This window comes from Micromonospora sp. ANENR4 (assembly GCF_015354395.1).
Lineage (GTDB): Bacteria > Actinomycetota > Actinomycetes > Mycobacteriales > Micromonosporaceae > Micromonospora > Micromonospora aurantiaca.
In genome coordinates this window covers 168,269-223,081 of the sequence record NZ_JADKYQ010000009.1, presented here as the reverse complement: position 1 = coordinate 223,081, position 54,813 = coordinate 168,269, and the positions used below count along the sequence as shown (strand labels likewise).

At 70.5% G+C, this 54,813-nt stretch carries 64 protein-coding genes and 4 tRNA genes (2 of these 68 only partly in view); 59 read left to right on the top strand and 9 right to left on the bottom strand.

The window, feature by feature from the left end; translation table 11 throughout:
• A protein-coding gene (locus IRY44_RS17910; protein ID WP_194801448.1) for a glutathione S-transferase family protein crosses the window boundary here: on the bottom strand, window positions 1-407 show its 5' portion. 637 nt of this gene lie to the left of the window's left edge; only the first 407 of its 1,044 coding nucleotides appear in the window; its start codon is at window positions 405-407; its stop codon lies off the left edge, out of view.
• 95 nt (window positions 408-502) lie between these two features.
• Between IRY44_RS17910 and IRY44_RS17905 the strand changes: the two genes are divergently transcribed.
• The 8 genes from IRY44_RS17905 (at window position 503) to htpX (ending at window position 8,405) form a co-directional block, all read left to right on the top strand.
• Window positions 503-925, top strand: a complete 423-nt coding sequence (locus IRY44_RS17905; protein WP_013288670.1) for an ester cyclase — start codon at window positions 503-505, stop codon at window positions 923-925.
• A gap of 73 nt (window positions 926-998) precedes the next feature.
• The gene (locus IRY44_RS17900) at window positions 999-1,589 is read left to right on the top strand and encodes an NADH-quinone oxidoreductase subunit I (RefSeq protein ID WP_120573060.1); all 591 of its coding nucleotides are present in this window, start codon (window positions 999-1,001) and stop codon (window positions 1,587-1,589) included.
• Complete coding sequence (locus IRY44_RS17895; RefSeq protein WP_194801447.1) at window positions 1,586-2,128, top strand: NADH-quinone oxidoreductase subunit J; 543 nt, start codon at window positions 1,586-1,588, stop codon at window positions 2,126-2,128. The genes IRY44_RS17900 and IRY44_RS17895 overlap by 4 nt, the downstream gene beginning before the upstream one ends.
• Window positions 2,125-2,490, top strand: coding sequence for an NADH-quinone oxidoreductase subunit NuoK (nuoK, locus tag IRY44_RS17890; RefSeq protein WP_194801446.1), 366 nt, complete (start codon window positions 2,125-2,127; stop codon window positions 2,488-2,490). Before IRY44_RS17895 ends, nuoK begins: the two co-directional genes overlap by 4 nt.
• Entirely contained in the window at window positions 2,487-4,412 is a 1,926-nt protein-coding gene (locus tag IRY44_RS17885) for an NADH-quinone oxidoreductase subunit L (protein WP_194801445.1), read from the top strand. The genes nuoK and IRY44_RS17885 overlap by 4 nt, the downstream gene beginning before the upstream one ends.
• A complete protein-coding gene (locus IRY44_RS17880; RefSeq protein ID WP_194801444.1) occupies window positions 4,409-5,914 on the top strand; it encodes a NuoM family protein in 1,506 nt (501 codons plus the stop codon). The genes IRY44_RS17885 and IRY44_RS17880 overlap by 4 nt, the downstream gene beginning before the upstream one ends.
• Window positions 5,911-7,377: an NADH-quinone oxidoreductase subunit N gene (locus IRY44_RS17875; protein WP_194801443.1), complete on the top strand. Its 1,467-nt coding sequence runs from the start codon at window positions 5,911-5,913 to the stop codon at window positions 7,375-7,377. The genes IRY44_RS17880 and IRY44_RS17875 overlap by 4 nt, the downstream gene beginning before the upstream one ends.
• Before the next feature lie 149 nt (window positions 7,378-7,526).
• Complete coding sequence (gene htpX / locus IRY44_RS17870; protein ID WP_194801442.1) at window positions 7,527-8,405, top strand: zinc metalloprotease HtpX; 879 nt, start codon at window positions 7,527-7,529, stop codon at window positions 8,403-8,405.
• A gap of 100 nt (window positions 8,406-8,505) precedes the next feature.
• On the opposite strand, the gene IRY44_RS17865 is transcribed toward htpX, so the two are convergent.
• Entirely contained in the window at window positions 8,506-9,696 is a 1,191-nt protein-coding gene (locus tag IRY44_RS17865; RefSeq protein WP_194801441.1) for a hypothetical protein, read from the bottom strand.
• Window positions 9,693-9,857 carry a hypothetical protein gene (locus tag IRY44_RS17860; RefSeq protein WP_162959299.1) on the bottom strand — a complete coding sequence of 55 codons (165 nt, stop codon included), beginning with the start codon at window positions 9,855-9,857 and terminating at the stop codon, window positions 9,693-9,695. The genes IRY44_RS17865 and IRY44_RS17860 overlap by 4 nt, the downstream gene beginning before the upstream one ends.
• A 193-nt stretch (window positions 9,858-10,050) precedes the next feature.
• Here IRY44_RS17860 and IRY44_RS17855 point away from each other — a divergent pair, with 193 nt between their 5' ends.
• The gene (locus IRY44_RS17855; RefSeq protein WP_194801440.1) at window positions 10,051-11,310 is read left to right on the top strand and encodes an MFS transporter; all 1,260 of its coding nucleotides are present in this window, start codon (window positions 10,051-10,053) and stop codon (window positions 11,308-11,310) included.
• A gap of 4 nt (window positions 11,311-11,314) precedes the next feature.
• Here IRY44_RS17855 and IRY44_RS17850 read toward each other — a convergent pair whose 3' ends face one another.
• The 5 genes from IRY44_RS17850 to IRY44_RS17830 form a co-directional block, all read right to left on the bottom strand.
• A complete protein-coding gene (locus tag IRY44_RS17850; protein WP_194801439.1) occupies window positions 11,315-11,830 on the bottom strand; it encodes a hypothetical protein in 516 nt (171 codons plus the stop codon).
• Complete coding sequence (locus tag IRY44_RS17845) at window positions 11,811-12,317, bottom strand: SigE family RNA polymerase sigma factor (protein WP_194801438.1); 507 nt, start codon at window positions 12,315-12,317, stop codon at window positions 11,811-11,813. The genes IRY44_RS17850 and IRY44_RS17845 overlap by 20 nt, the downstream gene beginning before the upstream one ends.
• Before the next feature lie 65 nt (window positions 12,318-12,382).
• Window positions 12,383-13,732 carry an MFS transporter gene (locus IRY44_RS17840; protein WP_194801437.1) on the bottom strand — a complete coding sequence of 450 codons (1,350 nt, stop codon included), beginning with the start codon at window positions 13,730-13,732 and terminating at the stop codon, window positions 12,383-12,385.
• A gap of 119 nt (window positions 13,733-13,851) precedes the next feature.
• Window positions 13,852-14,295 (bottom strand): hypothetical protein, encoded by a 444-nt coding sequence (locus tag IRY44_RS17835; RefSeq protein WP_194801436.1) that lies wholly within the window; start codon window positions 14,293-14,295, stop codon window positions 13,852-13,854.
• Window positions 14,296-14,528: 233 nt separating this feature from the next.
• Window positions 14,529-15,023, bottom strand: a complete 495-nt coding sequence (locus IRY44_RS17830) for a YajQ family cyclic di-GMP-binding protein (RefSeq protein WP_194801435.1) — start codon at window positions 15,021-15,023, stop codon at window positions 14,529-14,531.
• Window positions 15,024-15,170: 147 nt separating this feature from the next.
• On the opposite strand from IRY44_RS17830, the gene IRY44_RS17825 reads away from it, so the two are divergent.
• Together IRY44_RS17825 and IRY44_RS17820 are read left to right on the top strand one after the other, a co-directional pair.
• Window positions 15,171-15,254: transfer RNA gene (locus IRY44_RS17825), tRNA-Tyr, on the top strand.
• A 367-nt stretch (window positions 15,255-15,621) separates the two neighbouring features.
• Window positions 15,622-16,971, top strand: coding sequence for a pentapeptide repeat-containing protein (locus IRY44_RS17820; protein WP_194801434.1), 1,350 nt, complete (start codon window positions 15,622-15,624; stop codon window positions 16,969-16,971).
• A 19-nt stretch (window positions 16,972-16,990) separates the two neighbouring features.
• Here IRY44_RS17820 and IRY44_RS17815 read toward each other — a convergent pair whose 3' ends face one another.
• Window positions 16,991-17,470 carry a hypothetical protein gene (locus tag IRY44_RS17815; protein WP_228532305.1) on the bottom strand — a complete coding sequence of 160 codons (480 nt, stop codon included), beginning with the start codon at window positions 17,468-17,470 and terminating at the stop codon, window positions 16,991-16,993.
• Window positions 17,471-17,962: 492 nt separating this feature from the next.
• Here IRY44_RS17815 and IRY44_RS17810 point away from each other — a divergent pair, with 492 nt between their 5' ends.
• From IRY44_RS17810 to map, 48 genes are all read left to right on the top strand, one after another.
• Complete coding sequence (locus IRY44_RS17810) at window positions 17,963-18,100, top strand: hypothetical protein (RefSeq protein WP_162959301.1); 138 nt, start codon at window positions 17,963-17,965, stop codon at window positions 18,098-18,100.
• A 50-nt stretch (window positions 18,101-18,150) separates the two neighbouring features.
• Window positions 18,151-20,673, top strand: coding sequence for a bifunctional diguanylate cyclase/phosphodiesterase (locus IRY44_RS17805; protein WP_194801433.1), 2,523 nt, complete (start codon window positions 18,151-18,153; stop codon window positions 20,671-20,673).
• A gap of 96 nt (window positions 20,674-20,769) precedes the next feature.
• Window positions 20,770-20,842: transfer RNA gene (locus IRY44_RS17800), tRNA-Thr, on the top strand.
• 25 nt (window positions 20,843-20,867) lie between these two features.
• A tRNA-Met gene (locus IRY44_RS17795) sits at window positions 20,868-20,940 on the top strand.
• A gap of 130 nt (window positions 20,941-21,070) precedes the next feature.
• Window positions 21,071-21,238 (top strand): 50S ribosomal protein L33, encoded by a 168-nt coding sequence (rpmG, locus tag IRY44_RS17790; protein ID WP_013288652.1) that lies wholly within the window; start codon window positions 21,071-21,073, stop codon window positions 21,236-21,238.
• A 119-nt stretch (window positions 21,239-21,357) separates the two neighbouring features.
• A complete protein-coding gene (locus IRY44_RS17785; RefSeq protein ID WP_194801432.1) occupies window positions 21,358-21,804 on the top strand; it encodes a MaoC family dehydratase N-terminal domain-containing protein in 447 nt (148 codons plus the stop codon).
• A gap of 4 nt (window positions 21,805-21,808) precedes the next feature.
• Entirely contained in the window at window positions 21,809-22,201 is a 393-nt protein-coding gene (locus tag IRY44_RS17780; RefSeq protein ID WP_194801431.1) for a MaoC family dehydratase, read from the top strand.
• A gap of 127 nt (window positions 22,202-22,328) precedes the next feature.
• Window positions 22,329-22,401 (top strand) — tRNA-Trp (locus tag IRY44_RS17775).
• Between the two features lie 213 nt (window positions 22,402-22,614).
• On the top strand, window positions 22,615-23,007 hold the full coding sequence (secE, locus tag IRY44_RS17770) for a preprotein translocase subunit SecE (RefSeq protein WP_013288649.1): 393 nt from the start codon (window positions 22,615-22,617) through the stop codon (window positions 23,005-23,007).
• A gap of 35 nt (window positions 23,008-23,042) precedes the next feature.
• Window positions 23,043-23,765 (top strand): transcription termination/antitermination protein NusG, encoded by a 723-nt coding sequence (gene nusG / locus IRY44_RS17765; RefSeq protein ID WP_194801430.1) that lies wholly within the window; start codon window positions 23,043-23,045, stop codon window positions 23,763-23,765.
• Between the two features lie 187 nt (window positions 23,766-23,952).
• Window positions 23,953-24,384: a 50S ribosomal protein L11 gene (gene rplK / locus IRY44_RS17760; protein ID WP_013288647.1), complete on the top strand. Its 432-nt coding sequence runs from the start codon at window positions 23,953-23,955 to the stop codon at window positions 24,382-24,384.
• 88 nt (window positions 24,385-24,472) lie between these two features.
• Window positions 24,473-25,189 carry a 50S ribosomal protein L1 gene (gene rplA / locus IRY44_RS17755; protein WP_135242081.1) on the top strand — a complete coding sequence of 239 codons (717 nt, stop codon included), beginning with the start codon at window positions 24,473-24,475 and terminating at the stop codon, window positions 25,187-25,189.
• Window positions 25,190-25,271: 82 nt separating this feature from the next.
• Entirely contained in the window at window positions 25,272-26,156 is an 885-nt protein-coding gene (locus IRY44_RS17750) for an ATP-binding cassette domain-containing protein (protein ID WP_194801429.1), read from the top strand.
• Complete coding sequence (locus IRY44_RS17745) at window positions 26,153-26,842, top strand: hypothetical protein (protein WP_194801428.1); 690 nt, start codon at window positions 26,153-26,155, stop codon at window positions 26,840-26,842. The genes IRY44_RS17750 and IRY44_RS17745 overlap by 4 nt, the downstream gene beginning before the upstream one ends.
• Before the next feature lie 317 nt (window positions 26,843-27,159).
• Window positions 27,160-27,708: a 50S ribosomal protein L10 gene (gene rplJ, locus IRY44_RS17740; protein WP_120573081.1), complete on the top strand. Its 549-nt coding sequence runs from the start codon at window positions 27,160-27,162 to the stop codon at window positions 27,706-27,708.
• Between the two features lie 54 nt (window positions 27,709-27,762).
• The gene (rplL, locus tag IRY44_RS17735) at window positions 27,763-28,149 is read left to right on the top strand and encodes a 50S ribosomal protein L7/L12 (RefSeq protein WP_120573082.1); all 387 of its coding nucleotides are present in this window, start codon (window positions 27,763-27,765) and stop codon (window positions 28,147-28,149) included.
• Window positions 28,150-28,724: 575 nt separating this feature from the next.
• Window positions 28,725-32,156, top strand: coding sequence for a DNA-directed RNA polymerase subunit beta (locus IRY44_RS17730; protein WP_013288641.1), 3,432 nt, complete (start codon window positions 28,725-28,727; stop codon window positions 32,154-32,156).
• Window positions 32,157-32,236: 80 nt separating this feature from the next.
• Window positions 32,237-36,124: a DNA-directed RNA polymerase subunit beta' gene (locus tag IRY44_RS17725; RefSeq protein ID WP_194801427.1), complete on the top strand. Its 3,888-nt coding sequence runs from the start codon at window positions 32,237-32,239 to the stop codon at window positions 36,122-36,124.
• A gap of 96 nt (window positions 36,125-36,220) precedes the next feature.
• On the top strand, window positions 36,221-36,589 hold the full coding sequence (locus tag IRY44_RS17720) for a hypothetical protein (RefSeq protein ID WP_194801426.1): 369 nt from the start codon (window positions 36,221-36,223) through the stop codon (window positions 36,587-36,589).
• A 375-nt stretch (window positions 36,590-36,964) separates the two neighbouring features.
• Entirely contained in the window at window positions 36,965-37,336 is a 372-nt protein-coding gene (locus tag IRY44_RS17715; RefSeq protein WP_194801541.1) for a hypothetical protein, read from the top strand.
• Between the two features lie 500 nt (window positions 37,337-37,836).
• Entirely contained in the window at window positions 37,837-38,211 is a 375-nt protein-coding gene (rpsL, locus tag IRY44_RS17710) for a 30S ribosomal protein S12 (protein WP_007465318.1), read from the top strand.
• Window position 38,212: 1 nt separating this feature from the next.
• Window positions 38,213-38,683, top strand: coding sequence for a 30S ribosomal protein S7 (rpsG, locus tag IRY44_RS17705; RefSeq protein WP_013288637.1), 471 nt, complete (start codon window positions 38,213-38,215; stop codon window positions 38,681-38,683).
• Between the two features lie 75 nt (window positions 38,684-38,758).
• Window positions 38,759-40,855 (top strand): elongation factor G, encoded by a 2,097-nt coding sequence (gene fusA, locus IRY44_RS17700; protein WP_194801425.1) that lies wholly within the window; start codon window positions 38,759-38,761, stop codon window positions 40,853-40,855.
• A 223-nt stretch (window positions 40,856-41,078) separates the two neighbouring features.
• Entirely contained in the window at window positions 41,079-42,272 is a 1,194-nt protein-coding gene (tuf, locus tag IRY44_RS17695; RefSeq protein ID WP_013288635.1) for an elongation factor Tu, read from the top strand.
• 355 nt (window positions 42,273-42,627) lie between these two features.
• Window positions 42,628-42,936, top strand: a complete 309-nt coding sequence (rpsJ, locus tag IRY44_RS17690) for a 30S ribosomal protein S10 (RefSeq protein WP_007073037.1) — start codon at window positions 42,628-42,630, stop codon at window positions 42,934-42,936.
• 11 nt (window positions 42,937-42,947) lie between these two features.
• Window positions 42,948-43,613, top strand: a complete 666-nt coding sequence (rplC, locus tag IRY44_RS17685) for a 50S ribosomal protein L3 (protein WP_120573086.1) — start codon at window positions 42,948-42,950, stop codon at window positions 43,611-43,613.
• The gene (rplD, locus tag IRY44_RS17680; RefSeq protein WP_135242074.1) at window positions 43,610-44,275 is read left to right on the top strand and encodes a 50S ribosomal protein L4; all 666 of its coding nucleotides are present in this window, start codon (window positions 43,610-43,612) and stop codon (window positions 44,273-44,275) included. The genes rplC and rplD overlap by 4 nt, the downstream gene beginning before the upstream one ends.
• The gene (gene rplW, locus IRY44_RS17675) at window positions 44,272-44,574 is read left to right on the top strand and encodes a 50S ribosomal protein L23 (RefSeq protein ID WP_013288632.1); all 303 of its coding nucleotides are present in this window, start codon (window positions 44,272-44,274) and stop codon (window positions 44,572-44,574) included. The genes rplD and rplW overlap by 4 nt, the downstream gene beginning before the upstream one ends.
• 12 nt (window positions 44,575-44,586) lie before the next feature.
• The gene (rplB, locus tag IRY44_RS17670; protein WP_013288631.1) at window positions 44,587-45,426 is read left to right on the top strand and encodes a 50S ribosomal protein L2; all 840 of its coding nucleotides are present in this window, start codon (window positions 44,587-44,589) and stop codon (window positions 45,424-45,426) included.
• 12 nt (window positions 45,427-45,438) lie between these two features.
• The gene (rpsS, locus tag IRY44_RS17665) at window positions 45,439-45,720 is read left to right on the top strand and encodes a 30S ribosomal protein S19 (protein WP_007073032.1); all 282 of its coding nucleotides are present in this window, start codon (window positions 45,439-45,441) and stop codon (window positions 45,718-45,720) included.
• Between the two features lie 40 nt (window positions 45,721-45,760).
• A complete protein-coding gene (rplV, locus tag IRY44_RS17660; RefSeq protein ID WP_013288630.1) occupies window positions 45,761-46,210 on the top strand; it encodes a 50S ribosomal protein L22 in 450 nt (149 codons plus the stop codon).
• Entirely contained in the window at window positions 46,210-47,082 is an 873-nt protein-coding gene (gene rpsC, locus IRY44_RS17655) for a 30S ribosomal protein S3 (protein ID WP_194801424.1), read from the top strand. The genes rplV and rpsC overlap by 1 nt, the downstream gene beginning before the upstream one ends.
• Window positions 47,083-47,085: 3 nt before the next feature.
• The gene (rplP, locus tag IRY44_RS17650; protein ID WP_007465292.1) at window positions 47,086-47,511 is read left to right on the top strand and encodes a 50S ribosomal protein L16; all 426 of its coding nucleotides are present in this window, start codon (window positions 47,086-47,088) and stop codon (window positions 47,509-47,511) included.
• Window positions 47,511-47,747 (top strand): 50S ribosomal protein L29, encoded by a 237-nt coding sequence (gene rpmC / locus IRY44_RS17645; RefSeq protein ID WP_013288628.1) that lies wholly within the window; start codon window positions 47,511-47,513, stop codon window positions 47,745-47,747. The genes rplP and rpmC overlap by 1 nt, the downstream gene beginning before the upstream one ends.
• Window positions 47,744-48,019, top strand: a complete 276-nt coding sequence (gene rpsQ, locus IRY44_RS17640) for a 30S ribosomal protein S17 (RefSeq protein WP_013288627.1) — start codon at window positions 47,744-47,746, stop codon at window positions 48,017-48,019. Before rpmC ends, rpsQ begins: the two co-directional genes overlap by 4 nt.
• A gap of 98 nt (window positions 48,020-48,117) precedes the next feature.
• Entirely contained in the window at window positions 48,118-48,486 is a 369-nt protein-coding gene (gene rplN / locus IRY44_RS17635; protein WP_007073026.1) for a 50S ribosomal protein L14, read from the top strand.
• Entirely contained in the window at window positions 48,483-48,803 is a 321-nt protein-coding gene (gene rplX / locus IRY44_RS17630) for a 50S ribosomal protein L24 (protein ID WP_013288626.1), read from the top strand. The genes rplN and rplX overlap by 4 nt, the downstream gene beginning before the upstream one ends.
• Window positions 48,803-49,372 carry a 50S ribosomal protein L5 gene (gene rplE / locus IRY44_RS17625; RefSeq protein WP_013288625.1) on the top strand — a complete coding sequence of 190 codons (570 nt, stop codon included), beginning with the start codon at window positions 48,803-48,805 and terminating at the stop codon, window positions 49,370-49,372. The genes rplX and rplE overlap by 1 nt, the downstream gene beginning before the upstream one ends.
• 1 nt (window position 49,373) lies before the next feature.
• Entirely contained in the window at window positions 49,374-49,559 is a 186-nt protein-coding gene (locus IRY44_RS17620; protein WP_007073023.1) for a type Z 30S ribosomal protein S14, read from the top strand.
• A gap of 98 nt (window positions 49,560-49,657) precedes the next feature.
• Window positions 49,658-50,065: a 30S ribosomal protein S8 gene (gene rpsH / locus IRY44_RS17615; protein ID WP_013288624.1), complete on the top strand. Its 408-nt coding sequence runs from the start codon at window positions 49,658-49,660 to the stop codon at window positions 50,063-50,065.
• Between the two features lie 16 nt (window positions 50,066-50,081).
• Window positions 50,082-50,624 (top strand): 50S ribosomal protein L6, encoded by a 543-nt coding sequence (rplF, locus tag IRY44_RS17610; RefSeq protein WP_013288623.1) that lies wholly within the window; start codon window positions 50,082-50,084, stop codon window positions 50,622-50,624.
• Complete coding sequence (gene rplR, locus IRY44_RS17605; RefSeq protein ID WP_030501605.1) at window positions 50,621-51,010, top strand: 50S ribosomal protein L18; 390 nt, start codon at window positions 50,621-50,623, stop codon at window positions 51,008-51,010. Before rplF ends, rplR begins: the two co-directional genes overlap by 4 nt.
• 33 nt (window positions 51,011-51,043) lie before the next feature.
• Window positions 51,044-51,658: a 30S ribosomal protein S5 gene (rpsE, locus tag IRY44_RS17600; RefSeq protein ID WP_013288621.1), complete on the top strand. Its 615-nt coding sequence runs from the start codon at window positions 51,044-51,046 to the stop codon at window positions 51,656-51,658.
• A complete protein-coding gene (gene rpmD, locus IRY44_RS17595) occupies window positions 51,658-51,840 on the top strand; it encodes a 50S ribosomal protein L30 (RefSeq protein WP_013473693.1) in 183 nt (60 codons plus the stop codon). The genes rpsE and rpmD overlap by 1 nt, the downstream gene beginning before the upstream one ends.
• Complete coding sequence (gene rplO, locus IRY44_RS17590; RefSeq protein WP_018784561.1) at window positions 51,840-52,283, top strand: 50S ribosomal protein L15; 444 nt, start codon at window positions 51,840-51,842, stop codon at window positions 52,281-52,283. The genes rpmD and rplO overlap by 1 nt, the downstream gene beginning before the upstream one ends.
• 239 nt (window positions 52,284-52,522) lie before the next feature.
• A complete protein-coding gene (secY, locus tag IRY44_RS17585) occupies window positions 52,523-53,851 on the top strand; it encodes a preprotein translocase subunit SecY (protein ID WP_194801423.1) in 1,329 nt (442 codons plus the stop codon).
• Window positions 53,852-54,505, top strand: a complete 654-nt coding sequence (locus IRY44_RS17580) for an adenylate kinase (protein ID WP_013288618.1) — start codon at window positions 53,852-53,854, stop codon at window positions 54,503-54,505.
• A 97-nt stretch (window positions 54,506-54,602) separates the two neighbouring features.
• Window positions 54,603-54,813, top strand: partial view of a type I methionyl aminopeptidase gene (map, locus tag IRY44_RS17575; RefSeq protein ID WP_194801422.1) — the start only. 644 nt of this gene lie beyond the right edge of the window; the window shows 211 of its 855 coding nt (coding positions 1-211); it begins with the start codon at window positions 54,603-54,605; its stop codon lies off the right edge, out of view.

The window sequence follows — 54,813 nt, the reverse complement described above, 5'->3', positions numbered from 1 at the left end:
ACCACCTGCCCGGTGGGCACGTCGACGAGCGCCGGCACGGTGATGCCGCGCTCGTAGCCGGGGAAGCGGGCGAAGTAGGCGTCGGCCAGCCGCTCGATGCCGAGTACCGGGTCCTTGCCGTCCGGGTCGAGGTCGAACGTCCAGCTCCGCTTGTCGTGGGTGGGCCCGGCCACGGCCATCGAGATGGCGTCCTCCAGCCCCAGCAGGCGTCTGATGATGATCAGCCGGTTGGCCCAGGGGCAGGCCCGGCTGACCGCCAGCCGGTAGCGCCCCGGTTCCACCGGCCAGCCGTCCCGCTCGTCCGCGGTGATCCGGGTGGCGATGTAGCGCTGATCCCGGGTGAACTCGCCACCCGGCTCCACGTATTTGCCGCCGGTCCGGTCCAGGACCTCGTCGTCGCTGCCCACACCCACCTCCGAGTTCGCTTCTCGTTCCCCATCATTGTCGCTCCGGCCGCTCCCGGCAGGGCGAGTGCGTCACCGAGGGGCATAGGCTGCCCGCCGTGACCGATGTGGAGGCGGCAGCCCGGCGTTTCGTCGCCGACGTGTGGAACGCGGGGCGCGAGGAGAGCGCGTACGAGCTGGTGGCGGCGGACTGCCCGGGCCTGGGCGGCACCGGCCCGGCGGCGATGCTGGCGTGGCACCGGGACCGGCGGGCGTCGTTCCCCGACCTGCGCTACAAGATCGTCGACGTGGTCGCGACCGGTACGCGGGTGGCGGTGCGGTGGCGGGCCGCCGGCACCCAGGCGGGCCAGTTCGGTCCGGTGCCGCCGACCGGCCGCGTGGTCAGCTACTCCGGTGCCACGTTCCTGCGCTTCGACGACGACGGGCGGATCGTGGACGTGTGGAGCGTCAACGAGCTGTTCCAGGTGCTCCAGCAGCTCGGCGTGGAGATGCTTCCCCCGCTCACACCCGGCGAGGCGTGATCCGGCCGCACGCGCGGGACAAAGCGACGGGTGGTGGTCGCGCGCGCCCGGGCCACAGGGCAGGATGGGCGGCATGAGCGAGCACGGTGGAGTGCCCGGCGGGGGCCTGGTGAAGGGCCTGGCGGTCACGTTGAAGACGATGACCCGCCGCTCGACCACCCAGCAGTACCCGGACGTCGAGCCGGAGCTGCCGCCCCGCTCCCGTGGCGTGATCGCGCTGCTGGAGGAGAACTGCACGGTCTGCATGCTCTGCGCGCGCGAGTGCCCGGACTGGTGCATCTACATCGACTCGCACAAGGAGGAGGTGGCGGTGCCCGGCGCCGCCCGCCCCCGCCAGCGCAACGTGCTCGACAAGTTCGACATCGACTTCTCGCTCTGCATGTACTGCGGCATCTGCGTCGAGGTCTGCCCGTTCGACGCGCTCTACTGGTCGCCCGAGTTCGAGTACGCCGAGTACGACATCAAGAACCTGCTGCACGACAAGGACCACCTGGGCGAGTGGATGGCCACCGTGCCGCCGCCGCCGGCCCACGACCCGCTCGGCGACCCCTCCAAGGAGGAGACCACCGCCGCCCGGAAGGCGGCGGGTCCGTCGGCCCGTCCGGCTCCTTCCCGGGTACGCCCCGACGCCGCCACCGATCCGGGCGGAGGCGCTGCCTCATGACCGGTGCGGACGTCCTGCTGCTGGCGCTGGGCGCGGTGGCGGTGGGCGCGGGTGCGCTGGTGGTCGCCACCCGCCACCTGGTCCGGGCCGGGCTGTGGCTGGTGGTGTGCCTGGGCGCGCTGGCCGGTGACTACCTGGTGCTGACCGCTGAGCTGGTGGCCTGGGTGCAGGTGCTCATCTACGTCGGCGCGGTGGTGGTGCTGCTGCTGTTCGCGGTGATGCTGACCCGCGCGCCGATCGGCCCGTCGGACGACCTGGACCGGCCGGGCTGGGCCGCAGCGCTCGTCGGCGCGGGCAGCGGCCTGGGCCTGGCCGTGCTGCTGATCGACGCGTTCCGCTGGTCCCGGGTGGACCTGCCGGCCGCCGGCACCGCCGAGCGCATCGGCGAGCAGGTGTTCCGTTCCTGGGTGCTGCCGTTCGAGGTGCTGTCGGTGCTGCTGCTGGCCGCGCTCGTCGGCGCGATCGTGCTCTCCCGCCCCGACATCGGCCGCCGGCCCGTCGACGCCGCGCAACCCGCCGACGAGGGTGGGCGCCGGTGAGGCCGGTCATCCCGTACGTCACCGCCGCGCTGCTGTTCGGCCTCGGCGTGTACGGCGTGCTGCGCCGCCGCAACGCCGTCCTGGTGCTGATGGCGGTGGAGTTGATGCTCAACGCGGTGAACCTGGTGCTCGTCACCGCCGACACCACAGTCAGGGCCGTGCTGCCGCACTCCGGGCAGGTGTTCGCGCTGTTCGTGATCGTGCTCGCCGCCGCCGAGATCGGTGTCGGGCTCGCCATCGTGCTCCAGCTCTACCGGCTGCGCGCCAGCGTCACAGTCGACGACGTACCGCTCGACGAACCGGCGCCGGCGGTCGCGGTGGCCCCGGCCGAGCAGCCGAACGCGCAGGGAGCGGTCCGGTGAGCACGCCGACGCTGTGGCTTGCCGCAATCCTGCCCGCCGCGCCGCTGGTCGCCGGGCTGCTCGGCCTGCTGCTGCCGCCCGCCCCGCGCCAGGACCGGGCGACCGCCCGGCGGACGGCGATCGCGCTGGGCGTGGCCGGGGCGGCCGTGTCGCTGCTGGCCGCGCTGGCGCTGCTGGTCCGCGTGGACGCGCCGGTCGAGGCGTCCACCACCTGGATCGACCTGGGCGGGCTGCGGGTCACGCTCGGCCTGCGCCTGGACGGCGTGGCGGTGCTCGTCGCCACCGCCGTCGCGGCGGTCGCGCTCGCCGTGCAGGTCTACTCGATCGGCTACCTGCGCCGGGGCCCGCACGACGACGTGGACGTCGACCACCGCTACCCGCCGTACGCGGCCCAGCTCAGCCTCTTCACCGCCGCCATGCTCACGGTGGTGGTGTCCGGCGACCTGATCATGCTGCTGGTCGGCTGGGAGGTGATGGGCGTCTGCTCGTACCTGCTCATCGCCCACGACCGGCGGCTGCCCGAGGCTCCCAGCGCGGCGGTCAAGGCGTTCCTGGTCACCCGCGTGGGTGACGTCGGCTTCCTGCTCGGCATCGCGCTGCTCGGCGTGGGCGCGGGCAGTTTCCGGATCGCCGACGTGCTGGCCCACGACTACGGCACCGGCACGCTCACCGCCGCCTGCCTGCTGCTGCTCGCCGGGGTGGCGGGCAAGAGCGCCCAGTTCCCGCTGCACACCTGGCTGCCCGACGCGATGGCCGGTCCCACGCCGGTGTCCGCGCTGATCCACGCCGCCACGATGGTCGCCGCCGGGGTGTACGCGGTGGCCCGCCTGTTCCCGCTGTTCGAGCGCGCACCGGCCGCGCTCGCCGTGCTGGGCGTGATGGCCGCGATCACCATGCTGCTCGGCGCGTTCGCCGCCACCGCGCAGGACGACATCAAGCGGGTGCTCGCCTGGTCCACGGTTTCGCAGATCGGCTACATGACCGGGGCGCTGGCGGTCGGCGCACCGGCTGCCGCGCTTTTCCACCTGCTCAGCCACGCCGCGTTCAAGGCGCTGCTGTTCCTCGCCGCCGGTGCGGTGATCCACGCCGTCGGCACCACGCTGATGTCCCGGATGGGCGGCCTGCGTACCGCCATGCCGGTGACGTTCTGGTGCATGGTGGTCGGCCTCGGCGCGCTCGCCGGCGTACCCCCGCTCTCGGGTTTCTGGAGCAAGGACGGCGTGCTCGCGGCTGCCGAGGCGGCCGCGCTCGACGGCGCCGGGCCGACCGCCGCCTGGGTGGGCTGGCTGGTCTGGCTGGCCGGGCTGGTCGGCGTGGCGGTGACCGCCTGGTACGCGACCCGCCTGCTGCTGCGCACCTTCCTCGGCGCCACGCGCACGCCGCTGCTGCGCCCGCACGACCCGCCCGCGCTGCTGCGCTGGCCGGTGCTGCTGCTCACGGTCCCGGCTGCGCTGCTCGGCCTGGCCGCGTTCGCGCAGTGGTTCGCCGACCGGCTGCGCGTGCCGGGCGACGACACCGGCGAGGCGGTCGAGCTGGTCCACCTGGCGCCGAACCTGGTCCTGCCGTTCCTGCTGCTGCTCGTCGGCGCGGGCGTCGCCTGGGCCGGCTGGCGCCGCGACCCGGCCGCCGACCCGGCCCGCTTCCTGGGTCCGCTGCGGCCGGTCTTCGCCCGGGCGTTCCGGCTCGACGACGTCCAGCACACAGTCGTCGTACGCCCGGCGGGCGCGCTGGCGCGGGTCGTGCGTACCGGTGACGAACTGGGCGTGGACGGCCTGGTCGAGGGCACCGGCCGGGCGGCGGTCGAGGTGGGCGGAGGCCTGGCCGCGCTGCACCGGGCGGCGCTGCCGCGCGCGGCGGCCGGGGTGCTCGCCGGCGCGCTGCTGATCGGCCTCGCGGTCGCGCTGATCGGAGTGACCTCATGACGTTCGGGCAGGTGCTGCTGGTCGCCGTGGTGGCGGTCCCGGCGCTCGGCGCGCTGGCCGCTGCCGTCGTGCCCGGCGACCGGGCCGGCCGGGTGGCAGGCACCGCTGCCGCCGCGCTGACGCTGCTGGCGACGCTGCCGCTGGTCGGCGGCGACCACGGCTGGTTCGGGTACGGGCCACGCCCGGCGGTGCAGCCGTGGCACCAGCTCGACGTGCCGTGGGTGCCCGGGCTCGACCTGCGCTTCCACCTGGGCGTGGACGGCATCTCCTGGCCGCTCGTGGTGCTGACCGCGCTGCTCACGCTGCTGTGCTGCGCGTACACGCTGTGGCGGGTGCCGCCCGGCGGCGGCAGCGGGCGGGCGCTGGTGGCGCTGCTGCTGGTGGTCGAGGTCGGCATCCTCGGCACGTTCCTCGCGCTCGACCTGGTGTTGTTCTTCCTGTTCTTCGAGGTCGTCCTGCTGCCGATGTACGCGGTGATCGCCGGCTGGGGCGGCGCGGACCGTCGCCGGGCGGCCCGCAAGTTCGCGCTCTACACACTGTTCGGCTCGGTGCTGCTGCTGGTCGGCGTCTACGTGGTGGTGGCCGCCGCGGGCACCGCCGACCTGGTCGCGCTCACCGGCGGCGCCGGGCTGTCCCGGGGCACCCAGCTCGCCGCGTTCACGCTGCTGGCGCTCGCGTTCGCGGTGAAGAGCCCGCTCTGGCCGCTGCACTCGTGGCTGCCCGACGCGCACACCCAGGCGCCCACAGTCGGCAGCGTGATCCTCGCCGGGGTGCTGCTCAAGATGGGCACGTACGGGCTGATCCGGGTCGCCGTGGGCGTCGCCCCGGAGGGCGCCCGCTGGGCCGCGCCCGTGCTCGGTGTGCTCGCCGTCGCCGCGATCCTGATCGGTGGCCTGGTCTGCCTGGCGCAGGACGACCTGAAGCGGCTGATCGCGTACTCCAGCGTCGGGCACATGGGCTTCGTGCTGCTCGGGGTCGCCACGCTCACCGCCACCGGGATCCAGGCCGCGCTGATCGGCAACATCGCCCACGGCGTCATCACCGGCCTGCTGTTCTTCCTGGCCGGGGCGGTAAAGGGCCGCGCGCACACCGGCTCGCTGGCCGAGTTGTCCGGGCTGCGGGAGACCGCGCCCCGGCTGGCCGGGCTGCTCGGCTTCGCGGCCGTCGCCTCGCTGGGGCTGCCCGGCCTGGCCGGGTTCTGGGGTGAGGCGTTCGCCGTGGTCGCCGCCGTGCAGCGGGGCGGCCCGCTCTGGCTGACGCTTGCAGTGCTGGCCGCGCTGGGCGGGGCGCTCACCGCCGCGTACTTCCTGCGGCTGCTGCGCCGGGTCACCCACGGGCGGCCCAGCCCGGCGGTGGCGGGGCTCGCACCCGGGCTGGCCGGGGCGGAACTGACCGCCTGGGCGCCGCTGGTGCTGCTCGCGCTCGCGGTCGGCCTGGCCCCGGCGCTCGTGCTGTCGTACGCCTCCGGTCCGGTTGAGGCGCTGCTGGGGGTCGTCCCATGAGCCTGGTGCAGCCTGTCGACAACCTGGCGATGCTGCCTGCGTACCTGGCCGCCGGCACCGCCGTCCTGGTGCTGCTGGTGGATCTGCTGGTGGCCCGGCCCGCCGTCACGGTGGCGGTGGCGGCGCTCGGCGCGGCCGGTACCGCAGCCGGCGCGGCACTGGTCGGGGCGGCCGGTGAGCGGCGCACGTTCTGCGTGGGCGCGGACTGCTCCTGGGTGTGGGGTGGCCGGGCCGCTCTGGTCGGGGCGGTGATCGCGCTGCTCACGCTCGGCGTGCTGGCGCTGTCCGGCCCGCTGCTGCGGGCCGGGCGTACCCCGGTCGGTGAGTACTGCTTCCTCCTCGCCTGCGCGATGACAGGCGGCGTGGTGCTCGGTGCCGCGGGCGACCTGATCACGCTGATCGTGGCGCTGGAGACGCTGACGCTGCCGCTGTACGTGCTGGTCGGCCTGCGCCGGGGCAGCCTCGCCGGTGCCGAGGCGGCGGTGACGTTCTTCGTGGTCAGCGTGGTCGCCACCACTGTGACGCTGCTCGGCGCGGCGCTGCTCTACGCGGTCACCGGCACCCTGCACCTGGACCGGCTCGGCACCACCCTGGCCGCCCGCGACGACCTGACCGACCTGCCGCTGACCACGGTCGCGGTGGCGCTGGTGGTGGCCGGGCTGGCGTTCAAGGTCGCCGCCGTGCCGTTCCACGCCTGGGCCCCTGCCACGTACGACGGCGCGCCGCTGCCGGTGGCCGCGTACCTGTCGACCGCCTCGAAGCTCGGTGGTGTGGTGGCGCTGCTGGCTGTGGTGCAGCGTGCGCTGCCGGGTGACCTGACCGGCCCGGTGCTGGCGGCGCTGGCGGTGCTGACCATGACCGTCGGCAACCTGGTGGCGCTGCGCCAGCGGCGTACCGTGCGGTTGCTCGCCTGGTCGTCGGTGGCCCAGGCGGGGTACATCCTCGCTCCGCTGGGCGCGCTGGCGCTGGCCGCGGGCCGCACCGGCGACGCGCGGGCGGCCGCGTACGCCGCAGCCGTCGCGTACGCGATCTTCTTCGTGCTGCTGGAGCTGGCCGCGTTCGCCGCGGTGGTGGCGTTGCGCCCGGCGGACGGCGACGGCGGCACGCTGGCCGACCTGCGCGGCGCGGCGCGGCGGCACCCGTGGGTGGGCGGCGCGTTCGCGCTGGCGCTGATCGGGCTGGCCGGGCTGCCGCCGGGCCTGGCCGGGCTGTTCGCCAAGGTGACGGTGGTACGCGCGCTGCTGGCCGGGCACGCGGGCTGGCTGGCGCTCGTGGTGGCGTTGAACGCGGTGATCGGCCTGGCGTACTACCTGCGGGTCACCGCATCGCTCTACGCGACGCCGACCGGCGTGGCGACGGTCCGGCCCGCCCGGACCGTGGTGCTGGCGCTCGGCGTGGCCACGGTCGCCGCGGTGGTGATCGGTTTCGCACCGCAGCTCGTGCTGGACGTGGCGTCGCGCTGACCGGTTCCTGCCCGGATGGGCGACCGCTTCAGCCTGCGCACAGCAACATCCAGCCAACTTTCAGCCATGAGCCGGATGGTTGACGGGTACCGGTGTGTTGAACCGGTCAGCGGGCCTCCCGCAAGGGCCCGTGCACCGAAGGAGAAATCGTGCATCACAACCGTCTCAAGACCGCAGCGCTGCTCGGCCTGTTGACCTCGCTGATCCTCGCGATCGGCTACTGGTTCGGCGGTAGCGGCGGTCTCGTCATCGCCGTCGTCGTGTCGTTGCTGATGAACGGCGTCACCTATTTCTACTCCGACAAGCTCGCACTGCGCTCGATGAAGGCGCAACCGGTCAGCGAGGCACAGTTCCCCGAGCTGTACCAGATGGTGCGGGAGCTCTCCACGCAGGCCGGCAAGCCGATGCCCCGGCTCTACGTGAGCCCGACCGCGCAGCCCAACGCGTTCGCCACCGGCCGTAACCCGGAGAACGCGGCGGTCTGCGTCACCCAGGGCATCGTGGAGATCCTCGACTACCGGGAGCTGCGTGGCGTGATCGGCCACGAGCTGTCGCACGTCTACAACCGGGACATCCTGATCTCCAGCGTGGCGGCCGGCCTGGCCGGCATCATCACCATGCTGGCGAACCTCGCCTGGTTCATCCCGCTGGGTTCCTCGGACGACGAGGACGGCCCGAACCCGGCCGTGCTGCTGCTCACGCTGATCCTCGGCCCGATCGCCGCCACGGTGATCCAGCTCGCGATCAGCCGGAGCCGGGAGTTCCAGGCCGACCAGTCCGGCGCCGAGCTGAGCCGCGACCCGCTGGCCCTGGCCAGTGCCCTCCGCAAGATCCACATGGGTACGCAGGCGCGTCCGCTGGCGCCGCAGGGCCAGCTCGCCAGCACCGCGCACCTGATGATCGACAACCCGTTCAAGCGGGGCGGCGGCATCGCCGCGATGTTCGCCACCCACCCGCCGATGGAGCAGCGGGTGGCCCGCCTGGAACAGATGGCCCGCAACTCCGGGCCGGTGCAGTTCCAGCGCTGACCCGCGTGACACGAACGCCGCCCGCGTCCACCCGGACGCGGGCGGCGCTGTGTCTGGGCCCTGCCGTCAGATCCGGCCGGGCAGCCGGTCCGGCCGGGCGTCAGGACGCGGCCGGCTCGGGGAGCCGGTCCGGCCGGGCGGCCAGCACCACGGCGAGCAGCACCACCCCCGCCGCCAGGTAGGCCACGGCCGGGCCGAGCAGCACGGCCACGCCGCCGAGCAGGAAGATCCCGACCCCGGAGAGGACGATGTTGCCGGCCACGATCGTCACCTCCACCTGCCCCATCCGCTCCCGTGGCGCCAGCCGCGCGAACGTGGCCTGGGCCCCGATCAGCCACCCGCCGCCCGCTCCGACGAGCGCGTTCGCCACGGCGAGCGCCCACGCCGGAGCGTCGAGGGCCACCAGCAGACCGGCCAGCAGCAGCGCGGCGCCCAGCGCGCTCGCCGCCACCACCTGACCGGTCACCCGGGCCAGCCAGCCGCGCCGCCCCACGACGAGCACGAACACCGCGCCGCCGAACGACGACGCCGCCAGCACGACCGGCCGCCATCCGCCGGCAGCCAGATCCGGGGCGAGCGTCTCCGGCAGCCCGCCGGACAGGACTGTGGCCAGGGTCAGCAGCGCCACACCCCGCAGCACCGGATGGGCGGCGATGATCCGGATACCGGCGGTGGCGGGCGGCCGTGGACCCCGGTGCTCCTGCCGGCGTACCGGAAGGCCGGCGAGGACCGCCGCCGCGAGCAGGAACGAGACCAGGTCGATCACGAGCGCCACCCGGGGACCGAGCGCCACCGTCACACCGGCCCCGGCGAGCAGGCCGACGACCTGGCCGCTCTGGTTGGCGAACGCGGAGAGCCCGAACAGCGGCAGCCGCAGCGGCGGCTCCACCGCCTCGGCCGTGATCGCCACGTGCACGCTCGCGTACGCGGCCCGGACCGCTCCGAGCAGCCCGGCCGCCACGATCGCGGGCACCGGCTCGGGCACCGCAGCCGGTACGGCGATGAGCACCGCGCCGGCCAGCGAGAGCCAGACCAGCATGGTGCGCCGGGCCGGCACGTCCAGCCAGCCGCTGAACACCGTCGCGACGAGCAGGGCGGGCACCGTGCGGGCGGCGTACACGGCGGCCGGGCCGAGGACCGAGTCGGTCTGGTCGTACGCGAGCAGCAGCAGGGCCGCCAGCCCGACGAAGTCGCCCAGCTCGGAGACACTCCGGGCGACGAGTAACCGGGCGGCGACCGGATGCCGGAACAGGGCCCGGTAACCGGGCGCGGGCGTCGCGGTGCCGGTCATCGATCCGACGGGTCCGTTTCCTCGACGCCGACCGGCTCGTAGTCGGCCCGCTCACGCAGGCGGCGGACCCGGAGGGTGGCGGACGCGGGCTCGGCGGGCCGGGCGTCGCCGTACAGGGAGTAGATCTCGACCCGTAGCGGCGCGACGGCCATGCCGCTCATCCGACCTCCGATCACGGCGGCGGCCGACCCGCCGTAGGCATGGACTCCGTTCGATCACCGAACCTACTCGTTAACGGCGGGTAAGGCAGCCCCGCGCCGGCAGCCCGATGTGACCGACTCGACCACCGCCCCGCCCAGCAGGAGCGTTAGGGTCGAAGGCTGACTCACTCGTTACTTCCCGGAGGTGCACACAGTGGCCGCACTGCGCCAGTACCAGGGCGTCTGGCGGATCCCCGGCGCGCCGATGCTGCTGGTTCTCGGCATCATCGGCCGGCTCGGGATCGGCATGACCCCGCTGGCGCTGCTGCTCGTCGTCGAGCAGGTCACCGGCCGGTACTCCCTCGCCGCCGTCGCCGGCGGCATCTACGCGCTCTCCGGCGCCGCGCTCAGCCCGGTCGCCGGGCGGATCGCCGACCGGGTCGGGCCCACCCCCGTCCTGCTGCTCACCGCGGTCACCCACCCGCTCGCCCTGATCGGGCTGCTCCTCGCCACCCGCTCCGACAGCGGCAACCTCGGGCTGATCTACCTGGCCTCGGGCGTCGCCGGAGCCACGTACCCGCCGCTCACCGCCGCGATCCGGGGCGCCTGGAACGACCTCACCGCCCCCGCCACCGGCCGGGGGCACCTGCGCAACACCGCGCTCGCGGCCGAGACCACCCTCTTCGAGGTCGTGTTCGTGATCGGCCCGCTGCTGGTGGCCGGCTTCGTGCTGTTCGCCGACGCCTCCGCCGCGCTCGTCGGCGCCGCGGTGGTCACCCTGGTCGGCACCGCCACCGTCGCGCTCGGCCGGGTCATGCGCGGCTGGCGCCCGCACCCGCGCGAGCATCACGCCCGGGGCCTCGGCCCGCTGCGGCTCGGCGGCTTCCCCGCGCTGCTGCTCTGCGTGGCGAGCCTCGGCATCGCGTTCGGCGCCTCCGGCGTCATCGTCCCGGCCTTCGCCGGGAACTCCGGCGCCGACGACCCGGAGAGCCTGGCCGGCGTGCTGCTCGCCGTCTGGGGCATCGGCAGCGCCATCGGCGGCTTCTGGTTCGGCGTACGCAAGCCCGCCGCCAACATGACCCGCCAGTTCGCCTGGCTGCTCGGCACCGTCGCGGCCAGCTTCGCCGTCTTCGCGGTGATGCCCGGCCCGGCCGCGCTCGGCGTCGCGCTGGTGCTCGGCGGCGCGGCCATCGCCCCCGCGCTCACCCTGGAGAACACGCTCGTCGGGCGGATCACCCCGGCCGGCATGCTGAACGAGGCGTACACCTGGGTGGTGACCATGTCGGTCGCGGCGAGCGCCGCCGGCGGCTCGATCGCCGGCCTGATCATCGACCACGCCGGCGGCGTCTCCTGGGCGTTCGTCTTCGCCGGGGTGGCGGTCGCCGTCGGGGCCGCGGTCGCCGCGCTACCAGGCGGCCCGATCGCCCGGGCCGAGGCCACAGCGGTACGCGCCGAGCAGACGCTCGCCGCCTGACCGCTCACCCGCCGGCGGTCACCACCCGCTCCACCCCGGGCAGCTTCTCCACGGCGGCCCGGATCGGCGCCGGGTCCTCACCCTGCGCCAGCAGCACCGACAGGACGACCCGTCCGTCGGCGTCCGGCCGGGCCGCGGCAGTGGTGCCACCGCAGCGCAGCCCGGTGTCCCCGCGCGCCTGCCCGATCCGGTAGTCGACCTCGCCGATCTGCGGCGCGCCGGCACCGGGCCGGAAGACGACGTCCAGCCGTACCGGAGGGTCGGCCTGACACGCGGCCGACGCCGTGGCGGACGGGGTGGCCGCGCCGCCGGCGGCCGGCATCGGCGTCGCCGGTCCGGACAGCGCCGCCATGCTCGCGGCGCCGCCGGTGACGGTCACCGCGGCCACCCCCGCCAGAACCGCGGCCCGGCGCCGGCTCCTGGCGCGCCCCCGTGCGCGCACCTCGGCCGCCGGGCTGAGCCGCAGCCCGGTCATGTCCTGCTCCAACTCCCGCAGAGCCTCACCAATGCGTGCCGACATCGACTTCCTCCTTGTCGTCGGTCAGTAGAACGGCGAGCGCGGCACGGCCCCGGGACAGGTAGGACTTGACAGTCCCCTCCGGCATACCTGTGCTCCGGGCGATCTCCGCCACCGGCAGGTCGTGGAGGTGGTACAGGACGACGACCAGCCGCTGCGCGTCGGGCAGTCGCCGTAACGCCGCCAGCAACGCCACCCGGTCAGGGTTTGGCCCGGGTGCCGGAGTCTCCCGGCCCAGCCGGGCCCGCGCGGCGAACCAGCGCCGCAGGCCGCGCCACCGGTTGGCCGTCAGGCGCCAGGCCACCGTCCGCACCCAGCCCTCCGGATCCTCGTACGCCCCGACTGCCGACCAGCGCTGCCAGGCCCGCGCGTACGCCTCCTGCGTCACGTCCTGGGCCTCGGCCAGGTCGCCGCAGAGGGCGTAGACGTGGTGCACGACCCGCCGCGCGGTCGCCGTGTAGAAGGCGTCGAAGTCCTCGGGGCCGTCCATGCCCACCTCCCGTGTCCGCTCTCACCACTCGACACCCCGATGCGGCTCCGGCGGTTGCACCCGGATCAGGTCGCTCCGGGTCGTACCCGGTCTGGCGCGTCCACCCGTGCGGACGGGGCGTGCGGTCCGGGCTGGTCGTGCGGGCCCGCCGGCCCGGTCCGCTCCGTGTTCTGTGCTCCGGGGCGGCCGGGGCGTGCGGCGGTCGTCGCGGCGGCCAGACCCAGGGCGAGGATCGTCACCGCGCACGCCAGGAGCGTGGGGCGTGCCCCGAAGGCGGCGGTCGCCGGACCGCCGAGCATCGTGCCCAGCGGTACCGCCAGCACGGTGACGGCGCCGTTCGCAGCCAGCACGCGGGGAAGGTCCACGGCGCCGGCGCGGCGCTGGAACAACGCCGTCGCGGTCGGCTGGTAGGGCGCCCAGACCAGGCCGGCGAGCGCGAACGCGGGCAGCGACAGGACGACCGGCGCGCCCAGGCCGAGCGGGAGCAGCGCGGCGCCGAACAGCGCGACGATGCCGGCGAGCGTGGTCCGCGGCGGCCATCCGCGCAGGTGACCGGTGAGCAGCCCGCCGAGCAGCGAGCCGACGCCGAACGCGGTGTAGTAGGCCGCGAGCGTACCGGCGGAGGCGTGCAGATCGTCGGTGACGTGCACCGGCATGGCGACGTAGAACGGTCCGAAGAGGAAGAAGAACGCGAAGGACAGCGACAGCAGGCCGAGCAGTGACCGGTCCCGCCCGATGATCCGGAATCCCGACGTACGCGACGGCCCCGCCCCGGCCGGGGCTGCTCGGTCACGGACAGCGGCGGCTTCTCGGTTGCGGACGACCAGGCGGTAGCTGGCGGCCAGCACGGCGAAGCTGACCGCGTCGACGGCGATCACCCACACCGCGCCGGCCCAGGCGATGAGAAGGCCGGCCAGCGGCGGGCCGACGATCGTCGCCGCCTGGCCGAACACGCCGAGCAGCGCGTTCGCGGCCAGGTGGTGCCGCTGCGGCAGCAACTCCGCCACGAGCGTGAAGCGACCGGCCGACCCCCACGGGCGCAGCAGCGAGGACACCGCGAGCAGGACGACGTAGAGACGGACGTCCAGCACCCCGGCGAGGTGGGCGGCGGGGATCGCCCCCAACGCGGCGGCGCGCACCGTCGCGTCCCAGCCGGCGAGCTGCGCCCCGCTCCGTCCACCCAGCCACCGCCCGAGCAGCACCGTGCCGGCCGCGCCCGGCAGCGTGTACGCCGCCACCGCGAACGCGGTCCAGGTGCCGCGCTGCCCGGCCGGGGCGAGTTGCAGAGCCAGCCACGTCACCGCGACAAGGGCGAGCCCGTCACCGAGAGCGGATGTCGCGAGCCCGGGGAGCAGCCGGCGCAGGACCGGTTGACCGAGCACCGGGCGATAGGGGAGGAGCATCGCGGGGGTCATGGCTCCCACCCGACCTCATACCCGGCCCGTACCCCAAGGAAGTCGCCTGACGGCAGAAGAGGCCGTGGCGGTCCGGCCCGCCGGTCGTGGCCGGACCGCGGTCTGTCGCGACGTCGCCGTCACGGTTGAGCAGGTCGCGTTGATTCGCCGCCGTAGAGGGCTGCGAAGACGCGGTGCCGCAGGATCTCGTACTGCCGGCGGCATCGCCCAGGTGGGCCCGGCGGGCGTTGCTGGACCTGACCGCCGACGACGACTTCCGGCGGCTGGAACTGGTCAGCTGTCAGGTCGACCTCGCGGCCGTCGGCCAGTCGATTCCAGTAGTGGTAGCCGATCTTGGCGTCCCCGGCGAGGACCTCGCCCAGGATCAGTTCTCCGCCGAGCAGGTCCTGAATGATCAAGGCGGTCACTCCGCATTGACCACGGGCCGGGTTGCCGGCGTGCCAATCCCGCACATCGTGTGGGTCGCAGGTATCCGCTCCCCAGCCGCTGCGCAGCACCGGCCGCAGCATCTCCAGGTCGATCGCGAGCGGGACTGATGGTTGGGCGCGCTCTTCGGACGTCATCCAGGAAGGGTCGGCCCTCGACCGGGTCGAGAGTCAAGAACATCCCCGCCAGCGGGCGCTCATCAAGAGGTGCCCGGTGCCGGCTTTATTCATGGTTGCCTGAGCGGGTGGGTGCGGGGTCGCCGCCCGGCCGTCGGTCGCCACGCAGTAGTGACGAACGACGACCAGTGGCGACGAGGCCCGCGAGGCCAGACGGCGTGACCTATGCCCTGACCTGCCAGGGTGGTCGAGCCTTACCTGTAGTTGGTGAACTGGAGCGCCAGCCCGAAGTCCTCGCCCTTGAGCAGGGCGATGACGGCCTGGAGGTCGTCCTTCTTCTTACCGGTGACGCGGAGCTGGTCGCCCTGGATCTGCGCCTGCACGCCCTTCGGGCCTTCGTCGCGGATCTTCTTGCTGATCGCCTTGGCCTTGTCCGAGTCGATGCCCTGCACCACCTTGGCGTCGATCTTGAAGATCTTGCCCGACTGCCTGGGCTCGCCGGCGTCGAGCGACTTCAGCGAGATGTTCCGCTTGACCAGCTTTTCCTTGAAGACGTCCAGCGCGGCCCGGACCCGCTCCTCGGTCTCCGCCTGGAGGCTGATCGCCTCCTCTCCCGACCAGGTGATCTCGGCACCGGTGCCGCGGAAGTCGAACCGCGTCGAGAGCTCCTTCTCCGACTGGCGGAGGGCGTTGTCGACCTCCTGCCGGTCGACCTTGCTCACGATGTCGAACGACGGGTTCGCTGCCATGCTCATGCTCCTGCTGTCCGGCGGTATGTCCTGGTCCGTCCCGCGCTGACCAGCGTGGGACCTCCTGACGGTACCCGGTTGCGGCAGTGCCGGGGGCAACCGCTATCCTTGCTTCCGCCGCCGCGTTGCGACGCGGTGGGGTGCCCTGGCGGGTTGCCCGAGCGGCCAATGGGAGCGGACTGTAAATCCGTCGCGAAAGCTACAGAGGTTCGAATCCTCTACCCGCCACCAGGTGCAGATGCGGCCCCTGACCAGCAGGAATGCTGATCGGGGGCCGTTGTCGTCCGTCTGGTCCTGGCCTCGCGGAGTCGTGTGTGCAGGGATCGACTGAGAGCTACCGGCGTCGCCGGCCGGATCAGGACTCGGGTGGCGATCCGGCGCCCAGTCGGCGCCGGCGGCGTCAGGCCTGGGACCGAGGACGGTACGTCAGGACTACTCCACCAAGCATGCCGGCGACCGGCTACTGGCCGCAGGCGAGGTGCTGAGCGTTGACATTGACGGCGTGCGCTAGAAGGAGAGGGTGGAGTCGCCCGAATCGCCGCGCGTGGCCCGGCCCGAGCCCCATGTCACGGTTGGTTCCGTCCCCGCCGGTAGTCCGGTGCCGGAGCTGCGGCTCTGGGGCATCCGCCGGTCGATCGCCCTGGCGGTCGTGGCGGCCTTGCTGCTCGTCGGAGGGCTGGTCGTTGCGGCGTTCTGGTACGCCGCCTGGCCTGGTTTCGAGCGCGACGAAACCGTCACTGTGGCCACGCTGTTCGATCTCTTGAAACTTGTCTTCGCAGTCGTGGCGGGGATCGGCGGTGTCGCCGCCTTGGTGGTCGCCTACCGGCGGCAGCGGGTGGCGGAGCACACGAACGCGCTGGCCGAGTTCGCTCACCAGCTGGCGCACGCTGCTGATCTGCGCGCCGAGGTCAGCAAGGCTCTCGCCGAAGCGGCCGACGAGCGGGCAAAGGTCGAGAGCGACCGCAATGGGGTCCGGCTCTTCAACGAACGCTTCGCCAAGGCATCTGAGCAGCTCGGTTCGGAGAAGGGAGCCGTACGCCTGGCAGGTGTCTACGCCCTGGCAGGCCTTGCTGACGACTGGCGGGAAGGGCGGCAGACGTGCATTGATGTCCTCTGCGCCTATATCCGCATGCCCTACACCCCGCCCCCGGACGCTCCGGGTGAGACGGCCGAGCAGGATGAGGATCAGGCGCCCGTAAGGGATGCGGACGATGTCCGAGCCGCCCGCGAGGAGCGGGAGGTTCGTCATACCGTTATCCGCCTCGTTGGGCGGCACTTGAGCCTTGCCGAGGACGACGCGGCCTCCTGGTGCGGCTACGACTTCGACTTCACTGGTGCCGTCTTCGACGGCGGGGACTTGTCGGGGGCGAATTTCAGTGGCGGGGGCGTCTACTTCGACGGTGCGACGTTCATCGGTGGGGACGTGTCCTTCGGCGGCGCGTCGTTCAGCGGCGGAAAGGTCTCCTTCGTCGGCGCGTCGTTCAGCGGCGGAAAAGTCTCCTTCAGCGGCGCGTCGTTCCGCGGCGGGCAGGTCTCCTTCTTCGGTGCGTCGTTCATCGGTGGGGAGGTGTTCTTCGGTCTCACGAGCTTCAGTGGCGGGGAGGTGCTCTTCGACCGGGCGACGTTCAGTGGTGGGAAGGTGTTCTTCGACAGGGTGACGGCCAGTGGCGGGAAGGCTGTCCATGTGACGTGGCCGAAGGGCGAGCAGGTGACCTTCGTGCAGCCGGCGTCCAGTGACGGGTCCGTCATCTTCAGCGGGGCGCGGTTCAGTGGTGGGGTGGTTTCTCTTGAGAGAACCACATTCAGCGGTGGGGAGGTGTTCTTCAACTACGTGACGTTCTGTGGTGGGAGAGTCTCCTTCCGTACGGCCAGATTCCAGGTTCCGCCGAGATTCGACGATGGGCTCATGGAGGATCCGCCGGACGGTCTGACCCTGCCGGAGCAGTGACGCCCCTGGACGTGGGCGATCAGTGGTGGCTCGCGGTCAACCGTCGCGCCTCGGCGAGAACGCGTGCATCGGTGTCCGCTTCGGTCTGCTCGCCGTACTCCAGCGTGTCGTAGACGTCGTCGAGCATGACCAGCTCTTCCGCGAGCGGCGTGCCGTCGTGTCCGATCACCGCGTGGGCCCACCGTGCCAGCTCGCGCGGGGAGAGAGCGCCGGCGAGAAGCCTGGTCGCCATGACGCGTACGGCGGCGTCCTCGCCCTCCTGACCGCCTTCGGGGAAGTAGGTCAGGCCGAGTTCGCCGAGGGTCGGTTCGAGCCATTGGATCAGTTCCTGACTGCCGGCCGAGGGCGAGACGCCGGCCAGGATTCGCAGCGACGGGCTGTCGACGCCTGCCACGAGGCAGTCACAGGCGGCCTCGATCACGTCGGCTGCCGTGCCCTGGCGGATGCTCCGGAGGGCGGTGGCGTCCTGGAGGCGAGTGAGCGGGTCGTCGTCGAGCACCGGCACATGGTCCGCCGCCGGAGCGGGCCCGGTCATCCCGATATCCGCCACCGCCCGCCGTCCGGCGACAGCCCGGGCCCGGAGCCTCGGCGGCCGCCTGGTGCACCCTGAGCTGTTCGGGCGTGAATGAGGGAATCATCCTCTGGCGTTCATGACAGGGGCAGGTATGGTGGTCAATGCCCGCGGGTCCGGTGGCGATCCACCGGCCGGATCGGCCCGGCGGAGCCGGCCGGGTGGCCCTGGGTTGGTGGGGTGGGGTTTCGCGTGACTTGATCCCCTTCGTGGGTGAAGGTGGGAATCCGCAATGGACGAAGGGGCTGACGTCCCTTCACCCCCATGACCTGGCTGCGTGTCGTGGGTAGCCGGGCCGAACGGCGGAACCTGACAGCTACTCGGGCTGGGCGGGTCCTCTCCGCTTTTCTGCTCCCCGGCGTTGTGGCACGATCGGGAAACCTTCACCATCCCTGTGGCAATCTCCCGACAGGAGCAATCATGTCTGGTCGAACGCTGGGCCGGCTGTTTGGCTCGCTCCTCGTGCTCGCCGCCATCGCAGGCGCCTTCGGCATCATCCCCGGCACTGGTAGCGCGCAACTCGCCGACATCGTCTGGACGATGGACGCCCCACGCTGAATCATCGAGCCGTCCGCCGCCCGGCGGACGGCGTCTCGGGTAGGAGGGGCATGGCAGGCCAGGGCCGACCTCGAAGGTCGACGGAACGTGCCTGGCTCGTCACTGCCCCTCTGGCTCTGCTGGCGGTGGTCTGCAGCACCTGCGTCGCGCTGGTTGCCGATCAACCGTTCGGCAAGTGGCCGCTCGCCTTCGTGTTCTTCGTCGTCATGGCGGGGATCAGCTTCGCGGTGCTGAACGTCTACGTCCGGCGCCAGTCGGTGGGCGTGACGCTCACCGAGGTGCCACTCATCGTGGCGCTCTACTTCCTGCCCCCGTTGAGTGTCGTCCTGATCTACACACTCTCGGTGCTGATCTGGAGCGCCTCGCATCGCTTCGGCGCGGCGAAGCTCTGGTTCAACGTCGCCAAGGCCGCGGCCGCCACCTCGCTGGCCGGCCTCGTACTCCTGGCGCTGCCGCCGCTGAAAAATGTCGGACCGGGGACGTGGGGCTCCCTTTTCCTCGCCGTCTGCGTGGTCACGCTGGTCAGCCTCGTGAGCGTGGTCGGCGTGCACGTGCTGCTCCAGGGCTGGCAGGCCGGGCGGGACGCGCTGCGCAGCATGCCGACCGCTTTGCTCACCGCCGCCATCAACGTGGCGATCGGTCTGCTCGTCCTGATCGCCCTGAAGACGACGTGGTGGTCGGCGCTGCTGCTCGCCGCCCTCTTCAGCGGCCTGGTCCTGGTCTACCGCTCCTACTCCCAGTTCTTCCGGCAGCACCGGACGCTGGCCGGGATGTACGAGCTCACCCGCCTTCTCGCCTCCGGCACCGAGCGGTCGCTCGCCGACATCCTGCTCGACCGGGTCCGCGCGCTGATGCAGGCGGAGTACGCCACGCTCTGGCTGCCCGCCCAGGGGCGGCATCCCGAGGTGCTGCTCACCGCCCGGGTGGACACGCCGGGCCTGCTGGACCTGGCGCCCACCCCGGCGAGCCTGCGCCAGCAGGTGCACAAGAAGGGTCGTACCCTCTCGATCGGCCGCTGGCTCGGCGGAGATCCGGCGTTGCGGCAGGCCGCGGGGGAGGAGCGGGTCAAGGACGCCATCGTGGTGCCGCTGCGCTCCGGTCAGGCCGTGATCGGCACGCTGGAGGTGACCAACCGGCTCAGCGACATCGGCCACTTCGCCCCCGGTGACATCCCCGTCTTCGAGACGGTCGCCGCGCACGCCGCGGTGGCGCTGGAGAACTCCCGCCTGGTCGACCGGCTGCGGCACGACGCCGACCACGACGCGCTCACCGGCCTGCCCAACCGGCGGCGCCTCACCTCGTCGGTGGCGGAGGCGGTCAAGATCCGTGCGCCGGGCGAGGTGGTGGCGCTGCTGCTCTTCGACGTCGACCGGCTCCGCCAGGTCAACGAGTCGCTGGGCCACGCCGCCGGTGACAAGGTGCTCATGGAGGTGGCCGAGCGGCTGCGCGCGTGCGCGCCGTCCTCGGCGCTAGTCGGCCGGGCCGGTGGGGACGAGTTCCTGGTGACGCTCCGGCTGGAGAGCACCGAGGCGGCCCTGGAGCTGGCGGCCCAGTTGCGGGAGCAGATCCGCGACGAGATGGTCTTCGACTCGCTGACCCTGGACGTCGACACGGTCGTCGGGGTGGCCGTCCACCCGGATCACGGCAGCGACGCGGTGGCGCTGCTGCAACGCGTCGACCTGGCGGCCACCGCGGCCAAGTCGGTGCCGGGCAGCGTCCAGCTCTACAGTCCGGCGCTGGAGTCCCGGTCGCTGCGCCGGCTCGGTCTCGCCGGCGACCTGCAACGGGCGCTCGACGAGGGCGAGCTGGAGGTCTACTTCCAGCCCAAGGTCACGCTGCGGGACCGCCGCCTGGTGGGCGTGGAGTGCCTGGCCCGGTGGGAGCACCCGGCACACGGCAGCGTCGCCCCGGACGACTTCGTGGCGGTGGCCGAGCACACCGGCCAGCTCGGCCGGCTCACCGAGTTCGTGCTCCGGGAGAGCCTGCGGCGCAGCCGGGACTGGAGCCACGGCGAACAGCCGCTGTCCGTCGCGGTCAACCTCGCCGCGCGTACGCTCACCGACCAGCACTTCCCGGCGCTGGTACGCGACCTGCTGGCCGAGTACGGCGTACCGCCGCAGCGGCTGACGCTGGAGGTCACCGAGGCGGGTGTCCTGGACGGCACCGAACGTCCCATACCGACCCTGCGCAGCCTCCGTGACCTCGGTGTCCGCCTCTCGGTGGACGACTTCGGCACCGGCAACTCGTCGCTGGCGCAACTGCGCCGGCTGCCGGTGCACGAGGTGAAGGTGGACCGGTCGTTCGTGCAGGGCATGGCGACCGACCCGGGCGACCTGGCGATCGTCAACGCGGTGGTGACGCTGTCCCAGCAGTTCGGCCTGGCGGTGGTGGCCGAGGGCGTGGAGAGCGAGCTGACGCTGGAGCTGCTCCAGGACATCGGCTGCGAGATCGGCCAGGGCTTCCTGTTCAGCCGCCCTCTGCCGTACGAGCGGCTGGAGGCCTGGTTCGGTGCCCAGGTCGACCCGGAGACGGTGGTCGCGGGGGAGCTGCCGCGTCTGCGAGTGGTGCCCTGACCAGGGCGGACACGCACCTGGGGGATCCGATTTCACCTGCGCGACGCGGTCGTGTACTGTTTCCTCTGCGCGACACCCCCCGGGGTGATCGAGCAGGCCCCCTTAGCTCAGTCGGCAGAGCGTCTCCATGGTAAGGAGAAGGTCTACGGTTCGATTCCGTAAGGGGGCTCAGAGGGTCCGGCTGGACCCGCCACGGCGGTGTAGCTCAGATGGCAGAGCAAGCGGCTCATAATCGCTGTGTCGCCGGTTCAAGTCCGGCCACCGCTACTCTCGTCCTCCGGGCCCAGCCCGGTGGCCGGTGGGACGGGCGCCACAGGCGCCCACTTTGCATGTCCGCGTCGTCAGCGCGTAGGCTGACACGCCGTAGTTGTTCCGTGAGCGAGGAAGGCACTCCGCCGTGGCGAAGGCGACCGATGTTCGGCCGAAGATCACTCTGGCGTGTGTGGAGTGCAAGGAGCGCAACTACATCACGCGTAAGAACCGCCGTAACGACCCGGACCGCATCGAGCTGAAGAAGTTCTGCCCCCGGGACGGCAAGCACACCGTCCACCGCGAGACCCGCTGACCGCTGCCGGCGCAGCCGGTTCGCAGCAGCTTCTCGAACGCCGATCCACCTGACGGGTGGCCTCCGGGCCGCCCGACCGGGCGGATCGGCGTTCGTGTTTTCCGTGTAGGTTCGGCGGCATGTCCCTGGACCCGTCCTTCGTCGGCCGGACGTACCCGCCGACCGCCCCCTATCAGGTGGGCCGAGAAAAGATCCGCGAGTTCGCCACCGCCGTCGGTGCCACCGACCCGGCCCACCACGACCCCGAGGCGGCCCGGGCGCTGGGCCACCGCGACGTGGTGGCACCCCCGACGTTCCCGGTGGTCGTCACGATGGCGGCGAACCGGCAGGTGGTCGAGGATCCGGCGCTCGGCGTCGACTACAGCCGTGTGGTGCACGGCGACCAGCGGTTCGCGTACACCCGGCCGGTGGTGGCCGGGGACGAGCTGGTGTGCGTGAACACCATCGAGGAGGTCACCACCCGGGGCGGGCACGGCTTCCTGACCACCCGCACGGACGTGAGCACCGTGGACGGTGAGCCGGTGGTCGCCGTCTGGTCCAAGATCGTCGTACGCGGAGAGGGCTGAGGACATGGAGCTGCCCACCCAGACGTACCGGGTGACCCGCGCGGACCTGGTCCGCTACGCGGGCGCCTCGGGCGACTTCAACCCGATCCACTGGAGCGACCGCACCGCCACCGGCGTGGGTCTGCCGGGCGTCATCGCCCACGGCATGTTCACCATGGCGCTGGTCGGCCGGGCGGTGGCCGGCTGGGCCGGCGCGCCGGACGCGGTGGTCGACTTCGGCGTCCGGTTCACCCGCCCGGTGGTCGTCCCGGACACCGACGAGGGCACCGAGATCGAGGTGTCGGCGGTGGTCAAGGAGGTCACCGATGCGGGCCTGACCAGGCTCGACATCACCGCCACCTGCCGGGGTGAGAAGGTGCTGTCGCAGGCTCGGGCTCTGATCCGCACGACGCGCTGAGGGTTCGCCCGACGCGCGAGGGGCAGACCGGTTGGGAAAGTCGCACGACTACCCGTACACTGGTCCGCCGTGGGGCAAGTGACCCCCGCTCGGCACAGCGTGTCCGGGTGGAGGTGAGTTGCCACACAGGGGTGTAGCTCAATTGGCAGAGCAGCGGTCTCCAAAACCGCAGGCTGCAGGTTCAAGTCCTGTCACCCCTGCGCCTCAGGCCTGACCGTTCCGTGGGTCGCGCCGCCCTCACCGGCGGCGTCCGGCCCGTGGTGGTGGCACCGGTGGGGTGGTTCCGAGGCGTTCGGGCCCTCCCGGCCGGTCCGCCGGCCGCGGCCCGTCGCGGGACGGTTGGTCCGGCCGGCGTGACCAACACGCCGCGCACGCCGCCCGGCGTGCGACCCCATACCCGCACGGAGGGCGAAGTGGCCGAGAGCAAGCGCCGCGGCGAGGACGACGGCGACGAGCGTCTGAACGACGACGCGACCGTCGACGACGTGGCCGACGACGACGCCACCGACGCGGACGAGCCGGTCGCCCGGGGTGGCACCGCGACCCGCAAGCGGGCGCAGGCCGAGCCGGCCGAGGGCCGGAAGACCCGCAAGGACACCGAGCGGATCGGGCTGTTCGCCCGCATCGCGCGGTTCTTCCGCGAGGTCGTGGCCGAGCTGCGTAAGGTCATCTGGCCGACCCGCAAGGAGCTGCTGACCTACACGGCCGTGGTGGTCACCTTCGTGGCGGTGATGCTGGCGATCGTGGCCGGCCTGGACTACGGCTTCGCCAAGGCGGTGCTGTGGGTCTTCGGCGAGTCCAGCTGACCTGCGGACAGCGATACTGACGGAAGTGAGCGAGCGTGCCTGAGTACGACGAGACCGCCGGAACCCCGGACGACCAGTCCACGGTGGCGACGGCGGCCAACAACGAGTCGGTCGAGGCCGCCAGCGAGCCGGAGTTCCCGACCACCGAGCCGGCCCCGGACGAGGACTTCGACCCGGTCGCCGAGCTGCGCCAGAAGCTGCGCTACGCGCCCGGCGACTGGTACGTGGTGCACTCGTACGCCGGCTACGAGAACAAGGTCAAGACCAACCTCGAGACCCGGATCACCTCCCTCGACATGGAGGACTTCATCTACCAGGTCGAGGTGCCGACCCGGGAAGAGGTCGAGGTCAAGAACGGCAAGCGGTCGCAGATCCAGGCGAAGGTCTTCCCGGGCTACATCCTGGTCCGGATGGAGCTGACCGCCGAGTCCTACTCCTGCGTCCGGAACACCCCGGGGGTCACCGGCTTCGTCGGCGCCACCGACCGGGCCGACCGGCCGGCGCCGCTGAGCCTCGACGAGGTTCTCAAGTGGCTGGCCCCGGCGGTCGAGACCGAGCAGAAGAAGGCCAAGCCCGAGGTCAAGGTCCTCGACTTCGAGGTCGGCGACTCGGTCACCGTCACCGACGGCGCGTTCGCGTCGCTGCCGGCGACGATCAGCGAGATCAACGCCGACCAGCAGAAGCTCAAGGTGCTGGTGTCGATCTTCGGCCGGGAGACGCCGGTCGAGCTGAACTTCAACCAGGTCGCCAAGATCTGACGTACGTCGGCACCGGCGGCCCGCCCCTCCGGGGGTGGCCGCCGGTGCGCCGTTTCGCCGCCCGCCGACCTCGGCGCGGAGGGTGGCCGACGGCTGCGCTACCCTAGAACGTCGGCTGTCCGCACCGTGCTGACCGTGCGCGCCCGCGGACCGGCGAGAATCCCAGTTCCAAGCCCCAGGAAGAGACATGCCTCCGAAGAAGAAGCTCGTCAAGACGTTCACGCTTCAGCTCCCGGCGGGCCAGGCCACCCCGGCGCCGCCGGTCGGCCCCGCGCTCGGCCAGCACGGCGTGAACATCATGGAGTTCTGCAAGTCCTACAACGCGCAGACCGAGTCCCAGCGGGGCGACATCGTCCCCGCCGAGATCAGCGTCTACGAGGACCGCACCTTCACCTTCGTGCTGAAGACCCCGCCCGCCGCCCGGCTGCTGATCAAGGCCGCCGGTGTGCAGAAGGGCTCGGGCGTCCCGCACAAGGAGAAGGTCGGCTCGGTCACCCGCGCCCAGCTGCGCGAGATCGCCGAGAAGAAGATGGCCGACCTCAACGCCAACGACATCGACCAGGCCGAGAAGATCATCGCCGGCACCGCCCGGTCGATGGGCCTGACCGTCGCCGACTGATCTCGCTCCACCGCCCCACCCGATCTTTCTGTTCGTGGGAGGGCCGCGCACGCCGCGCGCCCGCCAGAGACCACAGGAGTCACCAGAAATGCAGCGCAGCAAGAGCTACCGCAAGGCCGCCGAGGTCATCGACCGGTCGAAGCTCTACACCCCCGTCGAGGCCGTCAAGCTGGCCAAGGACACCACCAACACCAAGTTCGACGCCACGGTCGAGGTCGCGATGCGCCTCGGCGTCGACCCCCGCAAGGCGGACCAGATGGTCCGCGGCACGGTCAACCTGCCGCACGGCACCGGTAAGACCGCCCGCGTGATCGTCTTCGCCGCCGGCGCGAAGGCCGAGGAGGCCGTCGCCGCGGGTGCGGACGAGGTGGGCACCGACGAGCTGGTCGCCCGTATCCAGGGCGGTTGGCTGGACTTCGACGCGGCGATCGCCACGCCCGACCAGATGGCCAAGATCGGCCGGATCGCGCGGATCCTGGGCCCGCGCGGTCTGATGCCGAACCCGAAGACCGGCACCGTGACCATGGACGTCACCAAGGCCGTCTCGGACATCAAGGGCGGTAAGATCACCTTCCGGGTGGACAAGCACTCCAACCTGCACCTGATCATCGGCAAGGCCTCCTTCTCGGAGAACCAGCTGGTGGACAACTACGCCGCGGTGCTGGACGAGGTGCTGCGGGCCAAGCCGTCCGCGGCCAAGGGCACCTACCTCAAGAAGGTCACCCTCACCACCACGATGGGCCCGGGCGTCCCGGTCGACCCGAAGGTCGTGAAGAACTTCCAGGAGGGCTCGGCCGAGGGCTGAGCACGCGTACTCCCGGACGGGGCCCCGCCACCACGACGTGGCGGGGCCCCGTCCGTCTGTCCGGTGTGGCACGCTCGGGCGCATGCGGCTCGACGGCGTCTGGCTCCGCTACCACCGGCACGGCCCGTGGGTGCTGCGGCAGGTCGACGTCGCGATCGGCCCCGGTGAGGCGGCGGTGGTGCTCGGCCGCAACGGCGCCGGCAAGTCCACGTTGCTCCAGCTCGCCGCCGGGGTGCTGCGCCCGAGCCGGGGCCGGGTCACCGACCGGCCGCCGGTCGTCGGCTGGGTGCCGGAACGCTTTCCCGCCGACCAGCCGTTCACCGTCGGGGCCTACCTGTCCGCGATGGGCCGCGTCGCCGGCCTGCCCGGCCCCGCCGCCGACCGGGCGGTGCGCCACTGGGTGGAGCGGCTGGGCCTGACCCGCTTCCACGACGTACGCCTGCCGCGGCTGTCCAAGGGCACCGCGCAGAAGGTCGGCCTGGCGCAGGCGCTGCTGCGCCCGCCCGGCCTGCTGGTGCTCGACGAGCCCTGGGAGGGGCTGGACGCCACCGCCCGCGAGGCGGTCCCCGAGATCATCGGCGAGGTGCTGGCGGGCGGCGGCGCGGTGCTGGTCAGCGACCACCGGGGCGAGACGGTCCGGCTCCCGGGCGCCCGGCACCTGTCGGTCACCGACGGCACGGTGACCGAGGAGGCGTCGTCGGGCGGTGCGGCCGCCGCCGTGGTCGAGCTTGCGGTGCCGGCCGCCGGGCTGGCCGCCGCCGTCGCCCGCCTGCGCGCCGACGGCCACCAGATCCTTCGGGTACGCGAACACGCCGTCCCGCCCCCGGCCACGCACCCGGTGCCGGCCTCCGCCGGCCCGTCGGGCACCGGCGGGCCGGGCGGCGCGTCCGCCGCTGGTTCCCCGGACCAGGCCGGTGCCGAGGGGGACTCGGCCCGGCCCGGGCCGGCGCCGGAGGTGACCAGGTGATCGCGTTGGTCCGGCTGCGGCTGGCCGGCTTCCTGCGTACCGGACGGGCGCTGGCGCCGGTCCTGGCCGGCCTGCTCGTCCTCGGCGTCCTCTACGGCGGTGGCCGGGCCCGGCCGGCGGAGGCCTACGGCGTCTCCGCCGTGGTGCTGTTCCCGGTTCTTGCCTGGCAGACCAAGATCTTGCTGGACGTGGAACCCGACGTGCAGCGCCGGATGGCCCGGGTGGTGGCCGGCCCGGCCCGGGAACGGGCGGCCGGGCTGCTCGCGGCGCTGGTGGCGGGGCTCGCCGTGGTGCTGCTCGCGCTGGCGCTGCCGTGGCCGCTGGGCGGGGTCACCGCTGCCGTCGGGCCGGGGGATCGGCCGGTGCTCGCCGGGGTGGCCCTGGGGTTCTGGGCGCACCTGCTCGCGCTGCCGGCGGCGGTGGCGCTCGGCGCGCTCGCCAGCCGGGCGGTGACGCGCAGCGCCGGCTACGGGGTGGCGGTGCTGGTCACCGGCGCGGTCGGGGTCGTGGTGCTCGGGCTGTCCGGTTCGGTCGTGCCGTGGCTGGCCCCGCCGGTGATGGCGACCGCGCGGGCGCTCACCGGGCCGGTCGCGGCCGGCGAGGGCCTGCTGCTGACCGGCTGGGCGGCGCTCTGGGCGGCGGTGGCGCTGACCGGCTACGCCTGGGCGCGGCGTACCCGGGCCTGACCGACGGGTGACCGGGAGCACTCGGCGCGATTTGGTGCTGCGGCGTGCGTCGCGTAACCTGGTGCGGTAGTTCCACCCAAAGACCGCTGGTCACCGTGCTCCGGCACGGTCGAAGGTCCCGCGACGACGGGCGACCCGCGCAGGGCGGTAAGCGAAAATCGGTGTCACGCACGGTCCGCCGACTGTGCCCGTGTCCCGGCCCCTCGCCCCGTGCGCCCTGCGCCGGGGCTTTTTCGTTGTCGTGATGCCTCCGCCGCCGTCGTCGAGCCTCGGCTCGCCGCCGGCGTACCAGCTCCGAGCAACGAGAGAGGAGGGACATGGCGGACAAGCCGATCCGGGCCGACAAGGCCACGGCCGTCGCCGAGCTGACCGAGAGCTTCCGCAACGCGGGAGCGACCGTGCTGACCGAGTACCGCGGGCTCACGGTTTCGCAGCTCACCCAGCTGCGGCGCTCGCTCGGCAAGGAGACCAGCTACACGGTCGCGAAGAACACGCTGGCGAAGCGTGCCGCGACCGATGCGGGCATCTCCGGCCTCGACGAGCTGTTCTCCGGTCCTACCGCGCTGACTTTCGTTTCGGGCGACGTCGTCGAGGCGGCGAAGGGGCTTCGCGACTTCGCGAAGGCCAACCCGAAGCTCGTCATCAAGGGCGGTGTCTTCGAGGGCAAGGCCATTTCCGCGGCCGAGGTCACGAAGCTCGCCGACCTGGAGTCCCGCGAGGTGCTGCTGGCCAAGCTGGCCGGCGCGATGAAGGGCAACCTGAGCAAGGCCGCGGCCCTGTTCCAGGCGCCGCTCTCCAAGGCCGCCCGCGCGGCGGCCGCCCTGGCGGACAAGAAGCGCGAGCAGGAGGGCGCCGAGGCGGCCTGAGGCCCGCCCGGCGCACCACGTTCTTAGTTTTCATTGCGAGAAAGGACGCCAGACATGGCGAAGCTCAGCACCGACGAGCTGCTCGACGCGTTCAAGGAGATGACGCTGATCGAGCTCTCCGAGTTCGTGAAGCAGTTCGAGGAGACCTTCGAGGTCACCGCCGCCGCTCCGGTCGCCGTCGCCGGCCCGGCCGGTCCGGGTGCCCCGGCCGCCGAGGCCGAGCCGGAGAAGGACGAGTTCGACGTCGTCCTCGACGCCGACGGTGGCAAGAAGATCCAGGTCATCAAGGTCGTGCGTGAGCTGACCGGCCTGGGCCTCAAGGAGGCCAAGGACCTGGTCGAGGCCGCGCCGAAGGCCGTCCTGGAGAAGGTCAACAAGGAGACCGCCGAGAAGGCCAAGGCCAAGCTCGAGGGCGAGGGCGCCAAGGTCACCATGAAGTGACCTTGCGCCACCTGACGCGCGTCCGGCTCACGTGAGCCGGGGCACATCGCGTCGCGGCGGGCGGTGATCCGGGAGACCGGGTCGCCGCCCGCTGTGTTGGTGCCACCCGCCGGCGGACGGCGTGAGCAGGGCGTACAGCGTCCTCTCATCGGCCGGTCAGCGACGTCTGTCGGTAGCCCGTCGGTGGGAAAGACACCCCGAGCGGTAACCGGCCCTTGACGCGGCACCGGCCTGCCAGGCACGCTGAACATCAGCAAGACCTTCCGCGCTTGCAACGGCCGCCTCTCGGGTAAGGGCAACGGCAGCACCGCCGCCGCGGCTCCCGAGCGGACCGGCAGGAGCGTCGCGTTCCGAGCGGCCCGGTCGACCCGGTTTTCCGAGGTCCCAGGGCTTGTTCCGCGACGACCTGCGGGGTGGGCTGGACAGCGGTTAGCCTCTCGGCTACACTGCTAGTTTGCGCTGCCTTCCGACTTGACCCCTGCTCGGAAATGTCCGATTGTGGATATTTCTGGTGGGGTCATTGGAGTGCACGCGTACCAGCCGTTCTGCAGCACCGGTCCTCGGAAGGACGCATCTTGGCAGCTTCCCGCCCTGCGAAGACCAGTCGTACGTCGAGCGCATTCGCGCCCCGCCGAGTTTCTTTCGGTCGGATCACCGAACACCTCGAGGTCCCCAACCTCCTCGCCATCCAGAACGAGTCCTTCGACTGGCTCGTCGGCAACGAGGCTTGGCAGGGCCGGTCGGCGGACGACCCGCACGCACGCTCGGGTCTCGCGGAGATCCTCGACGAGATCAGTCCCATTGAGGACTTCTCCGGCACCATGTCGCTCTCCTTCTCGGCTCCGCGCTTCGACGAGGTCAAGGCCTCGATCGAGGAGTGCAAGGAGAAGGACCTGACCTACTGCGCGCCGCTGTTCGTGACCGCGGAGTTCACCAACAACACCACTGGCGAGATCAAGAGCCAGACGGTGTTCATGGGTGACTTCCCGATGATGACGCCGAAGGGCACCTTCATCATCAACGGCACCGAGCGCGTCGTGGTCAGCCAGCTCGTCCGCTCGCCGGGCGTGTACTTCGACAAGCAGCCGGACAAGACCTCCGACCGCGACCTCTCCAGCGTCAAGGTCATCCCGAGCCGGGGTGCCTGGCTGGAGTTCGACATCGACAAGCGCGACACGGTCGGCGTTCGCATCGACCGCAAGCGCCGCCAGGCCGTCACCGTCCTGCTCAAGGCCATCGGGTGGTCCGCCGAGCGCATCCGTGAGAAGTTCGGCTGGTCCGAGCTCATGATGACCACGCTCGAGAAGGACCACATCGCCGGCCAGGACGAGGCCCTGCTCGACATCTACCGGAAGCTCCGCCCTGGCGAGCCGCCGACCCGTGAGAACGCCCAGACCCTGCTCGACAACCTCTTCTTCAACCCGAAGCGGTACGACGTCGCCAAGGTCGGGCGCTACAAGTTCAACAAGAAGCTCGAGCTGGACGTGCCGATCACCACCGGCACGCTCACCGAGGACGACATCGTCGCCACCGTGGAATACCTCTGCCGGCTGCACGCCGGTGAGGAGGGCTACGAGGCCGACGACATCGACCACTTCGGCAACCGTCGCCTGCGTACCGTGGGCGAGCTGATCCAGAACCAGGTCCGGGTGGGTCTCTCCCGGATGGAGCGGGTCGTCCGCGAGCGGATGACCACCCAGGACGTCGAGGCGATCACGCCGCAGACCCTGATCAACATCCGCCCGGTGGTGGCGGCGATCAAGGAGTTCTTCGGTACGTCGCAGCTGTCCCAGTTCATGGACCAGACCAACCCGCTGGCGGGCCTGACCCACCGGCGCCGGCTGAGCGCGCTCGGCCCGGGTGGTCTGTCCCGCGAGCGGGCCGGCTTCGAGGTCCGCGACGTGCACCCGTCCCACTACGGCCGGATGTGCCCGATCGAGACGCCGGAAGGCCCGAACATCGGCCTGATCGGCGCGCTGTCCACGTTCGCCCGGGTCAACCCGTTCGGCTTCATCGAGACGCCGTACCGGAAGGTCATCGACGGCCGGGTCACCGACCAGATCGACTACCTGACCGCGGACGAGGAGGACCGGTTCGTCAAGGCGCAGGCGAACGCCCCGCTGAAGTCGGACGGCACCTTCGCCGAGGACCGCGTCCTGGTCCGCCGTAAGGGCGGCGAGACCGAGGACGTCGCGCCGGGCGCCGTGGACTACATGGACGTGTCGCCGCGGCAGATGACCTCGGTCGCCACCGCGATGATCCCGTTCCTGGAGCACGACGACGCCAACCGCGCGCTCATGGGCGCGAACATGCAGCGTCAGGCGGTGCCGCTGGTCAAGGCCGAGGCCCCGCTGGTCGGTACGGGCATGGAGTACCGCGCCGCGGTCGACGCCGGTGACGTCGTCGTCGCCGAGGTCGGCGGTGTGGTCGAGGACCTGTGCGCGGACTACATCACCGTCCACCAGGACGACGGCCACCGCCGGACGTACCTGCTGCACAAGTTCCGCCGCTCCAACGCCGGCTCCTGCGTCAACCAGAAGCCGGTCGTCTTCGAGGGCGACCGCGTCGAGGCCGGTCAGGTCATCGCCGACGGTCCGTGCACCGACGAGGGCGAGATGGCGCTCGGACGCAACCTGCTGGTGGCGTTCATGTGCTGGGAGGGCCACAACTACGAGGACGCGATCATCCTGTCGCAGCGCCTCGTGCAGCAGGACGTGCTCACCTCGATCCACATCGAGGAGCACGAGGTCGACGCCCGGGACACCAAGCTCGGCCCGGAGGAGATCACCCGCGACATCCCGAACGTCAGCGAGGAGATGCTCGCGGACCTCGACGAGCGCGGCATCATCCGGATCGGCGCCGAGGTCGTCCCCGGCGACATCCTGGTCGGCAAGGTCACCCCGAAGGGTGAGACCGAGCTGACCCCCGAGGAGCGGCTGCTCCGCGCGATCTTCGGCGAGAAGGCGCGCGAGGTCCGGGACACCTCGCTGAAGGTGCCGCACGGCGAGACCGGCACGGTCATCGGTGTGCGTACCTTCTCCCGCGAGGACGGCGACGAGCTGCCCCCGGGCGTGAACGAGCTGGTGCGGGTCTACGTGGCCCAGAAGCGCAAGATCCAGGACGGTGACAAGCTCGCGGGCCGCCACGGCAACAAGGGCGTCATCTCCAAGATCCTGCCGATCGAGGACATGCCGTTCCTGGAGGACGGCACCCCGGTCGACATCGTGCTGAACCCGCTCGGTGTGCCGTCCCGGATGAACATCGGCCAGGTCCTGGAGACCCACCTCGGGTGGGTGGCCAAGACCGGCTGGAGCGTGGACGGCGACGACGCCGAGTGGAAGCGCCAGCTCCGCTCGATCAACGCGCACGAGTCCGAGCCGGACACCAACGTGGCCACTCCGGTCTTCGACGGTGCCCGCGAGGAGGAGATCTCCGGTCTGCTGGCGTCGACCCTGCCCAACCGGGACGGCAACCAGCTCATCGGGGGCAGCGGCAAGGCGCAGCTGTTCGACGGTCGTTCCGGCGAGCCGCTGCCCGACCCGATCGCGGTCGGCTACGTCTACATCCTGAAGCTCAACCACCTGGTCGACGACAAGATCCACGCCCGGTCGACCGGCCCGTACTCGATGATCACGCAGCAGCCGCTGGGTGGTAAGGCGCAGTTCGGTGGCCAGCGCTTCGGTGAGATGGAGTGCTGGGCCATGCAGGCGTACGGCGCCGCCTACGCCCTGCAGGAGCTGCTGACCATCAAGTCCGACGACGTCCTGGGCCGGGTCAAGGTCTACGAGGCGATCGTCAAGGGCGAGAACATCCCCGAGCCGGGCATCCCGGAGTCGTTCAAGGTGCTGCTCAAGGAGCTGCAGTCGCTGTGCCTCAACGTCGAGGTGCTCTCCAGCGACGGTGTGGCCCTGGAGATGCGCGAGACCGACGACGAGGTGTTCCGGGCGGCGGAGGAGCTGGGCATCGACCTGTCCCGGCGCGAGCCGAGCTCGGTCGAAGAGGTCTGAGGTGGTGATCCGGGGCAGGGTGACCCTGCCCCGGATCCCACTCGTTAGCTAGCAGTACAGACGACGACATAGGGGACATAGTGCTCGACGTCAACTTCTTCGACGAGCTGCGCATCGGCCTCGCCACCGCTGACGACATCCGTCAGTGGTCCCACGGCGAGGTCAAGAAGCCCGAGACCATCAACTACCGCACCCTCAAGCCGGAGAAGGACGGGCTCTTCTGCGAGAAGATCTTCGGTCCGCAGCGGGACTGGGAGTGCTACTGCGGTAAGTACAAGCGGGTTCGCTTCAAGGGCATCATCTGCGAGCGCTGCGGCGTCGAGGTGACCCGCTCCAAGGTTCGCCGGGAGCGGATGGGTCACATCGAGCTGGCCGCTCCGGTGACCCACATCTGGTACTTCAAGGGCGTGCCGAGCCGGCTGGGCTACCTGCTGGACCTCGCCCCCAAGGACCTCGAGAAGATCATCTACTTCGCCTCGTACGTCGTGACGAGCGTGGACGCCGAAGCGCGTCACCGCGACCTCTCGACCATCGAGAACGAGATCCTCGCCGAGAAGCGGCAGGCCGAGAACAGCCGCGACTCGGAGATCGAGAAGCGGGCCGCCAAGCTGGAGGCCGACCTGGCCGAGCTGGAGGCCGAGGGCGCGAAGGCGGACGTCCGGCGCAAGGTCAAGGAGGGCGGAGAGCGCGAGATGCGCCAGATCCGCGACCGGGCCCAGCGCGAGATCGACCGCCTCGACGAGGTCCTCGACACCTTCCGCAAGCTGGAGCCGAAGCAGCTGGTCACCGACGAGCTGCTCTACCGCGAGCTGCGCGACCGCTTCGGTGAGTACTTCACCGGCAGCATGGGCGCCGAGGCGATCAAGGCCCTGGTCCAGAACATGGACCTGGAGGCCGAGGCCGAGAACCTGCGCGAGACCATCCGCTCCGGCAAGGGCCAGCGGAAGATCCGGGCGCTCAAGCGGCTCAAGGTCGTCGCGGCGTTCCAGAACACCCGCAACTCGCCGCTCGGCATGGTGCTGGACTGCGTCCCGGTCATCCCGCCGGACCTGCGCCCGATGGTGCAGCTCGACGGTGGCCGCTTCGCGACCTCCGACCTGAACGACCTGTACCGGCGTGTGATCAACCGGAACAACCGCCTCAAGCGGCTGATCGACCTCGGCGCGCCCGAGATCATCGTCAACAACGAGAAGCGGATGCTCCAGGAGGCCGTCGACGCGCTGTTCGACAACGGCCGCCGTGGTCGTCCGGTCACCGGCCCGGGTAACCGGCCGCTGAAGTCGCTGTCCGACATGCTCAAGGGCAAGCAGGGCCGGTTCCGTCAGAACCTGCTCGGCAAGCGCGTCGACTACTCCGGCCGTTCGGTCATCGTGGTCGGCCCGAAGCTCAAGCTGCACCAGTGCGGCCTGCCCAAGCAGATGGCGCTGGAGCTGTTCAAGCCGTTCGTGATGAAGCGGCTGGTCGACCTCAACCACGCGCAGAACATCAAGTCCGCCAAGCGGATGGTCGAGCGGCAGCGGCCGGTCGTGTGGGACGTGCTGGAAGAGGTCATCGGCGAGCACCCGGTGCTGCTGAACCGCGCGCCGACCCTGCACCGCCTGGGCATCCAGGCCTTCGAGCCGCAGCTGGTCGAGGGCAAGGCCATCCAGATCCACCCGCTGGTCTGCACCGCGTTCAACGCCGACTTCGACGGTGACCAGATGGCGGTCCACGTGCCGCTGTCCGCCGAGGCCCAGGCCGAGGCGCGGATCCTGATGCTGTCGTCGAACAACATCCTCAAGCCGGCCGACGGCAAGCCGGTCACCATGCCCACCCAGGACATGGTCATCGGTCTGTACCACCTCACCCACCTCACTCCGGGGGGCAAGGGCGAGGGCCGGGCGTTCAGCTCGGACGCCGAGGCGCGGATGGCGTACGACAACGGCGAGCTGCACCTGCAGGCTCCGGTCCGGATCCGGCTGCGCGACGTGGTCGGGGTGGACAACGGTGCCGGCGCCGAGCCGTGGACCGCCCCCGAGGGGTGGACCGAGGGCGAGCCGGTGACCGTGGAGACCACGCTGGGCCGGGTCCTGTTCAACGAGACGCTGCCCCCGGGCTACCGCTTCGTGAACTACGAGATCCGCAAGGGCCAGCTCTCCGCGATCGTCAACGACCTCGCCGAGCGCTTCCCGAAGGTGGCCCTGGCGGCCACCCTGGACGGGCTCAAGGAGGCCGGTTTCCACTGGGCCACCTGGTCCGGCGTCACCATCGGCATGGAGGACGTCATCGCTCCGCCGCGCAAGCGGGAGATCCTGGAGCGGTACGAGAAGGAAGCCGACCGGATCGACAAGCAGTACCAGCGTGGTCTGATGACCGCCGAGGAGCGCCGCGGCGAGCTCATCGAGATCTGGACCAAGGCGACCAACGAGGTCGCCAAGGAGATGGACACCGCGCTGCCGCAGGAGAACCCGCTGTGGAAGATGATCAACTCGGGTGCCCGCGGTAACCTGCTCCAGCTCCGGCAGATCGCGGCGATCCGTGGTCTGGTGGCCAACCCGAAGGGCGAGATCATCCCGCGGCCGATCAAGGCCAGCTACCGGGAGGGTCTGTCCGTGCTGGAGTACTTCATCTCCACGCACGGTGCCCGTAAGGGCCTCGCGGACACCGCCCTGCGTACCGCCGACTCGGGTTACCTGACCCGGCGTCTGGTGGACGTCTCGCAGGACGTCATCATCCGCGAGGAGGACTGCGGCACCGACCGTGCCATCCCGATGCAGATCGGTGAGCGCATCGACGGCAAGCTGGTCGTGCACGAGCACGCCGAGACCAGCGTGCACGCCCGGACGCTCGCCGACGACATCAAGGGCCCGGACGGCACCGTGGTCGCCCACCGCGGCCAGGACATCAACTCCATCGGGGTCGACGCGATCGTCGCCGCCGGCGTGGAGACGGTGCGGGTGCGCAGCGTGCTCACCTGCGAGTCGAAGCTGGGCGTCTGCGGTGCGTGCTACGGCCGCTCGCTGCCGACCGGCAAGACCGTGGACGTCGGCGAGGCGGTCGGCATCATCGCCGCCCAGTCGATCGGTGAGCCGGGTACGCAGCTGACGATGCGTACCTTCCACACCGGTGGTGTCGCGGGTGAGGACATCACCCAGGGTCTGCCCCGTGTCCAGGAGATCTTCGAGGCCCGGGTGCCGAAGGGTAAGGCGCCCATCGCCGACACCCCGGGCCGCATTCGGATCGAGGACGGCGAGCGGTCCCGCAAGATCGTGGTCATCCCGGACGACGGCAGCGACGAGATCGTCTACGACAAGATCTCGAAGCGGGTCCGGCTCCGGGCGCACGACGGCGACCACGTCGAGGTCGGCGAGAAGCTCACCGAGGGCACCATCGACCCGCACGAGCTGCTGCGCATCCTCGGCCCGCGTGCGGTCCAGGTCCACCTGACCCAGGAGGTCCAGGAGGTCTACCGCTCGCAGGGTGTGCTCATCCACGACAAGCACATCGAGATCATCATCCGCCAGATGCTCAAGCGGGTGACGGTGATCGACTCCGGCTCGACCGAGTTCCTGCCGGGTGTGCTGGTCGACCGGGCGCTGTTCGAGTCGGAGAACCGCCGGCTCGTCGGCGAGGGTGGCGAGCCCGCCGCCGGTCGCCCGGTGCTGATGGGTATCACCAAGGCCTCGCTGGCCACTGACTCCTGGCTGTCGGCGGCCTCCTTCCAGGAGACCACCCGGGTGCTGACGGACGCGGCGATCCACGCCCGCAGCGACTCGCTGATCGGCCTCAAGGAGAACGTGATCATCGGTAAGCTCATCCCGGCCGGTACGGGCATCAGCAAGTACCGCAACGTCCGGGTCGAGCCGACCGAGGAGGCGAAGGCCAAGGTCTACTCGATGACCGGCTACCCGGAGACCGACTACGGCTTCGGGCCGGCCAGCGGCCAGGCGGTTCCGCTGGACGACTTCGACTTCGGGTCGTACCGCTAAGCAGTAGGCAACGACGAGGCCCCCGGCATCCGCCGGGGGCCTCGTCGCGTCCGGAGTGCCGGGACCGGGGGACCGGATCCGGGGCATGATGGAGGCATGACGACCGTGCCCGGGCAGGCGCCCGTCGTGCCTCAGGCGTACCGCCATCCGCAGGATCCGGAACCGGTCCGCTCCACGAAGGCCCGCGCCGTCTTCGCGCTCGGGCTGATCGGCGCGCTCACCGGGTTCTTCATCGGCGGGGCGGTGCCGGCCACCATCGCGCTCGTGCTCGCCCGGCAGGCCCGCCGGGAGGCGTACGCGTCGGGTGGTTATCTCACCGGCGCGGACTGGCTGCGGCGCGGCGAGCAGATGGCGCGGACCGGCCTGGTGCTGACCGCCGCCGCGGTCGTCGCGGCGGTGGTGATCGGGGTGGTCCGGGCCGCGGACGCGTCGTTCGGCCACGATTTCGCGCCGAACTTCGACTGACCCGGTGGGGGAGCGGGCCCGCGCCCGCCCACCTCGCAATGATCGGCGGCGGTAGCCTGGCCGGTGTCCGCCGCGCGGCGGGCGTGTGGACAGGAGGACCCCGTGACGGAACCGGCCGCGCCGGGAGGCGACCCGACCCGCCCCGGGCCGTACCCGCCGGGTCCCGCGTCCGCGCCGGCGCACGGGCCGTACCCGGGGGGTCCACCGGCGCACGGGCCGGGGTTCGCGGCGTACCCGGGGAGTCAGCCGGTGCACGGCGGCGGGTGGCCGGCACCGGGGAGCGCGCCGGGCCACGGTGGCTGGGGCCCGCACGGCGGGCCGGCGCTTCCGCCCCCGCCGGCCGAGACGCCGCGGCCGCCGAAGCGGGTCGACGCGGTGCCCGGTACGCCGTTCGGCGTGGTCCACCTCGACGTGCCGCCGGTCACCTCCGGCCTGGCGATCGGGTCGCTCGTCGCCGGTATCGCCGCGATCGGGGTGTCGCTGCTGGTGTTGTGCTTCGGCCTGGCCGGCCGCAACGTGGGCGGCGCCTGGGCGGCGGGCGCGTTCACCGTGCTGGGCGGGCTGATCGGCGTCGGCGCGATGGTGGCCGGGTTGCTCGCCCGGCGGCAGATCCGGCGGCCGGCGCCGCCGCCGTCGGTGCGCTTCACCGGCGCCGGCCTGGCCGTGGCGGGAATCTCCTGCGGGGCGGCGGGCCTGCTGTTCGGCCTGATCGGGCTCGCGCTGGCCCTGGTGGTGCAGATCACGTGACGCCGTGTCTGCGACGCCTGCGGCCGGTGACCTGGGTTGTGCGGTATGTCCGGGTGCCCGAAGGCCGGGCGGTGTCGGGGCCGCCGGGTCGTGCGGCGGGCGAGCCGGTACACTTGTCACTGTAGGTGCCCATCACCGGCGCATCGGCGACCCGGAGACCGGGCGGCGGACCGCACAGCGGTCCTTCCCGACCCATCCGTTTTGACCGGCGCGGCTGTGGTAGGTACTCTTTCCCCTTGTGCCCGGGCCCGCCCGGGCAATGCGTGCGTGCGCTGGAACCGGTCAGCCGGTGATCGCGCGGTCGCACCACCAAGACCAGAAGATCCGGTACGACGCGTCAGCGGCCGGCACCGGAACCGTGACTCGGGCGACACGCCCGACCGCGGGTGCTGGGGAGCCGTCAGGCGGCCCTGGTTGGAATGTAGGAGAGCCGCCCACCCGGACGGCTGGAGCAGACGGCGCGGTCGCCTCGCAGCGGCCGAAGGGAGCGGAGAAACCCGGTGCCCACCATTCAGCAGTTGGTCCGAAAGGGCCGTCAGGCCAAGACGACCAAGACCAAGACCCCGGCGCTCAAGGGGTCTCCCCAGCGGCGCGGCGTGTGCACCCGCGTGTACACCACCACCCCGAAGAAGCCGAACTCGGCGCTGCGCAAGGTCGCTCGTGTCAAGCTCAGCAGCCAGATCGAGGTGACCGCCTACATCCCGGGCGTCGGCCACAACCTCCAGGAGCACTCGATCGTGCTCGTGCGCGGCGGTCGTGTGAAGGACCTCCCGGGCGTGCGGTACAAGATCGTGCGCGGTTCGCTGGACACCCAGGGTGTCCGCAACCGCAAGCAGGCTCGCAGCCGCTACGGCGCGAAGAAGGAGAAGAGCTGACATGCCGCGTAAGGGACCCGCTCCGCGGAAGCCGCTGGTCGCTGACCCGGTGTACAACTCGCCCCTGGTCACCCAGCTGGTGAACAAGATCCTGCTGCGCGGCAAGCGTCAGCTCGCCGAGCGCATCGTGTACGCCGCCCTGGAGGGCTGCCGCGAGAAGTCCGGCACCGACCCCGTCGTCACGCTCAAGCGCGCGATGGACAACGTCAAGCCGACCCTCGAGGTGCGCAGCCGCCGTGTCGGTGGCGCCACCTACCAGGTTCCGGTCGAGGTCCGGCCGTCCCGTGCGACCACGCTCGGTCTGCGCTGGCTGGTGACCTACTCCCGCGCCCGTCGCGAGAAGACCATGGTCGAGCGGCTGATGAACGAGCTGCTGGACGCGAGCAACGGCCTCGGCGCCGCCGTCAAGCGGCGTGAGGACACGCACAAGATGGCCGAGTCGAACAAGGCCTTCGCGCACTACCGCTGGTAACACCTGAGGTTCCGGCGCCCACCGGCGCCGGAACCGCCACCAGTTGTGTCGAGACGACGATAAGTAGGGATTGAAGTGGCCGCCGCAGACGCGCTCGCCAACGTACGCAACATCGGCATCATGGCCCACATCGATGCCGGTAAGACCACTACCACCGAGCGAATCCTGTTCTACACCGGCATCACGTACAAGATCGGTGAGGTCCACGAGGGCGCCGCCGTCATGGACTGGATGGAGCAGGAGCAGGAGCGCGGTATCACCATCACTTCCGCCGCCACCAAGTGCGAGTGGAAGGGCCACACGATCCAGATCATCGACACGCCCGGCCACGTCGACTTCACGGTCGAGGTCGAGCGGTCGCTGCGTGTTCTGGACGGTGCGGTCGCGGTCTACGACGGCGTGGCCGGCGTGGAGCCCCAGACGGAGAACGTCTGGCGGCAGGCGGACAAGTACAACGTCCCCCGGATGTGCTTCGTCAACAAGCTCGACCGGACCGGCGCCGACTTCTTCCGCTGCGTGCAGATGATGATCGACCGGCTCAACGCCACCCCGCTGGTCCTCCAGATCCCGATCGGCGCCGAGTCCGACTTCATCGGCGTGGTCGACCTGGTCGAGATGCGTGCGCTGACCTGGCGCGGCGAGACCCAGAAGGGTGAGGACTACGCGGTCGAGGACATCCCGGCCGACCTCGCCGACTCGGCCGCCGAGTGGCGCGAGAAGCTGATGGAGACCCTCGCCGACGTCGACGACTCGGTGATGGAGAAGTACCTCGAGGGCGAGGAGATCTCGGTCGACGAGATCAAGGCCGCCATCCGCCGGGCCACCATCGCCGGCAAGGCCAACCCGGTCCTCACCGGTACCGCCTTCAAGAACAAGGGCATCCAGCCGATGCTGGACGCGGTCGTCGCGTACCTGCCCTCGCCGCTGGACATCCCGGCGATCGAGGGTACGGCCACCGACGGCGAGACCCCGCTGCAGCGGAAGCCCTCGGTCTCCGAGCCGTTCTCCGGCCTGGCCTTCAAGATCCAGACCGACAAGCACCTCGGCAAGCTGACGTACGTCCGGATCTACTCCGGCACGCTCGAGTCCGGTTCTCAGGTGATCAACTCCACCAAGGACCGCAAGGAGCGGATCGGCAAGATCTACCAGATGCACGCCAACAAGCGGGAGGAGCGCAGCTCCGCCCAGGCCGGCGACATCATCGCGGTGCAGGGTCTGAAGCAGACCACCACCGGTGACACGCTGTGCGACCCGGCGAACCCGGTCATCCTGGAGTCGATGACCTTCCCGGAGCCGGTCATCGAGGTGGCCATCGAGCCGAAGACCAAGGCCGACCAGGAGAAGCTCAGCACCGCCATCCAGCGGCTGGCCGAGGAGGACCCGACCTTCCGCGTCAAGCTGGACGACCAGACCGGTCAGACGGTCATCTCCGGCATGGGCGAGCTTCACCTGGACATCCTGGTCGACCGGATGCGCCGCGAGTTCAACGTCGAGGCGAACATCGGTAAGCCGCAGGTGGCGTACCGCGAGACCATCCGCCGCAAGGTGGAGAAGGTCGAGTACACCCACAAGAAGCAGACCGGTGGTTCCGGCCAGTACGCTCGCGTGATCATCAGCGTGGAGCCGCTGCCGCTGGGCAACGACGCCCCGACGTACGAGTTCGCCAACGCGGTGACCGGTGGCCGCATCCCCCGGGAGTTCATCCCCTCGGTGGACGCGGGTGCGCAGGACGCCATGCAGTACGGCATCCTCGCCGGCTTCCCCCTGGTGGGCGTCAAGCTCACCTTGGTGGACGGCCAGTACCACGAGGTCGACTCGTCGGAGATGGCGTTCAAGATCGCCGGCTCGATGGCGATGAAGGAGGCGGCCCGCAAGGCCGACCCCGCTCTCCTCGAGCCGATGATGGCCGTTGAGGTCACCACTCCGGAGGAGAACATGGGTGACGTCATCGGCGACCTCAACTCCCGGCGTGGCATCATCCAGGCGATGGAGGAGCGCAGCGGCGCTCGCGTCGTCCGGGCTCTGGTGCCGCTGTCGGAGATGTTCGGCTACGTCGGCGACCTGCGGTCGAAGACCCAGGGCCGGGCTAGCTACAGCATGCAGTTCGACTCCTACGCCGAGGTTCCGGCCTCGGTGGCCAAGGAGATCATCGCCAAGTCGACGGGTGAGTGACACTCACCCTCGGCTGATCCGATGACGCGAGGGCGGTCGCGGGAGGGTTCTCCCGCCCGCGGCCACCTCGATCGGGTTGCGTGAGACCGGGCCTGTAGGCTTCATCGCCGCAGAACCCACAAAAGCTCTCCGGCCTTCCGGCCGGAAAGGCTGTCGACAGAGTCCTAAGCGCCGAACGGCGCGCCGGGGCGAACGAACCAAGAAAGTCCACAGGAGGACACCAGTGGCGAAGGCGAAGTTCGAGCGGACTAAGCCGCACGTCAACATCGGCACCATTGGTCACATCGACCACGGTAAGACGACGCTGACGGCGGCCATCACCAAGGTCCTGCACGACCAGTACCCGGACCTGAACCCGTACACGCCGTTCGACGAGATCGACAAGGCGCCGGAGGAGAAGGCCCGCGGCATCACGATCTCCATCGCGCACGTCGAGTACCAGACCGAGGCGCGTCACTACGCGCACGTCGACTGCCCCGGTCACGCCGACTACATCAAGAACATGATCACCGGTGCCGCGCAGATGGACGGCGCGATCCTGGTGGTGGCGGCGACCGACGGCCCGATGCCGCAGACCCGCGAGCACGTGCTGCTGGCCCGTCAGGTCGGTGTGCCGTACATCGTCGTGGCGCTCAACAAGAGCGACATGGTCGACGACGAGGAGCTCCTGGAGCTCGTCGAGCTCGAGGTCCGTGAGCTGCTCTCCTCGCAGGAGTACCCGGGTGACGACCTGCCGGTCGTCCGGGTCTCGGCGCTGAAGGCCCTCGAGGGCGACCCGGAGTGGACCGGGAAGCTCCTGGACCTGATGAACGCCGTGGACACCGCGATCCCGCAGCCGGAGCGCGAGACCGAGAAGCCGTTCCTCATGCCCATCGAGGACGTCTTCACGATCACCGGTCGCGGCACCGTGGTCACCGGTCGCGCCGAGCGCGGCATCCTCAAGCCGAACGAGGAGGTGGAGATCGTCGGCATCCGTGAGAAGTCGATGAAGACCACCTGCACCGGCATCGAGATGTTCCGCAAGCTGCTCGACGAGGCCCGCGCGGGTGAGAACGTCGGTCTGCTGCTGCGCGGCATCAAGCGCGAGGACGTCGAGCGCGGCATGGTCGTCATCAAGCCGGGCACCACGACCCCGCACACGGAGTTCGAGGCGACGGTCTACATCCTCTCCAAGGAGGAGGGCGGCCGGCACACCCCGTTCTTCCAGAACTACCGCCCGCAGTTCTACTTCCGGACCACGGACGTCACCGGCGTCGTCACGCTGCCCGAGGGCACCGAGATGGTCATGCCGGGCGACAACACCTCGATGACGGTGAAGCTGATCCAGCCCATCGCCATGGAGGAGAACCTGAAGTTCGCGATCCGCGAGGGTGGTCGTACGGTCGGCGCGGGTCGCGTCACCAAGATCATCAAGTGAGCTGGGTAACCCCGATTAGCGTCGCCGCCGGTCGTGCGGCATACTAGTCAGGTTGCGTAACGACAGTCGGTCGCCTGCGTCCGGTTAACGCTGGACCTCCGGGAGTCAGACTGTCTCGCGTAGGGTGGTTGATCGCCATCGGCGGTCAACCACCCTCGCGCGGCGTCCAGGTCGCGGCCCCCGCGATCGGCGCCATGACCCACCGCGTGGTCAGAGAATCGCTCCGGAGTCCCGGGGCGGAGCCTGGCCCACGGGCGCGACACGCCCGACCGCGGGGGTCGGCGGAAGTGGGCCTGTGCCAGCCGGTACAGGCGCCCGCAACACAGCGGCATCGAGAGAAGGAACAGAAGCCACCATGGCGGGACAGAAGATCCGCATCCGGCTCAAGGCCTATGACCACGAGGTCGTCGACTCCTCGGCTCGGAAGATCGTCGAGACGGTGACGCGTACCGGGGCGCAGGTCGCTGGCCCGGTGCCGCTGCCCACGGAGATCAACCGTTTCTGCGTCATCCGCTCGCCGCACAAGTACAAGGACTCGCGCGAGCACTTCGAGATGCGTACGCACAAGCGTCTGATCGACATCATCGACCCGACCCCGAAGACGGTCGACTCGCTCATGCGCCTCGACCTGCCGGCTGGCGTCGACATCGAGATCAAGCTGTAGGGACCGGACAAATGGACAGGCAAGTCAAGGGGATCCTGGGCGCCAAGCTCGGCATGACCCAGGTCTGGGACAACAACAAGGTTGTGCCCGTGACCGTGGTTCAGGCCGGCCCGTGCGTCGTGAGCCAGGTTCGTAGCGCCGACAAGGACGGCTACTCCGCGGTCCAGCTGGCGTACGGGGTCATCGACCCGCGCAAGGTCAAGAAGCCGGTCGCCGGCCACTACGCCAAGGCGGACGTCGCGCCGCGCCGGCACATCGTCGAGCTGCGCACCTCCGACGCCGCGGACTACGCGCCGGGCCAGGAGGTCACGGTCGAGGAGTTCCCGGCCGGCGTCGTGATCGACGTGACCGGCAAGACCAAGGGCAAGGGCTACGCCGGCCCGATGAAGCGGCACGGCTTCCACGGTCTGCGTGCCAGCCACGGTGTCGAGCGCAAGCACCGCTCGCCCGGCTCGATCGGCGCCTGCGCGACCCCGGGTCGCGTCTTCAAGGGCACCCGGATGGCGGGCCGGATGGGTGGCGTGCGCTACACCGTCCAGAACCTGACCGTCCAGGCGGTCGACACCGAGAACAACCTCCTGCTCGTCCGCGGCGCCATCCCCGGCCCGAAGGGCGCGCTGGTCCTGGTCCGCACTGCGGCCAAGGCGAAGGTGAAGAAGGGCGGTGCGGCCAAGTGACCACCGTTGACGTCATCAACGTCGAAGGCGCCAAGAGCGGCTCCGTCGAGCTGCCGGCCGACATCTTCGACGCGCAGGCCAACATCGCCCTGATGCACCAGGTCGTGGTGGCCCAGCTCGCGGCGGCCCGTCAGGGTACGCACAAGACGAAGACCCGCGGCGAGGTCTCCGGTGGAGGCAAGAAGCCGTACAAGCAGAAGGGCACCGGTCGTGCCCGCCAGGGCTCGACCCGCGCGCCGCAGTTCGCCGGCGGTGGCGTGGTCCACGGCCCGGTGCCGCGCGACTACAGCCAGCGCACCCCGAAGAAGATGAAGGCCGCCGCCCTGCGTGGCGCCCTCTCCGACCGGGCCCGCGCCGGCCAGGTGCACGTCGTCGAGGCGTTCGTCTCCGGCGAGAAGCCGTCCACCAAGGCGGCCCTGGCCACGCTGACCAAGCTCACCGAGGCCCGTCGGGTCCTGGTCGTGCTGAGCAGCACCGACGAGCTGAACTGGGTGTCGCTGCGGAACCTGCGTAACGCGCGGGACAGCCGGGTGCACCTGATCGAGGCCGGCCAGCTCAACACCTACGACGTGCTGGTGGCCGACGACGTGGTCTTCACCAAGGAGGCCCTGGACGAGTTCCTGGGCGTTCCCGCCGAGACCACCGAGGAGGATGGCAAGTGAGCACGATCGCCGATCCGCGTGACGTCATCGTCGCGCCGGTCGTCTCGGAGAAGAGCTACAGCGAGCTGAACCGCAACTGGTACACCTTCCTGGTGCACCCGGACGCCAACAAGACCGAGATCAAGATCGCTATCCAGCAGATCTTCAACGTCCGCGTCCTGACGGTCAACACGCTCAACCGCGAGGGCAAGCGCAAGCGGACCCGTACCGGGTTCGGCAAGCGCAAGGACACCAAGCGCGCGATGGTGAAGCTGGCTGACGGTGACCGTATCGAGGCCTTCGGCGGCCCGGTCAGCTGAGGGGTGTAGACAATGGCTATCCGTAAGTACAAGCCGACGACGCCGGGCCGGCGTGGCTCGAGCGTTGCCGACTTCGCCGAGATCACCCGGTCGACGCCCGAGAAGTCGCTGCTGGCTCCGCTGCCGAAGAAGGGCGGACGCAACGCCCACGGCCGGATCACCACGCGGCACCACGGTGGCGGCCACAAGCGCCAGTACCGTCTGATCGACTTCAAGCGGGTCGACAAGGACGGCGTGCCGGCGAAGGTCGCCCACATCGAGTACGACCCGAACCGCACCGCGCGCATCGCGCTGCTGCACTACGCCGACGGCGAGAAGCGCTACATCATCGCGCCGAAGGACCTGAAGCAGGGCGACCGCGTCGAGTCCGGTCCGGGCGCCGACATCAAGCCGGGCAACAACCTGCCGCTGCGCAACATCCCGGTCGGTACCACCATCCACAACGTGGAGCTGCGTCCGGGTGGCGGCGCCAAGCTGGCCCGCTCGGCCGGCGTCGGCATCCAGCTGCTCGGCCGTGAGGGCGCGTACGCGACCCTCCGCATGCCGTCCGGTGAGATCCGGCGCGTGGACGTGCGCTGCCGCGCCAGCATCGGCGAGATCGGCAACGCCGACCAGTCGAACATCAACTGGGGTAAGGCCGGCCGTATGCGGTGGAAGGGCAAGCGCCCGACCGTCCGTGGTGTCGCGATGAACCCGGTCGACCACCCGCACGGTGGTGGTGAGGGTAAGACCTCCGGTGGTCGCCACCCGGTCAACCCGCAGGGTAAGCCCGAGGGCCGCACCCGTCGTAAGGGCCAGCCGAGCGACCGGCTGATCGTCCGCCGCCGCTACGCCACGCGTAAGCGCGGCTGAGGGAGATAAGACATGCCTCGCAGCCTGAAGAAGGGCCCGTTCGTCGACGACCACCTGCTCAAGAAGGTGGAGACGCAGAACGACAAGGGCTCGAAGAACGTCATCAAGACCTGGTCGCGCCGCTCGACGATCATCCCGGAGATGCTGGGTCACACGATCGCCGTGCACGACGGACGTAAGCACGTCCCGGTCTTCGTGACCGAGGCCATGGTCGGGCACAAGCTCGGCGAGTTCGCGCTGACCCGCACGTTCAAGGGTCACGAGAAGGACGACCGGAAGAGCCGCCGGCGCTGACGCCGCGGGCATACGGATAGAGGAACAAGGGGTTACAGCGATGCCAGGAAAGGGCGACGCTCCGGTGCTTCCGGGCGCGCGGGCGGTTGCGCGGCACGTGCGCATCTCGCCGATGAAGGCGCGCCGGGTGGTCAACCTCGTCCGCGGCCTGCCCGCGAAGGAGGCGCTCACGGTGCTGCAGTTCGCGCCGCAGGCTGCGAGCGAGCAGGTGTACAAGGTGCTCGCGAGCGCGATCGCCAACGCGGAGAACAACGAGCGGCTGGACCCCGACGCGCTGCTCGTCAGCGAGGCGTTCGTCGACGAGGGCCCGACCATGAAGCGGTTCCGGCCGCGGGCGCAGGGCCGGGCGTACCGGATCCGCAAGCGCACGTGCCACATCACCGTGGCGGTCGAGGCGGTCGCGGCGGCCACGCCGAAGAAGTCGGCGAAGAAGGCCGCTCCGGCCAAGCCGGCCGCTGAGGAGCAGAGCACGACGGAGGGTGCCGAGTAATGGGTCAGAAGGTTCACCCGACCGGGTTCCGGCTCGGCATCTCGACCGACTGGAAGTCCCGCTGGTTCGCGGACAAGCTCTACAAGGACTACATCGGCGAGGACGTCAAGATCCGCCGGATGATGTCCAAGGGCCTCGAGCGCGCCGGCATCTCCAAGGTCGACATCGAGCGCACCCGGGACCGGGTCCGCGTCGACATCCACACCGCCCGGCCGGGCATCGTCATCGGCCGTAAGGGTGCGGAGGCCGACCGGATCCGCGGCGAGCTGGAGAAGCTCACCGGCAAGCAGGTCCAGCTGAACATCATCGAGGTGAAGAACCCCGAGTCGGACGCGCAGCTGGTCGCCCAGGGCGTCGCCGAGCAGCTGTCCAGCCGGGTCAGCTTCCGTCGGGCCATGCGCAAGGCGATGCAGTCCGCCATGAAGAACCCCGCCTGCAAGGGCATCCGGGTTCAGGTCTCGGGCCGTCTGGGCGGCGCCGAGATGAGCCGGACCGAGTTCTACCGCGAGGGCCGGGTTCCGCTGCACACGCTGCGGGCCAACATCGAGTACGGCTTCTTCGAGGCCCGTACCACCTTCGGCCGGATCGGCGTGAAGGTCTGGATCTACAAGGGCGACGCCGTCCCGGGCCGCGAGGCCCCGGCCGAGGCCGCCCCGTCGCGCGGCCCGCGCCGTGACCGTGGCGACCGGCCGGACCGGCCGCGCCGTGGCCGCTCGGGCTCGTCCGGTACGACCGCCGGTGGCACCGAGGCCGGCCGCGCTGCCGCGACGACCATCGCGCAGCAGGCGGAGACGCCGGCCGGTGAGCCCGTCGACAGCAGCGCTGTCGCCGCAGCCGCGACCCAGCCGGCAGAACAGCAGCAGGAGGGCTGACAGATGCTGATGCCGCGCAAGCCCCCGAAGGGCTTCCGCAAGCCGCACCACCCGGACCGCAGTGGCGCGTCCAAGGGTGGTAACCGGGTGGTGTTCGGCGAGTTCGGGATCCAGGCTCTCGAGCCGGCGTACGTGACCAACCGCCAGATCGAGTCGGCGCGTATCGCGATGACCCGCCACATCAAGCGTGGCGGCAAGGTCTGGATCACGATCTTCCCGGACCAGGCCCTCACCAAGAAGCCGGCCGAGACCCGGATGGGTTCCGGTAAGGGTTCGCCCGAGTGGTGGGTCGCCAACGTGAAGCCGGGGCGGGTTCTCTTCGAGATGTCCTTCCCCAACGAGCAGATCGCGCGAGAGGCGATGCGTCGCGCGATCCACAAGCTCCCGATGAAGTGCCGCATTGTTACGCGCGAAGTGGGTGAATCCTGATGGCAGCGGGCGTCAAGCCCTCCGAGCTGCGTGAGCTCTCCGAGGAGGAGCTGGTCACGAAGTTGCGCGAGGCGAAGGCGGAGCTGTTCAACCTCCGCGTGCAGGCCGCAACCGGGCAGCTGGACAACAACCGGCGGCTGCAGGTCATCCGTCGGGAGATCGCCCGGATCTACACGATCATGCGTGAGCGTGAGCTGGGTCTCTCGGCCGCGCCGACTGAGGTGACTGCATCATGAGTGAGAACACCACCGCCCCCGCGCGGTCCCGCCGCAAGGTTCGCGAGGGCCTCGTGGTCAGCGACAAGATGGACAAGACCGTCGTGGTCGAGGTCGAGGACCGCGTCAAGCACGCGCTGTACGGCAAGATCATGCGCCGTACGAGCAAGCTGAAGGTCCACGACGAGCAGAACTCGGCCGGCATCGGCGACCGGGTCCTGATCATGGAGACCCGGCCGCTGTCCGCCACCAAGCGCTGGCGGCTCGTGGAGATCCTCGAGAAGGCCAAGTAGCGAAGGCTCGAGCTCGGCCGGGTCTCGGTCGGGCGCAGGTTCCGCCAGGCTCCGGCCGCCCCGAGCGGCCGGAGAACCGGCAGACATAGGAGATAGACGTGATTCAGCAGGAGTCGCGACTGCGCGTCGCCGACAACACGGGTGCCCGGGAGATCCTGTGCATCCGGGTGCTCGGCGGCTCCGGTCGGCGCTACGCGAGCATCGGCGACGTCATCGTGGCGACCGTCAAGGACGCGATCCCCGGTGCCGGTGTGAAGAAGGGCGACGTCGTCAAGGCCGTCGTCGTTCGGACCGCCAAGGAGAAGCGGCGGCCGGACGGGTCGTACATCCGCTTCGACGAGAACGCCGCCGTCATCATTAAGGACGGCGGGGACCCGCGCGGTACCCGCATCTTCGGCCCGGTGGGCCGGGAGCTGCGGGACAAGCGGTTCATGAAGATCATCTCTCTCGCGCCGGAGGTGTTGTGACCGTGAAGGTCAAGAAGGGCGACACGGTCGTCGTCATCGCCGGCAAGGACAAGGGTGCCAAGGGCAAGGTCATCGCGGCCTACCCGCGGCAGGACAAGGTCCTGGTCGAGGGCGTGAACCGGGTCAAGAAGCACACCCGCATCAGCACCACCCAGCGTGGCGCCAAGACCGGTGGCATCGTCACCCAGGAGGCCCCGATCCACGTCTCGAACGTGATGGTCCTGGACTCCGACGGCAAGCCGACCCGCGTCGGCTACCGGATCGACGACAACGGCCAGAAGGTCCGCATCGCGCGTAGCACCGGTAAGGACCTCTGATGACCACGGCTACCGAAACCAAGACCCTGCCGCGCCTCAAGGAGCGGTACCGCAACGAGATCGTGGGCGAGCTGCAGAAGCAGTTCGAGTTCGCCAACCCGATGCAGGTGCCGCGGCTGGTCAAGATCGTCGTCAACATGGGTGTCGGCGAGGCCGCTCGCGACGCCAAGCTGATCGACGGGGCCGTCCGCGACCTGGCCACCATCACCGGCCAGAAGCCGCAGGTCCGGCGGGCCACCAAGTCCATCGCGCAGTTCAAGCTCCGCGAGGGCATGCCGATCGGCGCGAAGGTCACCCTGCGCGGCGACCGGATGTGGGAGTTCCTGGACCGGCTGCTCTCGATCGCGCTGCCGCGTATCCGTGACTTCCGCGGCCTGGACGGGCGCAAGCTCGACGGGCACGGCAACTACACGTTCGGCCTGACCGAGCAGTCGGTGTTCCACGAGATCGACCAGGACAAGATCGATCGCCAGCGGGGCATGGACATCACGGTGGTCACGACCGCCACGACCGACGACGAGGGCCGGGCGCTGCTCAAGCTCCTGGGCTTCCCGTTCAAGGAGAACTGAGATGGCCAAGAAGGCGCTGATCCTCAAGGCGGCCGCGAAGCCGAAGTTCTCGGTTCGCGCGTACACCCGCTGCCAGCGGTGCGGGCGTCCGAAGGCGGTCTACCGCAAGTTCGGTCTCTGCCGGGTGTGCATCCGGGAGATGGCCCACCGCGGTGAGCTGCCCGGCGTGTCCAAGGCTTCCTGGTAATAGCCCGGCGCGCTCCGGCGCGTCAGCTGAACTGTCTCTTCGCCGTAGGCCCCGGGCCTGGCCCGGGGAACCCCGGCGAGAAAGGTTGACGAGTTTTCATGACGATGACCGACCCGATCGCAGACATGCTCACGCGTCTGCGTAACGCCAACCAGGCGTACCACGACCGGGTGACGATGCCCTACTCGAAGATCAAGGCGAACATCGCCGAGGTCCTCAAGGCCGAGGGTTACATCGCCACCTGGTCGGTCGAGGAGCCCGAGGAGGGCGCCGTCGGCAAGCGACTGGTCGTCGAGCTGAAGTACGGCCAGAACCGCGAGCGGAGCCTGGCCGGCATCAAGCGCGTGTCCAAGCCCGGTCTCCGGGTGTACGCCAAGTCGGACGGGCTCCCGCGGGTGCTCGGCGGGCTGGGCGTGGCGATCATTTCGACGTCCCAGGGGCTGCTCACCGACCGGCAGGCCCGCAAGCGGAGCGTTGGCGGGGAAGTCCTCGCCTTCGTCTGGTAACGGGAGACAGGTAGAAATGTCGCGTATTGGACGTAAGTCGATCCCGGTGCCTGCCGGCGTCGACATCACGATCGACGGCCGGACCGTCAAGGTCAAGGGCCCCAAGGGCGAACTGAGCCACGTGCTGGCCGAGCCGATCACGGCGGAGCGGGGCGAGGACGGCGAGCTGCACGTCAACCGGCCCAACGACGAGCGCAAGGCCAAGGAGCTGCACGGCCTGAGCCGTACGCTGGTGGCCAACATGATCGTCGGTGTCACCGAGGGCTACCGCAAGAGCCTGGAGATCGCCGGTACCGGTTACCGCGTGACCGCCAAGGGCAAGGACCTGGAGTTCGCGCTCGGGTTCTCGCACCCGGTCCTGGTTCCGGCGCCGGAGGGCATCACCTTCACGGTCGAGAAGCCGACGCTGTTCCACGTGGCCGGCATCGACAAGCAGCAGGTCGGCGAGGTCGCCGCCAACATCCGGAAGATCCGTCCGCCGGAGCCCTACAAGGGCAAGGGCGTGAAGTACCAGGGCGAGGTCATCCGCCGCAAGGCTGGAAAGGCAGGTAAGAAGTGAGCGCCACGCTGCTCAAGCGCCGCCGCGGCGTCGCCGCCAAGCGTGCCGTCGGGCGTGCGCGTCGGCACTTCCGGGTCCGCAAGAACGTCAGCGGCACCGCCGAGCGTCCCCGCCTGGTCGTCACCCGCTCCCTGCGGCACATGGTGGCCCAGGTCGTCGACGACACCAAGGGTCACACCCTGGCGTCGGCCTCGACCATGGACGCCTCGCTGCGCGGCGCCGAGGGCGACAAGAGCGCCCTGGCCGGCAAGGTCGGCGCGCTTCTCGCCGAGCGCGCCAAGGCCGCCGGCGTCTCGAAGGTCGTCTTCGACCGCGGTGGCAACCGGTACGCGGGGCGTGTCGCCGCGCTTGCCGACGCCGCCCGCGAAGCCGGGCTCGAGTTCTAGAAACCCCGTCACGAGAGAGAAGGAAGGCTGCTGATGCCAGGTCAACAGCGCCGTGGCGGCGGGTCCGGTGGCAACGAGGGTGGTCGCCGCGACAACCGCCGTGAGGGCGGCCGCGGAAACGCGCCCGTCGAGAAGACCCCGCACCTCGAGCGGGTCGTCGCGATCAACCGCGTCGCCAAGGTCGTGAAGGGTGGTCGTCGCTTCAGCTTCACCGCCCTGGTGATCGTGGGCGACGGCGACGGCACCGTCGGTGTGGGCTACGGAAAGGCCAAGGAGGTGCCCGCGGCGATCGCCAAGGGCGTCGAGGAGGCCAAGAAGCACTTCTTCAAGGTGCCGCGGATCGGTCAGTCGATCCCGCACCCGGTCACGGGCGAGGACGCCGCCGGTGTGGTGCTGCTCAAGCCGGCCTCCGCCGGTACGGGCGTCATCGCCGGTGGCCCGGTGCGTGCCGTGCTGGAGTGCGCGGGCATCCACGACGTGCTCTCCAAGAGCCTCGGCTCGTCCAACCCGATCAACATCGTGCACGCCACGGTGGCGGCCCTGAAGGGGCTCGAGTCCCCGGAGCAGGTCGCGGCCCGTCGTGGTCTGCCGGTCGAGGACGTCGCGCCGGCCGCCATGCTGGCGTCGCGGGCGGGGGTGGCGTCCTGATGGCACGCCTGAAGGTCACCCAGGTCCGGTCCGAGATCGGGACCAAGAAGAACCAGCGTGACTCGCTGCGTTCCCTCGGTCTCAAGCGGATCAACGACGTGGTGGTCAAGGAGGACCGGCCGGAGATCCGCGGCATGATCTTCACGGTCAACCACCTCGTGAAGGTCGAGGAGGTCGAGTAATGACGATCAAGGTGCACCACCTGCGTCCGGCTCCCGGCGCCAAGACCGACAAGACCCGTGTGGGTCGCGGTGAGGGCTCCAAGGGCAAGACGGCCGGTCGCGGTACCAAGGGTTCCAAGGCCCGCAAGAACATCTCGCCGGCGTTCGAGGGTGGGCAGATGCCCATCCACATGCGCCTGCCGAAGATGAAGGGCTTCAAGAACAAGTTCAAGGTCGTGTTCCAGGTGGTCAACCTGGACCGGCTGGCCGAGCTGTTCCCCAACGGCGGCCAGGTCGGCCCGGTCGAGCTGGTCGAGGCCGGTGCGGTCCGCAAGGGCCACCCGGTCAAGGTGCTCGGCACCGGCGACCTCGGTGGCGTGTCCCTCCAGGTGTCGGCGCACGCGTTCAGCGCGTCGGCCAAGGAGAAGATCACCGCCGCCGGTGGCTCGGTCACCGAGCTGTAAGACGATGTTCATGGCGCCCGCTCAGTTGTTCGCAACTGGGCGGGCGCCATGGTCTACCGGCGACGTGTGCGCCGGGTAACATCGGATTCGGTTTATGTAGCCGGGCACATCTGCCCGGACCGGGACCGGGCTGTTAGAGTCCGTTCCCAGCCATGGATTCCGGACACTCCGTCCGGCACCACACCCCGCCCCGCCAGGGACTCGTTCACCGGCGGCCCGCGTCGCGCAGGAGGAAGAAGTTGCTGTCCGCCTTTCTCAGTGCGTTCCGTACGCCTGACCTGCGCAAGAAGCTGCTGTTCACAGTAGGCATCATCGCGGTCTACCGGCTGGGCGCCACGCTGCCCAGCCCGGGCGTCTCGTACGGCAACGTGCAGAAGTGCCTCGACACGATCCAGGGTGGCAGCACCGGTGTGCTCAACCTGCTGGATCTCTTCTCCGGTGGCGCGCTGCTCCAGCTCTCGGTCTTCGCGCTGGGCATCATGCCCTACATCACCGCGTCGATCATCCTGCAGCTGCTGACGGTGGTGATCCCGCGCCTGGAGCAGCTCCGCAAGGAGGGCCAGGCCGGGCAGGCCAAGATCACGCAGTACACCCGCTACCTGACGCTGGGCCTGGGCATCCTCCAGTCCTCGGCGTTCGTGGCGCTGGCCCGCTCCGGGCAGCTGTTCAACAACCAGTGCGACCAGTTCCCGATCGTGCCCCAGGGCACCGGCATCCCGGACTGGCTGACGCTGACGATCCTGGTCATGACGATGACCGCCGGCACCGGCGTGGTGATGTGGCTCGGTGAGCTGATCACCGACCGGGGCGTCGGCAACGGCATGTCCGTGCTGATCTTCACCTCGATCGCGGCCCGGCTCCCCAGCGAGGGCTGGAAGATCAAGACCACAAAGGGCTGGGGGATGTTCCTCCTCGTCATCGCCCTGGTGCTGCTGGTCATCACCGCTGTCACCTTCATCGAGCAGGCGCAGCGCCGCATCCCGGTGCAGTACGCCAAGCGCATGATCGGCCGGCGGATGTACGGCGGGACGTCGACCTACATCCCGCTGAAGGTGAACCAGGCGGGTGTCATCCCGGTCATCTTCGCCTCGTCGCTGCTCTACCTGCCGCAGCTCGCGCTCCAGTTCTTCGATCAGAACGACCCGGGCAAGGTCCAGGCGTGGATCCAGAACCACATCGTGAAGGCGAGCGCGCCGGAGCACATCGCGATCTACTTCCTGCTGATCATCTTCTTCACGTACTTCTACGTGTCGATCACGTTCAACCCGACCGAGGTCGCGGACAACATGAAGAAGTACGGCGGCTTCGTGCCGGGCATCCGCCCCGGCAAGCCGACCGCCGAGTACCTCGACTTCATTCTCAGCCGGATCACCCTGCCGGGCGCGCTCTACCTGGGCATCGTCGCGATCCTGCCGAACTTCTTCTTCATCTGGCTCGACAACCAGCAGTTCCAGAACTTTCCGTTCGGCGGCACCGCTGTGCTCATCATGGTCGGCGTCGGTCTGGAGACCGTGAAGCAGATCGAGAGCCAACTCATGCAGCGGAACTACGAAGGGTTCCTGCGGTAGATGCGACTCGTTCTGGTTGGCCCGCCGGGCGCGGGCAAGGGCACACAGGCGGAGTTCGTCGCCGCGCACCTCTCGGTGCCGAAGATCTCGACCGGTGACATCTTCCGGGCGAACGTCTCCCAGGGCACCCCGCTGGGCGTCGAGGCCAAGCGGTACATGGACGCCGGCAAGCTGGTCCCGGACGAGGTCACCATCAACATGGTGCGGGACCGGCTCGCCGAGCCGGACGCGAGCGAGGGCTTCCTGCTCGACGGCTTCCCGCGGACCACTCCGCAGGCCGCCGCGCTGGACAAGCTCCTCGCCGACCTCGGCACCGCGCTGGACCTGGTGCTGGAGCTCGTCGTCGACGACGACGAGGTGATCCGGCGGCTGTCCGGCCGGCGCACCTGCCGCGGCTGCGGCAAGATCTGGCACGTCGAGTTCGACTCGCCGAGCCGGGAGGGCGTCTGCGACCGCTGCGGCGCCGAGCTGTTCCAACGCGACGACGACAAGCCGGAGACCATCGCCGCCCGGCTGCGGGAGTACGCCGAGAAGACCGCGCCGCTCGTGGACTACTACGGCGCCCAGGGCAAGCTGGTCGGCATCGACGCGACCGGCCCGGTGGAGGACGTCACCGTCCGCGCCATCGACGCGCTGCGCTCGTACGGCGGCTGAGGTCCCACCCGCCACCCGGCGGATAGAGTGCGAACAGCGGGGTACGTGCGACGTGCCCCGCTGCTCCGCGTACGCGTGACGAAAGGTAACCACCACCATGCGCCGTCCCCAGCTGGACATCCAGCTGAAGACCCCCGAGCAGATCGAGCTGATGCGGGCCGCCGGTCTGGTCGTCGCCCGCGCCCTGCGGCGGATGCGGGAGGCGGTGGCGCCGGGCGTGTCGACGGCCGACCTGGACGCGATCGCCGAGTCGACCATCCGCGAGGCGGGCGCCGTGCCGTCGTTCAAGGGCTACCACGGCTTCCCGG

What these genes read in the sequence shown, in the direction of transcription:
- IRY44_RS17900 (WP_120573060.1), top strand. Translation starts at nt 999, where the DNA reads ATGAGCGAGCACGGTGGAGTGCCCGGCGGGGGCCTGGTGAAGGGCCTG.
- IRY44_RS17895 (WP_194801447.1), top strand. Translation starts at nt 1,586, where the DNA reads ATGACCGGTGCGGACGTCCTGCTGCTGGCGCTGGGCGCGGTGGCGGTG.
- IRY44_RS17880 (WP_194801444.1), top strand. Translation starts at nt 4,409, where the DNA reads ATGACGTTCGGGCAGGTGCTGCTGGTCGCCGTGGTGGCGGTCCCGGCG.
- IRY44_RS17875 (WP_194801443.1), top strand. Translation starts at nt 5,911, where the DNA reads ATGAGCCTGGTGCAGCCTGTCGACAACCTGGCGATGCTGCCTGCGTAC.
- IRY44_RS17865 (WP_194801441.1), bottom strand. Translation starts at nt 9,696, where the DNA reads ATGACCGGCACCGCGACGCCCGCGCCCGGTTACCGGGCCCTGTTCCGG.
- IRY44_RS17860 (WP_162959299.1), bottom strand. Translation starts at nt 9,857, where the DNA reads ATGAGCGGCATGGCCGTCGCGCCGCTACGGGTCGAGATCTACTCCCTG.
- IRY44_RS17850 (WP_194801439.1), bottom strand. Translation starts at nt 11,830, where the DNA reads ATGTCGGCACGCATTGGTGAGGCTCTGCGGGAGTTGGAGCAGGACATG.
- IRY44_RS17845 (WP_194801438.1), bottom strand. Translation starts at nt 12,317, where the DNA reads ATGGACGGCCCCGAGGACTTCGACGCCTTCTACACGGCGACCGCGCGG.
- IRY44_RS17840 (WP_194801437.1), bottom strand. Translation starts at nt 13,732, where the DNA reads ATGACCCCCGCGATGCTCCTCCCCTATCGCCCGGTGCTCGGTCAACCG.
- IRY44_RS17835 (WP_194801436.1), bottom strand. Translation starts at nt 14,295, where the DNA reads ATGACGTCCGAAGAGCGCGCCCAACCATCAGTCCCGCTCGCGATCGAC.
- IRY44_RS17830 (WP_194801435.1), bottom strand. Translation starts at nt 15,023, where the DNA reads ATGGCAGCGAACCCGTCGTTCGACATCGTGAGCAAGGTCGACCGGCAG.
- IRY44_RS17810 (WP_162959301.1), top strand. Translation starts at nt 17,963, where the DNA reads ATGTCTGGTCGAACGCTGGGCCGGCTGTTTGGCTCGCTCCTCGTGCTC.
- IRY44_RS17805 (WP_194801433.1), top strand. Translation starts at nt 18,151, where the DNA reads ATGGCAGGCCAGGGCCGACCTCGAAGGTCGACGGAACGTGCCTGGCTC.
- IRY44_RS17785 (WP_194801432.1), top strand. Translation starts at nt 21,358, where the DNA reads ATGTCCCTGGACCCGTCCTTCGTCGGCCGGACGTACCCGCCGACCGCC.
- IRY44_RS17780 (WP_194801431.1), top strand. Translation starts at nt 21,809, where the DNA reads ATGGAGCTGCCCACCCAGACGTACCGGGTGACCCGCGCGGACCTGGTC.
- rplK (WP_013288647.1), top strand. Translation starts at nt 23,953, where the DNA reads ATGCCTCCGAAGAAGAAGCTCGTCAAGACGTTCACGCTTCAGCTCCCG.
- rplA (WP_135242081.1), top strand. Translation starts at nt 24,473, where the DNA reads ATGCAGCGCAGCAAGAGCTACCGCAAGGCCGCCGAGGTCATCGACCGG.
- IRY44_RS17750 (WP_194801429.1), top strand. Translation starts at nt 25,272, where the DNA reads ATGCGGCTCGACGGCGTCTGGCTCCGCTACCACCGGCACGGCCCGTGG.
- rplJ (WP_120573081.1), top strand. Translation starts at nt 27,160, where the DNA reads ATGGCGGACAAGCCGATCCGGGCCGACAAGGCCACGGCCGTCGCCGAG.
- rplL (WP_120573082.1), top strand. Translation starts at nt 27,763, where the DNA reads ATGGCGAAGCTCAGCACCGACGAGCTGCTCGACGCGTTCAAGGAGATG.
- IRY44_RS17720 (WP_194801426.1), top strand. Translation starts at nt 36,221, where the DNA reads ATGACGACCGTGCCCGGGCAGGCGCCCGTCGTGCCTCAGGCGTACCGC.
- rpsG (WP_013288637.1), top strand. Translation starts at nt 38,213, where the DNA reads ATGCCGCGTAAGGGACCCGCTCCGCGGAAGCCGCTGGTCGCTGACCCG.
- rpsJ (WP_007073037.1), top strand. Translation starts at nt 42,628, where the DNA reads ATGGCGGGACAGAAGATCCGCATCCGGCTCAAGGCCTATGACCACGAG.
- rplC (WP_120573086.1), top strand. Translation starts at nt 42,948, where the DNA reads ATGGACAGGCAAGTCAAGGGGATCCTGGGCGCCAAGCTCGGCATGACC.
- rplB (WP_013288631.1), top strand. Translation starts at nt 44,587, where the DNA reads ATGGCTATCCGTAAGTACAAGCCGACGACGCCGGGCCGGCGTGGCTCG.
- rpsS (WP_007073032.1), top strand. Translation starts at nt 45,439, where the DNA reads ATGCCTCGCAGCCTGAAGAAGGGCCCGTTCGTCGACGACCACCTGCTC.
- rplV (WP_013288630.1), top strand. Translation starts at nt 45,761, where the DNA reads ATGCCAGGAAAGGGCGACGCTCCGGTGCTTCCGGGCGCGCGGGCGGTT.
- rpsC (WP_194801424.1), top strand. Translation starts at nt 46,210, where the DNA reads ATGGGTCAGAAGGTTCACCCGACCGGGTTCCGGCTCGGCATCTCGACC.
- rplP (WP_007465292.1), top strand. Translation starts at nt 47,086, where the DNA reads ATGCTGATGCCGCGCAAGCCCCCGAAGGGCTTCCGCAAGCCGCACCAC.
- rpmC (WP_013288628.1), top strand. Translation starts at nt 47,511, where the DNA reads ATGGCAGCGGGCGTCAAGCCCTCCGAGCTGCGTGAGCTCTCCGAGGAG.
- rpsQ (WP_013288627.1), top strand. Translation starts at nt 47,744, where the DNA reads ATGAGTGAGAACACCACCGCCCCCGCGCGGTCCCGCCGCAAGGTTCGC.
- rplE (WP_013288625.1), top strand. Translation starts at nt 48,803, where the DNA reads ATGACCACGGCTACCGAAACCAAGACCCTGCCGCGCCTCAAGGAGCGG.
- IRY44_RS17620 (WP_007073023.1), top strand. Translation starts at nt 49,374, where the DNA reads ATGGCCAAGAAGGCGCTGATCCTCAAGGCGGCCGCGAAGCCGAAGTTC.
- rpsH (WP_013288624.1), top strand. Translation starts at nt 49,658, where the DNA reads ATGACGATGACCGACCCGATCGCAGACATGCTCACGCGTCTGCGTAAC.
- rplF (WP_013288623.1), top strand. Translation starts at nt 50,082, where the DNA reads ATGTCGCGTATTGGACGTAAGTCGATCCCGGTGCCTGCCGGCGTCGAC.
- rpsE (WP_013288621.1), top strand. Translation starts at nt 51,044, where the DNA reads ATGCCAGGTCAACAGCGCCGTGGCGGCGGGTCCGGTGGCAACGAGGGT.
- rpmD (WP_013473693.1), top strand. Translation starts at nt 51,658, where the DNA reads ATGGCACGCCTGAAGGTCACCCAGGTCCGGTCCGAGATCGGGACCAAG.
- rplO (WP_018784561.1), top strand. Translation starts at nt 51,840, where the DNA reads ATGACGATCAAGGTGCACCACCTGCGTCCGGCTCCCGGCGCCAAGACC.
- IRY44_RS17580 (WP_013288618.1), top strand. Translation starts at nt 53,852, where the DNA reads ATGCGACTCGTTCTGGTTGGCCCGCCGGGCGCGGGCAAGGGCACACAG.